Annotated in this window: 57 protein-coding genes and 1 pseudogene (1 of these 58 running past the window's edge); 27 read left to right on the forward strand and 31 right to left on the reverse strand. The window is 29.1% G+C overall.

Going from position 1 to position 57,671, the window contains the following annotated elements; genetic code table 11:
• The 4 genes and pseudogenes from L8W40_RS00005 to argS form a co-directional block, all read left to right on the forward strand.
• A pseudogene (locus tag L8W40_RS00005) lies at positions 1–786 on the forward strand (hypothetical protein); the annotation flags it as partial.
• Positions 783–1,397 (forward strand): guanylate kinase, encoded by a 615-nt coding sequence (gene gmk, locus L8W40_RS00010; protein ID WP_263664352.1) that lies wholly within the window; start codon positions 783–785, stop codon positions 1,395–1,397. The pseudogene L8W40_RS00005 and the gene gmk, both read left to right, overlap by 4 nt.
• Position 1,398: 1 nt before the next feature.
• Positions 1,399–1,638: a twin-arginine translocase TatA/TatE family subunit gene (locus tag L8W40_RS00015; protein WP_133318671.1), complete on the forward strand. Its 240-nt coding sequence runs from the start codon at positions 1,399–1,401 to the stop codon at positions 1,636–1,638.
• A 6-nt stretch (positions 1,639–1,644) separates the two neighbouring features.
• Positions 1,645–3,243, forward strand: a complete 1,599-nt coding sequence (gene argS, locus L8W40_RS00020) for an arginine--tRNA ligase (protein ID WP_412175449.1) — start codon at positions 1,645–1,647, stop codon at positions 3,241–3,243.
• Here the strand turns inward: argS and L8W40_RS00025 are convergent.
• The 6 genes from L8W40_RS00025 to L8W40_RS00050 form a co-directional block, all read right to left on the reverse strand.
• Positions 3,240–3,758, reverse strand: a complete 519-nt coding sequence (locus tag L8W40_RS00025; protein ID WP_263664354.1) for a threonine/serine exporter family protein — start codon at positions 3,756–3,758, stop codon at positions 3,240–3,242. The two genes, argS and L8W40_RS00025, sit on opposite strands and share 4 nt — an antisense overlap.
• Positions 3,755–4,531, reverse strand: a complete 777-nt coding sequence (locus L8W40_RS00030; RefSeq protein WP_263664355.1) for a threonine/serine ThrE exporter family protein — start codon at positions 4,529–4,531, stop codon at positions 3,755–3,757. The genes L8W40_RS00025 and L8W40_RS00030 overlap by 4 nt, the downstream gene beginning before the upstream one ends.
• 127 nt (positions 4,532–4,658) lie before the next feature.
• Positions 4,659–5,264, reverse strand: coding sequence for a DedA family protein (locus L8W40_RS00035; RefSeq protein ID WP_263660152.1), 606 nt, complete (start codon positions 5,262–5,264; stop codon positions 4,659–4,661).
• Between the two features lie 50 nt (positions 5,265–5,314).
• Positions 5,315–5,743 (reverse strand): trehalose-6-phosphate synthase, encoded by a 429-nt coding sequence (locus L8W40_RS00040; RefSeq protein WP_263664356.1) that lies wholly within the window; start codon positions 5,741–5,743, stop codon positions 5,315–5,317.
• 48 nt (positions 5,744–5,791) lie between these two features.
• On the reverse strand, positions 5,792–6,274 hold the full coding sequence (locus L8W40_RS00045; protein ID WP_133318677.1) for a peptidylprolyl isomerase: 483 nt from the start codon (positions 6,272–6,274) through the stop codon (positions 5,792–5,794).
• Positions 6,275–6,285: 11 nt separating this feature from the next.
• Positions 6,286–6,993, reverse strand: a complete 708-nt coding sequence (locus L8W40_RS00050; protein ID WP_263659021.1) for a YebC/PmpR family DNA-binding transcriptional regulator — start codon at positions 6,991–6,993, stop codon at positions 6,286–6,288.
• Positions 6,994–7,073: 80 nt separating this feature from the next.
• Here L8W40_RS00050 and L8W40_RS00055 point away from each other — a divergent pair, with 80 nt between their 5' ends.
• The 4 genes from L8W40_RS00055 to L8W40_RS00070 all read left to right on the forward strand — a co-directional run bounded on the left by L8W40_RS00055 (position 7,074) and on the right by L8W40_RS00070 (position 10,512).
• Entirely contained in the window at positions 7,074–7,619 is a 546-nt protein-coding gene (locus tag L8W40_RS00055) for a GNAT family N-acetyltransferase (RefSeq protein ID WP_263664357.1), read from the forward strand.
• On the forward strand, positions 7,620–7,811 hold the full coding sequence (locus L8W40_RS00060; protein ID WP_263661033.1) for a cation transporter: 192 nt from the start codon (positions 7,620–7,622) through the stop codon (positions 7,809–7,811).
• Positions 7,801–9,921 carry a heavy metal translocating P-type ATPase gene (locus tag L8W40_RS00065; RefSeq protein ID WP_263664358.1) on the forward strand — a complete coding sequence of 707 codons (2,121 nt, stop codon included), beginning with the start codon at positions 7,801–7,803 and terminating at the stop codon, positions 9,919–9,921. Before L8W40_RS00060 ends, L8W40_RS00065 begins: the two co-directional genes overlap by 11 nt.
• Before the next feature lie 66 nt (positions 9,922–9,987).
• Positions 9,988–10,512 (forward strand): DUF2165 family protein, encoded by a 525-nt coding sequence (locus tag L8W40_RS00070; RefSeq protein ID WP_263664359.1) that lies wholly within the window; start codon positions 9,988–9,990, stop codon positions 10,510–10,512.
• Positions 10,513–10,557: 45 nt separating this feature from the next.
• Here L8W40_RS00070 and L8W40_RS00075 read toward each other — a convergent pair whose 3' ends face one another.
• The 5 genes from L8W40_RS00075 to alaS form a co-directional block, all read right to left on the reverse strand.
• Positions 10,558–11,130, reverse strand: a complete 573-nt coding sequence (locus L8W40_RS00075) for a sulfite oxidase heme-binding subunit YedZ (protein WP_263664360.1) — start codon at positions 11,128–11,130, stop codon at positions 10,558–10,560.
• Entirely contained in the window at positions 11,130–12,023 is an 894-nt protein-coding gene (gene msrP / locus L8W40_RS00080; protein ID WP_263664361.1) for a protein-methionine-sulfoxide reductase catalytic subunit MsrP, read from the reverse strand. The genes L8W40_RS00075 and msrP overlap by 1 nt, the downstream gene beginning before the upstream one ends.
• 84 nt (positions 12,024–12,107) lie before the next feature.
• Complete coding sequence (locus tag L8W40_RS00085; protein WP_263664474.1) at positions 12,108–14,039, reverse strand: PBP1A family penicillin-binding protein; 1,932 nt, start codon at positions 14,037–14,039, stop codon at positions 12,108–12,110.
• Positions 14,039–14,581, reverse strand: coding sequence for a septum formation inhibitor Maf (gene maf, locus L8W40_RS00090; protein WP_263664362.1), 543 nt, complete (start codon positions 14,579–14,581; stop codon positions 14,039–14,041). Before maf ends, L8W40_RS00085 begins: the two co-directional genes overlap by 1 nt.
• On the reverse strand, positions 14,581–17,118 hold the full coding sequence (gene alaS / locus L8W40_RS00095; RefSeq protein ID WP_263664363.1) for an alanine--tRNA ligase: 2,538 nt from the start codon (positions 17,116–17,118) through the stop codon (positions 14,581–14,583). The genes maf and alaS overlap by 1 nt, the downstream gene beginning before the upstream one ends.
• A 108-nt stretch (positions 17,119–17,226) precedes the next feature.
• On the opposite strand from alaS, the gene L8W40_RS00100 reads away from it, so the two are divergent.
• The 3 genes from L8W40_RS00100 to hemH are packed head-to-tail and all read left to right on the forward strand — an operon-like array spanning position 17,227 to position 20,065.
• On the forward strand, positions 17,227–18,303 hold the full coding sequence (locus L8W40_RS00100) for a DegT/DnrJ/EryC1/StrS family aminotransferase (RefSeq protein WP_263664475.1): 1,077 nt from the start codon (positions 17,227–17,229) through the stop codon (positions 18,301–18,303).
• Positions 18,300–19,157, forward strand: coding sequence for a Gfo/Idh/MocA family protein (locus tag L8W40_RS00105; protein WP_263664364.1), 858 nt, complete (start codon positions 18,300–18,302; stop codon positions 19,155–19,157). The genes L8W40_RS00100 and L8W40_RS00105 overlap by 4 nt, the downstream gene beginning before the upstream one ends.
• Before the next feature lie 2 nt (positions 19,158–19,159).
• Positions 19,160–20,065 carry a ferrochelatase gene (gene hemH, locus L8W40_RS00110; RefSeq protein WP_263664365.1) on the forward strand — a complete coding sequence of 302 codons (906 nt, stop codon included), beginning with the start codon at positions 19,160–19,162 and terminating at the stop codon, positions 20,063–20,065.
• A gap of 8 nt (positions 20,066–20,073) precedes the next feature.
• Here the strand turns inward: hemH and L8W40_RS00115 are convergent, their stop codons facing one another.
• From L8W40_RS00115 to sstT, 18 genes are all read right to left on the reverse strand, one after another.
• Positions 20,074–21,405, reverse strand: a complete 1,332-nt coding sequence (locus L8W40_RS00115; protein ID WP_263664366.1) for a BspA family leucine-rich repeat surface protein — start codon at positions 21,403–21,405, stop codon at positions 20,074–20,076.
• 166 nt (positions 21,406–21,571) lie between these two features.
• Positions 21,572–23,380 carry a peptidoglycan D,D-transpeptidase FtsI family protein gene (locus L8W40_RS00120; protein WP_263660141.1) on the reverse strand — a complete coding sequence of 603 codons (1,809 nt, stop codon included), beginning with the start codon at positions 23,378–23,380 and terminating at the stop codon, positions 21,572–21,574.
• 3 nt (positions 23,381–23,383) lie between these two features.
• Positions 23,384–23,680 (reverse strand): flagellar hook-basal body complex protein FliE, encoded by a 297-nt coding sequence (fliE, locus tag L8W40_RS00125; protein WP_133318690.1) that lies wholly within the window; start codon positions 23,678–23,680, stop codon positions 23,384–23,386.
• Between the two features lie 3 nt (positions 23,681–23,683).
• Positions 23,684–24,178 (reverse strand): flagellar basal body rod protein FlgC, encoded by a 495-nt coding sequence (flgC, locus tag L8W40_RS00130; RefSeq protein WP_263664367.1) that lies wholly within the window; start codon positions 24,176–24,178, stop codon positions 23,684–23,686.
• A gap of 10 nt (positions 24,179–24,188) precedes the next feature.
• Entirely contained in the window at positions 24,189–24,620 is a 432-nt protein-coding gene (gene flgB, locus L8W40_RS00135; RefSeq protein ID WP_263664368.1) for a flagellar basal body rod protein FlgB, read from the reverse strand.
• A 92-nt stretch (positions 24,621–24,712) separates the two neighbouring features.
• Entirely contained in the window at positions 24,713–25,354 is a 642-nt protein-coding gene (gene aat / locus L8W40_RS00140; protein ID WP_263664369.1) for a leucyl/phenylalanyl-tRNA--protein transferase, read from the reverse strand.
• Positions 25,329–27,458 (reverse strand): AAA family ATPase, encoded by a 2,130-nt coding sequence (locus tag L8W40_RS00145; RefSeq protein ID WP_133318694.1) that lies wholly within the window; start codon positions 27,456–27,458, stop codon positions 25,329–25,331. Before L8W40_RS00145 ends, aat begins: the two co-directional genes overlap by 26 nt.
• Positions 27,455–27,748: an ATP-dependent Clp protease adaptor ClpS gene (locus L8W40_RS00150; protein WP_220566880.1), complete on the reverse strand. Its 294-nt coding sequence runs from the start codon at positions 27,746–27,748 to the stop codon at positions 27,455–27,457. The genes L8W40_RS00145 and L8W40_RS00150 overlap by 4 nt, the downstream gene beginning before the upstream one ends.
• Positions 27,732–28,349: a TlpA family protein disulfide reductase gene (locus tag L8W40_RS00155; RefSeq protein ID WP_263664370.1), complete on the reverse strand. Its 618-nt coding sequence runs from the start codon at positions 28,347–28,349 to the stop codon at positions 27,732–27,734. Before L8W40_RS00155 ends, L8W40_RS00150 begins: the two co-directional genes overlap by 17 nt.
• Before the next feature lie 12 nt (positions 28,350–28,361).
• Entirely contained in the window at positions 28,362–28,817 is a 456-nt protein-coding gene (gene smpB, locus L8W40_RS00160; protein ID WP_039668585.1) for an SsrA-binding protein SmpB, read from the reverse strand.
• Positions 28,817–29,572 (reverse strand): 4-(cytidine 5'-diphospho)-2-C-methyl-D-erythritol kinase, encoded by a 756-nt coding sequence (locus L8W40_RS00165; protein WP_263664371.1) that lies wholly within the window; start codon positions 29,570–29,572, stop codon positions 28,817–28,819. Before L8W40_RS00165 ends, smpB begins: the two co-directional genes overlap by 1 nt.
• Positions 29,569–29,796: a carbon storage regulator CsrA gene (csrA, locus tag L8W40_RS00170; RefSeq protein ID WP_012661763.1), complete on the reverse strand. Its 228-nt coding sequence runs from the start codon at positions 29,794–29,796 to the stop codon at positions 29,569–29,571. Before csrA ends, L8W40_RS00165 begins: the two co-directional genes overlap by 4 nt.
• Positions 29,790–30,608 (reverse strand): tRNA pseudouridine(55) synthase TruB, encoded by an 819-nt coding sequence (gene truB, locus L8W40_RS00175; RefSeq protein WP_263664372.1) that lies wholly within the window; start codon positions 30,606–30,608, stop codon positions 29,790–29,792. Before truB ends, csrA begins: the two co-directional genes overlap by 7 nt.
• Positions 30,605–32,668, reverse strand: a complete 2,064-nt coding sequence (locus L8W40_RS00180) for an ATP-dependent helicase (RefSeq protein WP_263659034.1) — start codon at positions 32,666–32,668, stop codon at positions 30,605–30,607. Before L8W40_RS00180 ends, truB begins: the two co-directional genes overlap by 4 nt.
• Positions 32,665–33,111 (reverse strand): hypothetical protein, encoded by a 447-nt coding sequence (locus tag L8W40_RS00185; RefSeq protein WP_263664373.1) that lies wholly within the window; start codon positions 33,109–33,111, stop codon positions 32,665–32,667. Before L8W40_RS00185 ends, L8W40_RS00180 begins: the two co-directional genes overlap by 4 nt.
• The gene (locus tag L8W40_RS00190) at positions 33,104–34,825 is read right to left on the reverse strand and encodes a M3 family oligoendopeptidase (RefSeq protein WP_263664374.1); all 1,722 of its coding nucleotides are present in this window, start codon (positions 34,823–34,825) and stop codon (positions 33,104–33,106) included. The genes L8W40_RS00185 and L8W40_RS00190 overlap by 8 nt, the downstream gene beginning before the upstream one ends.
• Before the next feature lie 4 nt (positions 34,826–34,829).
• Positions 34,830–35,708 (reverse strand): aspartate carbamoyltransferase catalytic subunit, encoded by an 879-nt coding sequence (locus L8W40_RS00195; protein WP_263664375.1) that lies wholly within the window; start codon positions 35,706–35,708, stop codon positions 34,830–34,832.
• Between the two features lie 9 nt (positions 35,709–35,717).
• Positions 35,718–36,944: a serine/threonine transporter SstT gene (gene sstT / locus L8W40_RS00200; RefSeq protein ID WP_263664376.1), complete on the reverse strand. Its 1,227-nt coding sequence runs from the start codon at positions 36,942–36,944 to the stop codon at positions 35,718–35,720.
• 129 nt (positions 36,945–37,073) lie between these two features.
• Between sstT and metK the strand changes: the two genes are divergently transcribed.
• Positions 37,074–38,267 carry a methionine adenosyltransferase gene (gene metK, locus L8W40_RS00205; protein WP_133318704.1) on the forward strand — a complete coding sequence of 398 codons (1,194 nt, stop codon included), beginning with the start codon at positions 37,074–37,076 and terminating at the stop codon, positions 38,265–38,267.
• Positions 38,268–38,277: 10 nt separating this feature from the next.
• Here metK and L8W40_RS00210 read toward each other — a convergent pair whose 3' ends face one another.
• Positions 38,278–39,600: an apolipoprotein N-acyltransferase gene (locus L8W40_RS00210; protein WP_263664377.1), complete on the reverse strand. Its 1,323-nt coding sequence runs from the start codon at positions 39,598–39,600 to the stop codon at positions 38,278–38,280.
• Here L8W40_RS00210 and yajC point away from each other — a divergent pair.
• From yajC to hpf, 13 genes are all read left to right on the forward strand, one after another.
• A complete protein-coding gene (gene yajC / locus L8W40_RS00215) occupies positions 39,570–39,845 on the forward strand; it encodes a preprotein translocase subunit YajC (RefSeq protein WP_263664378.1) in 276 nt (91 codons plus the stop codon). The genes L8W40_RS00210 and yajC overlap by 31 nt on opposite strands.
• Positions 39,838–41,418: a protein translocase subunit SecD gene (gene secD, locus L8W40_RS00220; protein ID WP_263664379.1), complete on the forward strand. Its 1,581-nt coding sequence runs from the start codon at positions 39,838–39,840 to the stop codon at positions 41,416–41,418. Before yajC ends, secD begins: the two co-directional genes overlap by 8 nt.
• Positions 41,418–42,389 (forward strand): protein translocase subunit SecF, encoded by a 972-nt coding sequence (gene secF, locus L8W40_RS00225; protein WP_133318706.1) that lies wholly within the window; start codon positions 41,418–41,420, stop codon positions 42,387–42,389. The genes secD and secF overlap by 1 nt, the downstream gene beginning before the upstream one ends.
• A 2-nt stretch (positions 42,390–42,391) precedes the next feature.
• Positions 42,392–42,733 carry a DUF6394 family protein gene (locus L8W40_RS00230; RefSeq protein WP_133318707.1) on the forward strand — a complete coding sequence of 114 codons (342 nt, stop codon included), beginning with the start codon at positions 42,392–42,394 and terminating at the stop codon, positions 42,731–42,733.
• Between the two features lie 8 nt (positions 42,734–42,741).
• On the forward strand, positions 42,742–45,171 hold the full coding sequence (gene leuS, locus L8W40_RS00235) for a leucine--tRNA ligase (protein ID WP_263661829.1): 2,430 nt from the start codon (positions 42,742–42,744) through the stop codon (positions 45,169–45,171).
• Complete coding sequence (gene lptE / locus L8W40_RS00240) at positions 45,168–45,665, forward strand: LPS assembly lipoprotein LptE (RefSeq protein WP_133318709.1); 498 nt, start codon at positions 45,168–45,170, stop codon at positions 45,663–45,665. The genes leuS and lptE overlap by 4 nt, the downstream gene beginning before the upstream one ends.
• A complete protein-coding gene (locus tag L8W40_RS00245; RefSeq protein WP_263662498.1) occupies positions 45,666–47,033 on the forward strand; it encodes a hypothetical protein in 1,368 nt (455 codons plus the stop codon).
• A 1-nt stretch (position 47,034) separates the two neighbouring features.
• The gene (locus L8W40_RS00250) at positions 47,035–48,204 is read left to right on the forward strand and encodes a Mur ligase family protein (RefSeq protein WP_263664380.1); all 1,170 of its coding nucleotides are present in this window, start codon (positions 47,035–47,037) and stop codon (positions 48,202–48,204) included.
• Entirely contained in the window at positions 48,191–49,102 is a 912-nt protein-coding gene (locus tag L8W40_RS00255) for a M23 family metallopeptidase (protein WP_243705623.1), read from the forward strand. Before L8W40_RS00250 ends, L8W40_RS00255 begins: the two co-directional genes overlap by 14 nt.
• Positions 49,030–49,434 carry a bactofilin family protein gene (locus tag L8W40_RS00260; protein WP_263660127.1) on the forward strand — a complete coding sequence of 135 codons (405 nt, stop codon included), beginning with the start codon at positions 49,030–49,032 and terminating at the stop codon, positions 49,432–49,434. Before L8W40_RS00255 ends, L8W40_RS00260 begins: the two co-directional genes overlap by 73 nt.
• Positions 49,424–52,363: a DEAD/DEAH box helicase gene (locus tag L8W40_RS00265; protein ID WP_263664381.1), complete on the forward strand. Its 2,940-nt coding sequence runs from the start codon at positions 49,424–49,426 to the stop codon at positions 52,361–52,363. The genes L8W40_RS00260 and L8W40_RS00265 overlap by 11 nt, the downstream gene beginning before the upstream one ends.
• Complete coding sequence (locus L8W40_RS00270) at positions 52,360–53,040, forward strand: endonuclease III domain-containing protein (protein ID WP_263664382.1); 681 nt, start codon at positions 52,360–52,362, stop codon at positions 53,038–53,040. The genes L8W40_RS00265 and L8W40_RS00270 overlap by 4 nt, the downstream gene beginning before the upstream one ends.
• Positions 53,041–53,119: 79 nt before the next feature.
• On the forward strand, positions 53,120–53,638 hold the full coding sequence (gene hpf / locus L8W40_RS00275; protein WP_220566860.1) for a ribosome hibernation-promoting factor, HPF/YfiA family: 519 nt from the start codon (positions 53,120–53,122) through the stop codon (positions 53,636–53,638).
• 31 nt (positions 53,639–53,669) lie between these two features.
• Here the strand turns inward: hpf and L8W40_RS00280 are convergent, their stop codons facing one another.
• Positions 53,670–56,213: a hypothetical protein gene (locus L8W40_RS00280; protein WP_263664383.1), complete on the reverse strand. Its 2,544-nt coding sequence runs from the start codon at positions 56,211–56,213 to the stop codon at positions 53,670–53,672.
• Between the two features lie 163 nt (positions 56,214–56,376).
• Here L8W40_RS00280 and groES point away from each other — a divergent pair, with 163 nt between their 5' ends.
• Positions 56,377–56,637: a co-chaperone GroES gene (groES, locus tag L8W40_RS00285; protein WP_039626536.1), complete on the forward strand. Its 261-nt coding sequence runs from the start codon at positions 56,377–56,379 to the stop codon at positions 56,635–56,637.
• A 13-nt stretch (positions 56,638–56,650) separates the two neighbouring features.
• Positions 56,651–57,671 carry the 5' portion of a chaperonin GroEL gene (gene groL / locus L8W40_RS00290; RefSeq protein WP_070256698.1) on the forward strand. Its footprint extends 617 nt past the window's final position, so the window shows 1,021 of its 1,638 coding nt (coding positions 1–1,021); the start codon lies at positions 56,651–56,653; its stop codon lies off the right edge, out of view.

The following is a 57,671-nucleotide window of genomic DNA, read 5'->3' on the forward strand; positions in this document are numbered from 1 at the left end:
GAAAATATAGAAGAAAATATAGAAGAAAATATAGAAGAAAATATAGAAGAAAATCCTGCCGAAATGGATTCTTTTGATGAATTGCCTATGGTTGAAGAAATGGGCGAAAAAGAGATGAGTTTTGATGATTTGCCTGAGGATGCTCAATTTATAGGGGAAATAAAAGAAGATGATGGTGTTGTAGAAGAAAATGAACCTTTAGTAGAAGAACTTTTAGAAGATGAGGCTATGGATTTTGAGCCTGAAGAAGAATTAAGCACTCAAGATAAAATAAAAGAAGAATTAGCTGCTATTGATGAACTTGATGAAGAATTAAACGATCTTGACGAGGAAACAATGCAAGATTTTGATACTCAAGAAGCAAGTAATAATGAAAATGTGCAGGTTTTAGATTTAGAGGAAAATATAGAGGAAAATATAGAGGAAAATATAGAGGAAAATATAGAGGAAAATATAGAGGAAAATATAGAGGAAAATATAGAGGAAAATATGAGCGAAATTTTAGACGATACACAAGATGAGTTTGCAAATTTAAATGAAAATGATATTATGTTGGCTTTAGGCGAAGAGCTTGCTCCAGCTATTGTAGAAAAGAGAGAAGAAAATAGATTAAGCACTCAAGAAAAAATAGAAAATTTACAAGAAGATGAAATGGTAAATGAGCTTAGTAAGAGTATAGCTCAAACCATTACTTCAAGTATTACTGATGATACTTTAAAGGCAGCCTTGAAAGGTATGAAGATGAATATAAACATCAATATAAGCTTTGATGAGGATAAACATTGAGCGGTCAAATTTTAATTATTTCAGGGCCAAGTGGAGCAGGTAAGAGTACCTTGCTTCAAAAACTTTTTAAAGAAAAAGATAATATTTATTTTTCTATTTCAAGCACAACAAGAGCTCCTAGGGAAAATGAAAAAAATGGAGTAGATTATTTTTTTATCAGTGAAGAAGAATTTAAACAAGGTATAGAAAAAGGTGATTTTTTAGAATGGGCTTTAGTGCATAAAAATTACTATGGTACATCGTTAATTCCTGTAAAAAAAGCATTGCAAGAGGGTAAAAGTGTCATTTTTGATATAGATGTGCAAGGCTTTTGCATAGCTAAAGAAAAAATGCCCGAATATATTACTTCTGTATTTATCACAACTAAAGATAAAAAAGAACTTGAAAAAAGATTGCTTAAGCGAAATACTGATAAAATAGAAGATATTAGCAAAAGATTAGAAAATGCTAGTGATGAAATGGCTTATTTGGATCGATATGATTTTTTAATCATAAATGATGATCTAGAAAAAAGTTATAGGAAGTTAGAAGCAGTTTTTGAAGCTTCAAAATTAAAAAGTACAAAACATGATTTAAAACAAATTCAAATTCAATGGAATAAAGGAGAATAAAATGCATATGCCAAGTGGAACCCAATGGTTAATTATATTACTTATTGTAGTATTACTTTTTGGTGCTAAAAAAATTCCAGAGCTTGCTAAAGGTTTAGGAAAAGGTATTAAAACTTTTAAAGATGAAATGAATACTGATGATGATAAAAAAATCGTTCAAGAAGATGCACAAAAAATTGAAAAAATCAACGAAAAAGATGTGCTAGTAAAAGAAAATAATGAAGAAACAAAAAAAGCTTAAGGCGATATGTTGAAAACTTTAGTTTATAAAGAAATTAAAGAGAAACTAGGAAGAGATTTTATCTTAGAAAATCCTAAGAATAAAAATCTAGCCCATTTTGCTACACCTTTGGCTTTTTCTTTAGCTAAAGAATTAAGGCAAAACCCTATAATAATTGCTAATGATATTGTTGCTAAGTTAAAAGATTGTGATTGTTTTGAAAGTGTAGAGGCTTTAAATGGTTATGTAAATTTTAAGCTTTCAAAGGCTTTTTTAAATTCTTTGGCTACGCAAGCTTTGAGTGATAGTGAAAATTTTGCAAAAGATGAAAAAAAAGAGCAGAGTTTTTTACTTGAATATGTTAGTGCAAATCCAACAGGACCTTTACACATAGGGCATGCTAGAGGGGCTATTTTTGGTGATACTTTAACTAGGGTTGCTAGACATTTAGGGTATAAATTTGATACAGAATATTATGTTAATGATGCGGGTAATCAAATTTATCTTTTGGGTCTTTCTATATTGCTTGCAGTAAAAGAGCATTGTTTAAAAGAGCAAGTTCGATATCCTGATGAGTATTATAAAGGTGAATATATCGTAGATGTAGCAAAAGAGGCTTTTGCTGAATTTGAAAAAGATTTTTTTATAGAAGGAAATATTCCACAATTAGCGCTTTGGGCTAAGGATAAAATGCTAAAAATTATTAAGCAAAATTTAGCCGTTGCTAAGATATTTATTGATACTTATGTGAGTGAAACAAGCTATTATAGTGAATTAGAAAATACTTTAAAAGCTTTAAAAGAGCATGGTGGTACTTATGAGCAAGATGGTAAAATATGGCTTACATCAAGTGCTAAAGGTGATGAAAAAGATCGTGTGATTATTAAAGATGATGGAAGAGGAACTTATCTAGCTGCTGATATAGTTTATCATAAAGATAAAATGAGTCGTGGTTATGATAAGTGTATCAATATATGGGGGGCTGATCATCACGGCTATATAGCTAGAATGAAAGCTGCTATGGAATTTTTAGGTCATGATAGTCAAAATCTTGAAATTATCTTAGCACAAATGGTTTCACTCTTAAAAAATGGCGAGCCTTATAAGATGAGTAAAAGAGCAGGAAATTTCATTTTAATGGGTGATGTTTTAGAAGAACTTGGTAGTGATGTGCTAAGATATATTTTTATCAGTAAAAAATGTGATACGCATTTGGAATTTGATGTAGATGAGTTTAAAAAAGAAGATAGCTCTAATCCTGTGTATTATATTAATTATGCTCATGCGAGAATTCATCAAGTATTTGCCAAAGCAGGTAAGAGTGTAAATGATGTTATATATGCTAAATTTGAGAGTTTAAACGAAGATGGTATGAATCTTTTGTTTGAAAGCTTAAATTTAAAAGCAGTACTTAATGATGCATTCGAATCAAGAGCCTTGCAAAAAATTCCTGATTATTTAAAAAATTTAGCTTCTTTATTTCATAAATTTTATAATGAAAATAAAGTTGTTGGCTCAAGCAATGAAGATGAGCTTTTAAAACTTTTTGCCATATGTGCCTTGAGTATTAAAACAGCTTTTGCGCTTATGGGAATAGAGGCAAAGAATAAAATGAATCACGATTAATTTTGATCGTGATTTTTGCTTTTTTTAATACTTCTTGTCATCATAAAGCTTTGTTCAAAAAATAAAAGCAAGGTTATGCTTACTCCTACTGCTAGAGCTAATGTTACCGAAAGTGTTGTAAAGAAATAATCAAAAAAATGAATCAAAAAATTAGTTTTTTCGCCAATATCCTCTGAGCGTATAAAAGAAATCAAATACAATATAGCTTTGTATGCGTAAATTCCGGGTATCATAGGGATAAGAGCGGGAAAAGCTATAATTTCAGCAGGTGTTTTAAAAATCTTAGCCAAAAACAAACCAATACAACCTATGCTAAAAGAAGCTATAAAGGTCGCAATAGCTAAAGTTTGAAAGCCAAAATATCCCATTAGAGTGAAACGCATACCATGTGCTATGGCGGCTAATATGGCTGAGAGTATGAGTGTTTTAAAGGGTGGATTGCACACATAAGCAAAACCAAATCCTGTTAAAGCTGCAAAAAACATATCCCAAAGTATAGAAGAATAATCAATCATCTTAAAATTCCAAAGTCACTAATGCTAAGAGTGGTATAAATTCCAATAGCAATACAGCATACCAATATCGCCACACTAATAATACGACTAAAACCCATAAGTATGTGATCTTTTAAAATATCTATAATTGAGTTTATAAAATAAACTCCAGGTATTAAATACAAGATACTAGAACCCAAAGCAATATTTGCTTCTTGTATAAGTTTTAAATTTACTCCAAAAAACACAATAAAAGAAGATAAAAAAGAGCAAAAAATATATTGAATTCTTAAATCAATTTTTATTCTAGTGAGTAAAACTCTCAAACTAAAACCAACCAAAGTAGCTAAAAATACAAATAAACATCCATAAAAATCTCCCCCAAATAGCTTACAAAAGGCCGAATTTGCTGCTGAAACTAAAAATAAATTAGCTAAAAAAGGATTTCTTTTGGTTTGTTTGAGTTTTAAAAGAGAAATTTTGGCTTCTTCTAGGTTATATTTATGATCATGAATTTGCCAACTTAATGCACTAAGTTCTAAAATAAGTTTAAAATTAATATGGTTGTGTTTGTTAGGTATGATGTAGGTTCTTTGTATAGAGTTATCATCTTTATCAAAAATATTTAGCGTAGTATGATGAAAGAAAAAATTCATATTAATTTCATAACCATACGCATTAGCTATCCTTCCAACGCATTTTGCTACTCTTGCTGTGTAAGTTCCTGCACTTAGAAAAACGCTAATATATTCGATTAAAAAATTAGTTAAATTTTGAATTGATGGTTTTTGCATAAATATTCTTTAAAATAGTTTTTAAAGATTTTATCAAAATTAAAATATAAAATCTTATAAATTTAAAATATTTTTGTAAAAATATTAAAAACATATGCACTAGGTAATTTAAGGAAGTTAATAAAATTTAAGTGTGATTTTTCTTTTTTTGTATATAAATATAGATAGTTAAAAGCATACTTATAAAAATAATACAAGCAATAATAACAAAATGTAGATATTCTTTAAGTAAGTCTTCATTTTTACCTAAAATATAACCTAATATAAGTAAAATTAAACACCAAATTCCAGCTCCTAAACTAGTATAAAATATAAATTTTTTCAAATTCATTCTTGCAAGTCCAGCAGGTAAAGAAATGTATTGACGCAATCCAGGGATTAATCTACCACTAAATGTTGATATTTCACCATGTTTATTGAAAAAGGCTTCAAACTGAGCAAATTTTGTTTCATTAACTCCAAAATATTTACATATTTTTAAAACAACATTACGCCCTAAAAAATAACATAAGTAATAATTTAATAAAGCACCCAAAAGAGCTCCAAAAGTCCCACAAAGTAGACATAGCCAAAAGTTAAGTTCGTTTTGATGAGCTAAATATCCAGCAGGTATCATGACTACTTCACTAGGAAAAGGAAAAAAGGAGCTTTCTATAAACATAAGAAAGATAATCCCCCAATAACCCCAATCTTTTGCAAGAGTAAGTAAAAAATCTATAATATCACCAAGCATAAACACCCTTTAATTTTTTAAACTAATGATATAAATTTAGTTTTAATGTTTTAAAAATATAGCATGGCTTTTGCACAAATGACTATTAAAATACATAAAATCAATGCAATCAAGTGAGATTTTAAAGGATCTTTTCTTTTTAAAATTTTTATAAAAAACAAAGAATAACAAGTTAAAACTAACATTGTTATTAGCAGCAAAAGCTTGATAAATAAAAATACTCCAAAATTGCTTGCAAAAAAATCCCAAAAAGAATTAAATTCATAAAAACTTAAAAGATAAAAACCACTCAATAAAAGCAAGATAAAAATACTAGCAAAAATAAAAATACTTGACTTGGTATAGGCTTTTTTAATTTTATCGCAATCTTCTTTGCTTTCGTGTTTATAAGCAAAGCAATAAACACAAACATCAAAAAATACATAGGCTATAAAAAATATAGCACAGATAAGATGAATACAAATAAAAATAAAATGCATAACTAATCTCCTTAAAAAATCATAGCACAATTTTAAGGAGATGTAAAATTAAAGTTTTTCTAAAATTTGGATAGTTTTGATTTTATCTCCTGCTCTAATGCTATCTAGTACTTCTAAACTTTCTTTGTCTTCAGGATTGATTTGTCCAAAGATAGTATGCACTCCATCTAAATGAGGTTGTGGGCTGTGACAAATAAAAAATTGTGAACCACCTGTATCTCTACCGGCATGAGCCATAGATAAGCTACCTCTTAAGTGCTTGTGTTTTTGATCGTCACATTCACATTCTATCTCATAACCAGGGCCACCTGAACCTATACCATAAGGGCAGCCACCTTGTATTACAAAATTTGGAATCACGCGGTGAAAAACAAGCTCATCATAAAAACCTTCATTGGCTAAATTAGCAAAATTACACACAGTTTGTGGTGCTTCATCGGGAAATAATTCTAATTTCATATCGCCTTTTTCGGTGCTAATGATAGCAAAATTGTATTTTTTTGCATCTTTTATGTCGATTTTTTTAAGCATTTTTTTTGCTCCTATTCTATGTTGGTATAAACTGCTTGTACATCATCATCATCTTCTAATTTATCAAGCAATTTTTCAATATCAAGAAGTTGCTCTTCGCTAAAGCTTACGGGGTTATTAGCAAGATATTCAAGTCCTGCTTTTTTAAGCACTAAGTCTTTTTTTTCTATGGCGTTACTAAGTTCACCAAAAGCAGTGTAATCACCTATAATTAGTAATTCTTCTTCATTTTGTTCAAGTTCTTCAAGTCCTGCATCAATGAGTTCAAGTTCAAGTTCTTCTAAATCTCCATCATATTTTTCAAGATGAAAAACAGCTTTATGTGAAAACATAAAAGTTAAAGAGCCATTTTGTAAAATTTCTCCACCATTTTTGCTAAAAATTGCTTTTACATTAGCCACTGTGCGTGTAGGATTGTCACTCATACACTCAACAATGATTAAAGCTCCATGTGCTGCTTTTCCCTCATAGTGGATATTTTTAATATCAGCACTATCTTTTCCACTTGCTCTTTTAATAGCTGCATCGATATTGTCTTTTGGCATATTATTAGCTTTTGCAGTAGCTATGGCACTACGAAGCTTTGGATTCATATCAGGATCAGCTCCGCCTTCTTTTGCTGCTACTTGTATAGCCTTTGCAAGTTTTGGAAAAAGTTTGCTCATTTTATCCCATCTTGCTTCTTTAGAGGCTCTGCGATATTCAAACGCTCTTCCCATAAATTCTCTCTTTCTTATATTGTTTTAAAGTTAAAAGTATAAACTAAGAAGTCTAAATTTGATTTTAAAGGAGCAAAAGAGTGATCAGAAAAGCTAGGAAAGATGATGTTAAAAAATGTATACAATTGCTTGCTTTGGCAATGGATCATTTTATATATAAACTTAGTGGCTATAATGATCATCAAAAAGCCATAGAGGTTTTAGAAAATTTCTTCACTCAAGAAAATAATCGTTTAAGCTATGAAAATATATATGTTTATGAAGAAGATAATGAAATTTTAGGTGTGATTTGTTTTTATGATGGGGCTTTGGCAGATGAGCTAGATAAACCTTTAAATGAGCATTTAGAATTTTTAGGAATTAATGAAAAAGTTTTAAAAGAATGTGATAATGAGTTTTATTTAGATAGTATTTGCGTGGATGAAAAGGCAAGAGGGAAAGGTATTGCTAAGAAATTGATTGAATATGCCTTCAATGAAGCTTTGAAAAATGGCAAAAAGCTTTCATTAATCGTAGAAGATGAAAATATAAATGCAAAAATGCTTTATGAAAAAATGGGTTTTAAATTTATAAAAAATAAAATTTTTCACACTCATAAATATGAATACAGAGAAAAAGGAGAATAAATGATTATAAAAACTAAAAATATTAATTGTCAAAGTTGTGTAAATTTAATCAAAGCTTCATTGGAAGATGAATTTGGTGCTATGCAAATAAGTGTTGAAAATAAAAGCATAGAGATTGATTTAAAAGTAGAGCAAGTTGAAGAGTTTAAAAAACAATTGCAAGATTTAGGTTTTGAGACAGATGAAGCATGAGTTAAAGCTAAAAATAGGCAATATGACCTGTGTTAATTGCTCTAATGCTATAGAAAAAGTTTGTGCAAAAATTGATGGGGTAGAAGATGTAAGTGTTTCTTATGTCAATTCTAGTGGAGTGTTTTTGCTTAAAGATTTATCTTTAGAAGCAAAGATCAAAGAAAAAATTAAGGCTTTGGGTTTTGAAATATTACAAGAAGAGCAAAATTTATACGAATTTAAACTCAAAGAGCTTAAAAATATGAAAACAAAGCTTATTGTGAGTATAATTTTAAGCTCTATTGTGATGTATTTTGAAATGTTTGTTCAAGGAAATGTTTCTGCTTTAATTCAAATGTTTTTATCTATGATAGCGATTTTTTATTGCGGAAAAGGTTTTTTTATCCACGCTCTTAAAGGATTAAGGCATAAAAATTTAGATATGAATACCTTGATATCCTTAGGTGCTTTTACTTCTTTTATATATTCTTTTTTTGTGTATTTTGAGGTATTTAGTAAAGATGGTTATTTGTATTTTAGTGGCGGAGCGATGATTGTAAGCTTTGTTTTATTAGGTAAATACTTAGAAGAAAAGGCTAAATTTAAATCCTTAGAATATCAAAACAAATTAAAAAATATAGATATTAAAAAAGCTAATATAATCTTAGAAGATGCAAGTATAAAAAGCATACCTAGTGCTTTTGTAAAAGAAAATGATGTGATTTTAGTGAAAGAGGGTGAAAGCGTTGTTGCTGATGGGGTAATTATAGCAGGCGAGGCTGAGGTTGATGTGAGTTTTTTAACAGGAGAATTTTTACCACTTTTGAAAAAGCAAAATGATGAAATTCTAGCAGGAAGTGTGTTGATTAATGGAAGCTTAAAGATTAAAGCTAGTAAAAAGGCGATTGAAAGCTCATTAGAACAAATTAAAGATCTTGTTTTTAAAGCAGGCAATATCAAAACACCTTTAGCAAATTTAGCTAATAAAATTTCAGCTTATTTTGTAGCTTGTATTATTGTTTTATCGCTTTTTGTGTTTGTTTTTTGGTATTTTAAAGAAGGAGTCAACGCAGCATTTTTACATGCTTGTGCCACTCTTTTAATCTCTTGTCCTTGCGCTTTGGGCTTAGCAACCCCTATAGCCATAGTTAGTGCTTTAGCAAATGGTGCAAGAAATTTTATCTTAGTAAAAAATCCAGCGGTATTAGAGAATTTAGCTAGTATAAAACTTGCTATTTTTGATAAAACAGGCACTTTAAGTCAAGATGATTTAAGTGTTTATAAGCATGATCTAACTCAAGAAAATTTTCAAAAACTCACGCAAATTGAAAATTTAAGCTCACATCTAATCGCAAAGGCTTTTACTAAAAAATTGAATGTAAATTTAAATTTACAAGGAAAATTAAGTGTTTTAGTGGGTAGTGGTTTGCTTTATGAGGAAAATGATGATAAATATTTAATAGGCAATGAAAAATTAATGCTTGAAAATAGTGTTGATATACAAAAAAGCAAGCAATTTTTGCAAGAATTTGAAGATCAAGCACCTATATGTTTGTATTTTGCAAAAAATAATATTTGTCTTGGTGGGGTTTGTTTAAAAAATGAACTTAAAAACGAAGCTAAAAATTTGATAGCAAATTTAAAACAAAAAGGTATAAAAAGTATTATTTTAAGTGGTGATAATAAAAAAAGTGTTACTAAAATAGCAAATGAACTTAATGTTGATGAATATTATTCTGATTTAAAACCTGAGCAAAAACTTGATTTCATAAAAGAAAAAATCAAAAAAGAAAAAGTTCTTTTTATAGGAGATGGTATCAATGATGCTCCTGCTTTAAATTTAGCTAGCGCAAGCATAAGTTTTTCTAAAGCAAGTGAGCTTGCTAAAAAAAGCGGAGATTTGATTTTGATAAAAGATGATTTATCTTTAATAGCTTATTGTTTTGAGCTTTCTCAAAGAACTAAAAATATCATCAAACTTAATCTTTTTTGGGCTTTTGTTTATAATGCTTTATGTATTCCCATTGCGGCAGGTCTTGTGTCATTTATAAGTCTTAGTCCGCATTTGGCAGCTTTAGCAATGTGTTTTAGTTCGGTAACGGTTGTAGTCAATTCTTTAAGATTGCGTTAGATATTTCAGTTTTATTTAATATTTGTTGTATTATATTAATATAATTTTAACAAAAAGGAGTATTTAATGAATTGCAATTGTAGTTTTTCTATGATGAGTGTAATAAGATATTCTAAAATGATTATCTTGCTTACCGTTGCCTCTTTGGCTGCTATTGTTGTTTTTGGTAATATAACTGATTATAATTCAAATTTTCAGTTTGTAAAACATGTTATGAGTATGGATACTAAGCCTGATTATTTAGGTAATGCTATTGTTTATAGGGCTATTACAAATTCTACGATCCATCATATTGCCTATACCTTTATTATTTGTTTTGAAGCTTTTATTATGCTGACTGCTTTAAAAGGTGCTTTAGATATGTTTAAAGCAAGAAATTTAGATGCAAAAACTTTCCATGAAGCTAAAAAATTTGGAATCATTGCTTTAACTTGTTGTTGTTTGTTATGGTTTTTTGGTTTTCAAGTAGTGGCTGCAGAGTGGTTTGGCATGTGGATGAGTAAAACTTGGAATGGTTTGCCTGATGCTACTAGATTAGTAACCTATATGCTTTTAGCATTAGTTTATATTAGTATTAAAAACGATGATTAAATCACAAACTCTCTGTTGAGGGTTTGTGAAAAATATAAAATGTTTTTATAATGATTGAGCTTGTAAATATTTATTTCTTCTTTTTTTGTAATTATTCCATAATTTAAAAAACAAGAGAATTAAAGCTAGACTCAGTGCTAAAAAATGTGGAATTTGCGGTATTTTTGCAGATAAAAAATAATGCCAAGATGCTAGTAAAAAGCAAAAATAGCCAAGTTTTCTTATCTTGCTTAATTTTTTAAAAAGCTTAAATGAGCTTATAAACATAAGTGTGAGTATGAAAAAGCTTATAAAACCACTAAATTCTAAATTTTTACTAAAAGTATCTTTGAAAAAAAGCATTAAATCTAAATTTTTACTAAAAGCAAAGTAATTAAAAAAGTGAATCAAAGCCCAAAAAAATGCATAAAAACCTAAAAATTTAGGGTAATCTTTTGTGTGTTTATACTTTAAAAGTGAAAAAAATAGGCTTAATCCAAAAAAGATTAAGCCAAATACACCACTATAAAAATATACAGATTTTACAATATCAAATTCTTGCATGATTTGATAAACACTAAAAACAATACTTAAAACAAAAGCTAAAAATCCACTGATATTATAAACTTTTTTGCTCATTAAAAATTAACCTTTAAATCCATATCTTTATACAAATGCGCTACTTCTTTTTCATAGCCATTAAATATCTGTGTAGGCTTAGTGAAAAAATCTCCCAAAGGACGCTCATTTGCTTGAGACCATCTTGGGTGAGAGACATTTGGATTAACATTAGCATAAAATCCATATTCTCTAGGGTTTGCTAGCTCCCATGTGGTTTTGGGTTGTTCTTTGGTAAATTCTATTTTTGCAATAGATTTTATACTTTTAAAGCCATACTTCCATGGAACTACAAGGCGAATCGGTGCTCCATTTTGTCCTAATAAAGGCTTTTTATACATACCCACAGCCATAAGTGTTAGTGGGTGCATAGCCTCATCTAATCTTAAGCCTTCTACATAAGGATAATCAAGAGTTGGAAAAAATGAGGCTTGATCAGCAAATTGATTTTTATCAAAAAGAGTGGTAAATTTTATAAATTTAGCTTCACTTTTAACTTTACATTTTTCTATTAAAGCACGCAATTCAAAACCAACCCAAGGCACCACCATGGACCAAGTTTCAACACAGCGAAATCTATAAATTCTCTCTTCTAATGGAAAAGCCAATAAATCTTGCATAGTTAAAGTCAAAGGTTCTTCAACTTCCCCGCTAACTTCTATTTTCCAACCATTTGTGTTGAAATTTTTTGCAAGCTCAACAGCTCTTTTTTTATCAGTAGAAAATTCATAAAAATTAACATAATTAGTTGCAATTTTTTCTTCACTTAAATTTAATTTTTCATTATTAGGATCAGGAAAGAAATTTAATGCCATTAATTCAGATTGAACTAAAGCTGAACTAACTAAAGCTCCAGCACCTAGTTTTAAAAAATGGCGTCTTTTGTTATATAATTGTTCGTTTGTGATATTCATGAAGCATCCTTTATATATTTTGTGATATTAAAACATATAAAGGAAAATAGAAGGATAATTTTTATTATTTTATAAAAAATATTTTTAAAAAATTACCTCATTATTTTCAGATAGAGCAGGGTTGTTTTTTGGAAATGGAGAAGTATTGGTGTAGTACTCTCTTTGTTTTTCATAAATTCCTTGATAAACCCCTTTTGGGATGATAAATTTTCTAGCGCTATCAGGATAAAGTTCTAAGTATTTTGTTAAAAATTCTTTAAAAACCGGCGCAGCAGTTCTTGCCCCACCTTCTATTTGTTTCATAGGCTTATTATCATCATTTCCATACCAAATGATAGCTTCTATTTCAGGAGTTAAGCCACAAAACCACGCATCAATGCTTTTATTTGAAGTGCCTGTTTTTCCAGCTATTTCAATCCCTTCTACTCTAGCATTACGCCCAGTGCCTTTTTTTACAACATTTTGCATCATATCATTGACTAAAAAGGCTTGTTCAGGTTCGCTGATTTTTCTTTCTCCAGAATTAAATTCTACTACTATTTTACCATTTTTATCGATTACTCTTTTAATGAGTAATAAGTCTTTTTGCACACCATAGTTTCCAAATACCGTGTAAAGTTTAGCATAATCATAAATGGAAATTCCAAAGCTACCCAAAACTATAGATAAATCAACCGGTATGTTTTCAAAGCCCATAAATTGAAGCTTATCGTGGATTACATCAAGTCCTAGGGCAAGAGCTAAATTTATGGTAGCTAGGTTTCTTGAGCCAGTTAGCGCTTCTTTTAAACTTATGAGTCCTAGAAATTTTCCACCATAATTTTTAGGTTTCCAATCTTTCTCATCTTTTTTAGTACTTTCAAAAATTCTTGAAATATCAGCAACCTTACTCATAGGAGAATAGCCCATGTCAATGGCAATTTGATATAAGAAAGGCTTAAAAGAACTCCCCGGTTGTCTTAAGCTTTGAGTGGCGCGGTTGAAATTACTTTTTGTGTAATTTACCCCGCCAACTAAGGCTAAAATGTCTCCATTTTGATGATTTGCTACTATCATAGCTCCATTGAGTGTGCTTAAATTTGCATCTTTATCTCTTTTAACTATTTCATCATAGCCAAATTTTAAGGCTTCTCTTGCAATATTTTGCACATCAAGATCAATGGCAAGTTCTATTTTGTAGCCACCACTTTTTAAGTCTTTAATCCCGCTTAGTTGTTTTAAAACTTCTTGAGTTACATAAGGAGCTGCATTTTGTGTTAAGGTATCATCATATACTTTTGGAATTTCTTTTAAGGCATTTTCATACTCTTCTTTAGAAATCCAACCAAGATTATACATCCTTTGTACTACGCTATTTGCTCTAGCTAAAGAAAGATCTAAATGTCTAGTAGGATCATAAGTACTTGGAGCCTTTGGCATACCTACCAAAATGGCAATTTCTTTTAAGCTAAGCTCATCTAAATTTTTTCTAAAATACCCAAGCGCAGCAGTTTTTACTCCATAATATCCATGTCCAAAGAAGATGAAATTTAAATATCTTTCTAAAATTTGCTCTTTAGTTAAAGTACTTTCTATCTTATATGCAAGCAAAGCTTCTTTTAGCTTTCTGCTCAAAGTACGCTCAGGAGTTAATTCTGTATTTTTTATGAATTGTTGAGTAAGAGTGGAAGCTCCTTCCATGGTTTTTCCACCGCTTCTTATGATTTTAATAGCTGCTCTAAAAATTGCATCTATATTAACCCCACCATGTTCAAAAAAGCTAGTATCTTCAATGGCTACCAAAGCTTCTATAAGTCTTGGTGGAAGTTCTTCATAAGGAGCATAAAAGCGGTGTTGCTCAAAAACATTTGCAACTAATTTTCCATTTTTATCAAAAATTTGTGTTGTAAGAGGCGGTTTGTAATCTTTAAAGGTGTATTGATTTAAATCAGAATCAGAAAACAAATATGCAATAAATATAAAAACTCCAACCATACATACTATACAAAAAGAAAGAAATATTTTTAAAATTTTTATCATAAAAATGCTTTCAAAAGTTCTATATTAAGCCCTAGTGCTGTACTTTGATGGCCTATGATTTTTTTAATGTATTTTTTATGAAATCCCTCACACATCACAGCACCGGCTTTACCTTGATAAAGTTTTGAATCAATGTATTCTTGCATATCTTTTAAATCAAATTTATCTAAGATCAAATCACACTTGCTAAGATTAAAAATCTTTTTATCTTCTAAAACTAAAATCATCGCGTTTAAAACGCTAATGCTTTTGCCACTTTGCAAATTGAGCATATTAAAAGCCTCATTGTCGCTTTTAGCTTTAGTTAGAATGATATTTTGAGCACAAACTATGCTATCAGCAAATAAAACATTTTTTAAGTCAGGATATTTTGTAAAAAATTGTCTTTCTTTTTCTAAAACAATTTTTTGCACATAAGAGCTTGGATTATCTTTTTTTATTAAACTCTCATCATAATCGATAATAATTTGCTCAAAAGTGATATTTGCTTCTTTTAATAAAGCAACGCGTGAAGGCGAACTTGAAGCTAAATAAAGCATTAAGCAAGACTTTCTTCTATGATTTTTCTAGCATGATCAAGCGCTTGTTCTATTTTACTTGTATCTTTACCGCCAGCTGTTGCAAAATCATCTCTACCGCCACCGTTTCCACCAAGCATTTGTGCAATTTCTTTTACCAAAACACCAGCTTTTAACGAAGTGTCTTTAACACCTGCTGCTATGATAATCTTACCTTCTTTTTCTTGTAAAAGTAAAATTACAGCTTTGTTAAATTTGTTTTTAAACTCATCTATCATAGTTTTTATATCACCACTATCTATTTTTTGTACACAATATTGAATGCCATTTAGTTCTTTAGAATTTAATTCTGCTTTGCTTGAATTTTTTAATTCATTTTTTAAACTAGCTATTTCATTTTTTAATTTTGCTACATAGCTTAAAATATCATGAGTTTTTAACTCTTCTTTAACTTGGTTTAGCTCTTTTAAATTTTCACTAACATAATCAAGTGCAGCTTTACTTACCACCGCTTCTATCCTTCTAACCCCAGCACTAACACCACTTTCTTTGATGATGTAAAAACTTCCTATTTCAGAGCTATTTTTCACATGAGTACCACCGCAAAGCTCTTTGCTAGCTCCTAGGGTTAAAACTCTTACTTTTTCTTGATATTTTTCACTAAATAAAGCTATTGCACCACTTTTTTTAGCTTCATCTAAAGCTAAAATTTCAATTTTAGCTTCATTTGCTTGCATGATGTAAGTATTTACCAAAGCTTCTATTTGCTTTAATTCTTCTTTATTTAGAGCCTTTGGATGAGTAAAATCAAATCTTAATTTATTATGTTCTACCAAAGAACCTGCTTGGCTAATGTGTGAGCCAAGAATTTCTCTTAAAGCATGGTGTAATAAATGTGTCGCACTATGATGTCTTGCGATTTGTTCTCTTTTTTTAGTATCTATGCAAGCTAACACTTCATCGTTTGTTTTAAGATCTTGTTTTAATTTCACTTGACTAAGATTAATATCAAAGAATTTTTGTGTATCTAAAACCTCATTTTCATTGATAAAGCCTATATCAGCACTTTGCCCTCCACTTGTTGCATAAAATGGAGTTTTTTCAAGCATTAACCACGCTATATCTCCTGCCTTAGCTTCGGTTGTGATTTTAAAATTTTCATCCAAAATAGCCATGATTTTAGTTTTTTCTTCATAATTTTCATAGCCACTAAAAGCATTTTTGCCAAATTTTTCTAATAAAACTTTAAAGTCCCCGCTAACTGCTTTATCCCCACTTCCTTTCCAAGAAGCCTTAGCTCTATCTTTTTGTTCTTGCATAAGCTCATTAAATTTAGCCTCATCTATACTAAGATTTTTTTCTCTTAGCATATCTTGGGTTAAATCAAGCGGAAAACCATAAGTATCATAAAGTTTAAAAGCTACTTCACCACTAAAAATATCTTTAGTTTTTTTAAGTTCTTCGTTAAAAATTTCTATACCATTTTCAATAGTGCTTAAAAATCTTTCTTCTTCTAGTTTGATTTGTTCTTTAATAAATTCTTTTTTTTCATTTAAGTAAGTATAATGCCTACCCATTAACTCACAAACTACATCTACAAGCTCATACATAAAAGCTCTTTTAAGACCTAACAAATATCCATGTCTTAAGGCACGACGCATAATTCTTCTTAAAACATAGCCCCTGCCTTCTTTATCAAACCCAACTCCTTGAGCAAGTAAAAATACACTTGATCTTATATGATCAGCAATTACTCTATAACTAGCTCCGCTTTCATAAGTATAAGTTTTATCGCAAAGTTTTGCAATACTCTCAATAATAGGCATAAACAAAGAACTATCAAAATTACTAAATTTTCCTTCTTTTATAGCACTAACTCTTTCAAGCCCCATGCCTGTATCAATACTTGGTTTTGGTAATGGAGTAAGCGTGCCATCAGCACTTCTTTCATACTGCATAAAAACTAGGTTCCAAATTTCTAAGAACCTATCTCCATCTCCACCCATATAATCTTCACTAGAATTAAAATGCTCAGCGCCTTGATCATAAAAAATTTCACTACAAGGCCCGCATGGTCCAGTATCGCCCATTTGCCAGAAATTATCTTTATCGCCAAATTTATAAATTCTTTCTTTTTCTATATGTTTTTGCCAAAGCTCATATGCTTCATCATCACTTTCATGAACGGTTACATATAATCTTTCTTTAGGTAATTTTAAAACTTCAGTTACGAATTCCCAAGCATAAGCAATGGCTTGTTCTTTAAAATAATCTCCAAAACTAAAATTCCCAAGCATTTCAAAGAAAGTATGATGTCTTGCCGTATAGCCTACATTGTCTAAGTCATTATGTTTTCCACCGGCTCTTATACAAGTTTGACAGCTTGTTTTACGCGGAGGATTAGGGCGTGGTACTTCTCCGGTAAATATGCTTTTAAAAGGTACCATACCTGCATTAGTAAAAAGTAAAGTTGCATCATCAGGTACCAAAGGGCTTGAAGGAGTGATTTCATGTCCTTTTGATTTAAAAAATTCTAAATATTCTTTTCTTATATCCATAGATTTTCCTAGCTAGTTTTTTGCTTAAAATAATACCAAAAATACTTTAAATTAAGTAAAACTATCTTATAATCATGATTTTAAATTTATAAGGTTAATATAATGAAAATTCCTTTTATAGACTTAAATGCTCAATATAATGCTTATAAAAATGAAATCGATGAGGCTATTGGTGAAGTTTTACAAAGCACCTCTTTTATAGGTGGTGCAAAATTAGAAGAATTTGAAAATAATTTGGCTAAATATGTAGGTGTCAAACATGCAATAGGCTGTTCAAGTGGCACAAGTGCATTATTTTTAGCCTTGATGGCTTTGGGTGTGGGTAAAAATGATGAGGTAATAGTGCCAAGTTTTACCTTTATAGCTACGGCTGAAATGGTTGCTCTAATCGGCGCTAAGCCCGTTTTTGTAGATATTGATTTTAAAGATTATAATCTTAGTTTAGAAAAAGTTCAAAGTGCTATCACGCCTAAAACTAAAGCTGTAATTGCTGTGAGTATTTTTGGGCTTATGCCTGATATGTTTGCTTTAAAAGAACTTTGTAAAAGTCAAAACATCGCTTTGATAGAAGATAGCGCACAAAGTTTTGGAGCTAGTCAAAAGGGTGTAAAATCATGTGTTATAGCTGATATATCTTGCACAAGCTTTTTTCCGTCTAAGCCTTTAGGTGCTTATGGAGATGGCGGGGCGATTTTTACCCAAGATGATGAATTAGCGCAAAAAATAAAAATTTATTTAAATCATGGACAAGTGCAAAGATATAAGCATAAATACATCGGTATTAATGGAAGGCTTGATACCATCCAAGCGGCTGTTTTAAATGTGAAATTAAAATACTTAGATGAAGAGATTAAAAAAAGAGAAGTAATAGCAAAAGTTTATGATGAAAATTTAAAAAATTGTATTTTACCGCCAAGAAAAGATGATTTTGTGAGTGCTTGGGCTCAATATAGCGTGCGTGTAAAGAATAGAGAAAAATTCATGCAAAAATTACAAGAGCAAGGTATACCTACTGCGGTGCATTATCCTTTGGGGCTTCATTTGCAAGAAGCTTTCGATTATCTTGCTCATAAAAAAGGTGATTTGCCAAATACAGAGCTATTAAGTGATGAAATTTTATCCTTACCTATGAGTGCGTTTTTAAAAGAAGAACACCAAATTAGAGTGATTGAGGCTTTTAAATGAAAATAGGGCTTATAGGCCTTGGTAAAATGGGTAAAAATCATTTAAGAGAACTCGAGCGTAATTTAAAAGTAAAAGAAATTCATCTTTATGATCCTTTCTGTAAAGATAAATTTAAACACTTTTTTCATAAAAATTTTGATGATTTTTTAGCACAAAATCTTGATGGTGTTATCATTGCTACGCCTACTCATACGCATTTAGATATAGCTTTAAAGGTTTTTCCTAAAATAAAAAATATTTTGATAGAAAAACCTTTGGCATTAAATGTAGATGAAATTTTAATTTTAGAGCAAAAAGCTAGAGAAAATAAAGTCAGAGTAGGGGTGGGCTTTTGTGAGAGATTTAATCCGGCTATTTTAACTTTAAAAGAAAAACTTTTAGAAGATGATATTATAAGTATTAACATACAAAGAATTTCTCCTTATCCACAAAGAATAAATGATGTGGGTGTTTTAAGTGATCTTAGTGTGCATGATATTGACTTAGTTAGATTTTTAAGTCAAGAACAAATTTTAAAAGCAAATATTTATAAAAGCTTTCATCATGATAAATTTGAAGATGAGGTAATGATAGGTTTAAAATTGGAAAATATTTTAGCAAATATCCATGATAGTTGGAATGGACAATGCATTATAAGAAAGATCACACTTTTAGGTAAAAAACATACTTATGAACTTGATCTTAAAAATTTTGAACTTTTTATTAATATGCAAAAAATTCCAAATTTATATAAAAATTCTCCTTTATATGCTGAGCATGAGGCTTTTTTTGAGTTTTTACAAAATGGGGTTTGTGAAAATTTGGCTAGCATTGAAGATGCTTTGAGAGTACAAGAAATTTTAGAAAGTGTTTGATAGTGAAATATGTCTTTTTTTTAAATATGGGTGGAGTGAATAAACTTGACGAATGTGAAGTTTTTTTAAAAAATATGTTTAATGATCCTTATATTTTAGGGATAAAAAATGTTTTTTTAAGAAAATTTGTAGCTTTTATGATAAGAAAATCAAGATTAAAAGCTATGAAACAAAACTATGAAAAAATGGGTGGGAAATCCCCGCTTACTCAAATCACACAAAGTTTATGTGATAAATTAAATTCTAAAACTAGAGAATATAAATTTGATTTTATTAGTCTTTATGTACCACCTTTTGCAAATGAGGTTTTTTCAAAATATGATTTTAAGCAAAATGACGAAATTATTTTATTTCCTCTGTATCCTCATCATTCTAAAACCACTGTAACTAGTTCTTTAGAAGTAGTGGAAAATGAGCTAAGAAATATCCAAAACCAAGTTAATGTAAAAATCATTGATGTTTTTTATAAAGATGAACTTTATAATGAAATGATTATAAAGCATATTTTAGAAAAAAAAAGAGAATACGATTATAAAACTTTGATTTTTTCTGCGCATTCTTTACCGCTTTCAGTAATTAAAAAAGGTGATTTGTATGAAAAACATGTGCAAGAGCATGTGGATATTTTAAAAGGAAAACTTAAAAATAAATTTGACCAAATCATTTTATCATATCAATCAAAACTAGGTCCAGTTAAATGGCTTGAGCCTAACACAAGTGATATTTTAGAAAGTTTAGATCAAAAAGCTTTGATTTATCCTATATCTTTTTGTATAGATTGCTCTGAAACGATTTTTGAGCTTGGAGTTGAATATAGGCACTTAGCAAAAAGCGATTATGAGCTTATTAAATGTCCTAATGATAGTGATGAGTTTATAGAGTTTATTTTAAATCAAGTAAAAATATAGTTTTTATATTAATGTTTTATAGCGGTATTAAAAAACATATATTTTTTTCTCGGGATATTTTCTAAATTCCAGTTTGATAGTTTTTGATTGAAATTTATACATCCACTAAACATACTTTGTGTGCTTATAACACTATCAATATTCCAATTGTTTAAATCTTGATTAAATTTTGGAGTTTTTGAAAAAGGAATTTTGAAAATAGATTCACAAAAAAATGCATATTCCATCCATAATACATTTGAAACATTCCATTTATCCAAAGCTTGATTAAAACTAAAGCAATTTGAAAACATATAACTAATATTTATAACTTTAGTTACGTCCCAATTATTTAGATTTTGATTGAAATTTTCACAACCAGCAAAAGCCGCGTGCATGCTAATGATTTTGCTAGTATTCCATTTATCTAGTGGCTGGTTAAATGTTTTGCAATTGTAAAACATCCCAGCAATGGACTTTAAACTTTTTGTGTCCCAATTATTTAGATTTTGATTGAATTTTTTACATCCATAAAACATTTCATTCATGCTTGTTACATTTGATACATCCCATTCTTCTATACCACTAAAATCTTTTCTTTTGCTATTTTTAAATAAACAATCCATTTCTTGTATATTGCTTACATTGATATCTTTAAGGCTTGTATTTAAATCATTAACTAAGGCTTTTAGTTCGCTTTTGGTTTTTGGATTATACATATGAGCATATTCTTTTTTACCAAAAAGAAAAGATTGTGTTGTATTGTTTTTGTGGTCTTTGAATAATTTCTCATATTGTTTAAAATTTGCCAAAGAAAATATGGATTTGCAACAGCCACTAAACATATTATCTTTGATAGTTATATTTTTTATGTCCCAATTATCAAGTGAATGCATGAAATTTTTACAATTTTCAAACATAGATTTTGAATTTGTAATTTTAAGTGTATTCCATTTATCTAGAGATTGATTAAAACTTATGCAATTATAAAACATTTTAGAAGTTATTCTTAGATTAGATGTATTCCAAGAATTAATATTTTGATTAAATTTTTTACACCCTTGAAACATTTTATGTGTATTAACAAGATTAGATGTATTCCATTTATCTAGAGCTTGATTAAAATTTTCACACCCTTGAAACATTTTAGCCATGTTTTTTACTTTGCTTACATCCCAGTTGTTGATATAGGAATTAAAATTTTTACATCCTAAAAACATCCCTTCCATGTTGTCAACATTACTTGTATCCCAAGTTTCTATACCTATAAATTTTTCTTCACTAATACTACTAAATAAATAGCTCATATCTTGAATTAAACTTGTATCTATATTTTTAAGCGGAATATCTGATAGTATCAAATATTTAAGAGTTTCTTTTGTTTTTGGTTTGTGGATTATCTTTTTTGATTGCAGTTTGAGTAAATACAATATAACTAAAAACACAAGTAAAGTTATAAATAATAAAACCCAATGTTTTAAATAAGCGAAACAAAAAATCAATATAAAAAAGATTATTATTGTAATTTTATTTTTTAATGTCATTGTTTTTGCTTTCTATGGGTTTTAAATAACTTTCTTTAATCAAAAGATTTACTGTATCTTTAAACATAGGTAAAGCACTTTGTGCGGCATAATAACTATAAGCTTTGGTAGGATGTCTTACTAAAACTCCAATGGTGTAGGTATTTTTCTCATCATTTGCAAAGCCAAAAAACGAGGCATTATAGCGATTTGAAGTATAGCCTTTTCTTTCAGCAATCCTAGCTGTACCCGTTTTTCCACCTATAATGATACCTTGAGTTCGTGCTTTTTTACCGGTTCCTTTTTCTATAACATTAATTAAAATTTGCTGCATTTCTTTGGCAGCTTTGCTTGAAAGAATTTTTTCTTTCTTAACTTCATCATCAAGTTTTATTAAGCGCCCATCTTGATAAATTTTATTTGCAATTTGTGGGGTGATGTAAATTCCATCATTGTTAAATACATTATAAGCAGCTAAAAGTTGTATAAAAGTTGTTTTCAAGCCATAACCATAACTTAATACAGATTTTTCAACTTCTCTTAATCTTTTTGGATTTGGTATTTCTCCTTTTTGCTCATAAGGAAGATCAATACCGCTTTTTTCTCCAAAACGAAAAATTCTAAGTCCTGAGATGATTTCAAGATTACTTAATCTTTGGGCAATTTTAATCATACCGACATTTGAAGAGTAAGTAATAACTTCTTCCATGCTCATTTTATTTTTTTTGTGATCATCGCGTATGGTAAAACGACCAAGTTTGTATTGTCCACCTTGAGTATCAATGATTTCATCAACTTTGATTTTATCAAGCATTAATGCAGTGGTAAATATAAAAGGTTTTATAACAGATCCTGCTTCATAGCCATATTCTATGGCACTTGCATTGAGTACAGATAGATCTTTTCCGCGATTTTGCGGATCATATCTTCTTGAGCTAGCAAGTGCTAGAATTTTTCCGCTTTTGCTTTCCATGATGGCAACTATAATTTCATTGGCTTTTAGATCTTCATTTCTTTTATCGATAGCTTTTTCTAAACCTTTTTGAAGTTTTAAGGAAATATTTAAGTATAAATTACAACCATCTATTTTGCGTTGTTCATAAGAATGCAAATTTAAGATAATATTACCACCTATATCTCTTAAACCTTGAATTTTAGCATTTTGCAAAGGATTTAAACATTCATTATAGTATTTTTCCAAACCTTTTATGCCGACATTTTTAAAAATTTCACTTTGCTCATCCATATAGGTTCTTGTGTAGCCTATGATTGGAGTAAGTGAATCTTTTGGCATATATACACGATCTTCTTTGTGTTCTATAATATCAAGCCCTCTTGTCTCCACTCTGCCATTATTATTTGTGAAGGATTTAAAAAAACCTTGAGTATAAAGTTTTTTAGCTAGTTCTTTTAAATAACTTGCGTCTTTTGAGTTAATATCTTGGAGTAAAATAAAATTATAACTCCTTTTTTTCTTTGCAAGCATTCTTTTTTTTATATCTTGCATTTGTTCATCACTTGCGCCACTATAAATTTGAAAAAGAGTTAAAAACAAATCCTTTTTATCGGGATTTAAGCTCCTTAGATCAATTTCAGCTCTATAAATTTGCCTACTAGAAGTTACGGTAAAATTATCGCTTGTGATGATATTACCTCTAAGAGCGGAAAAATATTGTTCTTTTTGAGTATTTGGTATATGGCGTTTTGAGGTTAGAAAAAAAGTAGAAAGTAAAAATAAGGCCATAAAAAACAGAGCCATACAAAAAGCAAAAGCTACTTTTGAAACCCTATTTCTAATGGTGTTTGAAAGCATATATTAAATTTGAGTTCTTGAAATTTCTTTATATGCGTTTATAGCCTTATTTCTAACTTCAAGCATAAATTTCATACTTGATTCAGCTTTGCTAATCGCAATTGCAGCTTGATGTAAGTCTTTGACTTCGCCTGTTGCAATGTCTACCATAGCAGCTTCGGCGGTTTCTTGAGTTTTATTAAGATCGTTGATGGAATTTTTTAATAAACTCGAAAACTCATCTCCTATGTTGCTTGTGTTGTTATTATTGTTTTTGTTATTAACATTGTTAAATTGATTTATACCATTAATAGTGTTCATTTATTAACCTCTTAGTAAATCTATCGCACTTTGTGCTATAGTTTTGGTGTTAGTAAAGGCACTTACATTAGCTTGATAAGCTCTTGTTGCTTCTATTAAATCGGCCATTTCAATAACAGGATTTATATTTGGATAAGCAACATAACCTTGTTCATTCGCATCTGGATGAGATGGGTCAAATTTCATACGAAAATCTTTATCATCTCTTACAACTTTATCAACTACTACGCTCATTATAGCAGGTTTTGCATCTTTTTGTGAAGCAGGATCGTTTAAAGGATTTTCATATTCTAAAAAATTATTATCTTTAGCTATTTGCTTGTTTAGCAATTCATTAAAATCAGTTGCTTTGAAAATCACTTCTCTTCTTCTATATGGACCACCTTCTGCTGTTCTAGTAGTATTAGCATTAGCTATATTTGAGCTAATTACATTCATTCTAAAGCGTTGAGCACTAAGTCCATATCCACTAATATCAAAATCACTTAAATAAGCCATTATTTTTCTCCTAGCCTAATTTAGAGCTTGTTTCTATGATGGTTGAAAAAATATTACTTTGTCTTCTTAAAACACCATCTAAAGCAGAAATCATCATAGTATTTTTGCTCATTTCAGTAGTTTCTACATCAAGATCTACTGTATTTGCGTCATTTCTTGCCAAATGTCCATCTCTTAAATAAATAGTTGATTTATTAGGATCTGGAAATTTCCAAGGTTTTTGATGATTTGTATTTGTGCTTGCTAATTCAAGCTCTTTAGTATCTTTTTTTTTGAAAATTTCATTTGCTCTATCAACTAAAGCAGTTTCAAATTCTATATCTCTTGCTTTATAAAAAGGAGTATCAACATTTGCAAGGTTAGAATTAATCATTTGACTTCTTAGATTTCTTCCTGCTAAAGCATTAACAATAAGTTCTTTTGACTTAAAAGGGCTTATCATAATTTTTCCTTTAAAATAAAGCTTTTATAGACTAAAAGCAAAAATCATTCCAAAATATTTATGCAATTTTATTTATGTATAAGTATATCTTTTTATAGTAAATTTTTGAAATTTTTAAAGCCACTTTCAAGTGAAACTTTTTTTTCTAGTGTTTTCAAAAAATCTTTTTTTGTCATTTCTTTAGCACCCATAAATTTTAAATGCTCATTAGGCACTTGACAATCTATTAAAAAATCATATGGTTTTAAAAGCTCACAAAGTCTTATTAGGGCTACTTTTGAGGCATCTTTTTTAAGACTTATCATACTTTCACCAAAAAATATTTTACCTATTATAAGTCCGTATAAACCGCCGATTAAAACATCATTTTCATAAACTTCAACACTATGAGCTAAATTTTGCTCAAAAAGCTTTGTATAAACCTGTATAAATTCTTGACTTATCCAAGTTTTTTTTCTTTTTGCGCAATGACTTATAAGCGAGTTAAAATCAAAATTAAGTCTTATTTCATAAGTTTTTAAAGATTTTTTTATGCTTTTTTGTATGCGCACTTCATCAGGTAAAAGCACCATTCTAGGAGAAGGACACCACCAAGTAACAGGATTGCTAGTCCATGGAAAAAGCCCTAAGCTATAAGCATGAGGTATAAAATCTACTTCTAGTTTTTCACTAATAAAAACAGGCGCATCATCAGGGCTTTTTAAAAGTTTAGAATACAAATTCAATTTTTTCATTTTTGGAAAGTTTGAGTTTTAATTTACCGCCATTTTTTAATTTTCCAAATAAAATTTCATCACTTAATCTCTCGCCTAATTCTTCGGCAATAATGCGTTTTAATAATCTTACTCCAAATTCTTTATTATTAGTTTTTTTAGCAAGAAATTCTTTTACTTTTTTATCAGCTTCCATGGTGATGTTGTTTAAATTTTTTGCCATTAAATCTAGTTCTTTTTGAACGATTTGTTCTAAAATTTCTTGACTTAAGTCATTAAAATGAATGATTTTATCTATACGGTTGATAAATTCAGGTGCGAAGAAATCTTTTATGGCTTTATTACTTTTTTCTTTATCACTGCTTAAAAAACCAAGCTCATTACTTTCTTTGAGACCTAAATTTGAAGTCATAATGATAATAGTATTTTTAAAATCAGCTTTTAACCCACTATTATCTGTTAAACTTGCATTATCAAAAATTTGTAAAAAGGTATTAGTTAAATCAGGATGAGCTTTTTCTATCTCATCAAATAAGACCACGCTAAAAGGATTTTTTCTAATACTATTACTAAGCAAGCCACCATCTTCATAACCCACATAACCTGCTGAAGTTCCTATGAGTTTGCTCACATCATGTTTTTGTGAGTATTCACTCATGTCAAATCTTTCAAGATTAAGGTTTAAAATTTGTGCCAAATTTTTTGCAAGTTCGGTTTTACCAACTCCACTTGATCCGGTAAATAAAAACACGCCTTTTGGGGTATTTTTGCCTTTTAACCCCGCATAGCTTTGTTTTAAAATAGAACACAAAGCTTTAATGGCTTCATCTTGTCCAAAAATATTTTGTTTTAAGTTTTGCTCTAAATTTTTTAAGATTTTACCTTGATCACTTTCATAAATTTTATGAGAATGTGTCATTCTTGCTAAAGTATTTTCTAAATCTTTTATTTTTACTATTTTTTTACTTTTTTTATCTTCTAAAGCAAAGCTTGCGCCAAGTTCATCGATTAAATCAATTGCACTATCGGGTAAAAATTTATCATGTAAAAATTGTTTTGCTAGTTTTATACTTGTTTGTAAAATTTCATCACTGATTTTGATTTTGTGAAAATTTTCATATTTGCTTTTTAAGCCTTGCAAGATCAAAAAACACTCTTCTTCACTTGGCTCATCTATATCAATTTTTGCAAATCTTCTACTTAGAGCTTTGTTTTTATCAAAGGTATTTTTGTATTCTATGAAAGTAGTTGCACCTATGCATTTGATGTTGCCATTACTTAATGCAGGTTTTAATAAATTTGACATATCTGCATGACTTTCATTGCTTGCACCGGTTCCTACTATGGTGTGAATTTCATCTATAAATAAAATAGCATTAGGGATATTTTCTAATTCTTTAATGATATCTTTTAACCTTTTTTCAAAATCACCCCTATATTTTGTCCCCGAAAGCAAGCTTGTCATATCAAGGCTATAAATTTTTGAGTTTTTTAAATGTTTTGGCACTTTTTCTTCAGCTATAGCTAGCGCTAACCCATCTATAATGGCACTTTTACCAACACCTGGTTCACCAACTAAAATAGGATTATTTTTCTTACGACGGCTTAGAATTTGCATCATTCTTTCAAGTTCAAATTTCCTACCTATAACAGGATCTATTTTGCCTTTTTTTGCAAGCTCAACTAGCTCTATGGTATGGGTTTTTAAATTTTCAAATTCAGCATTTTGTAACAATTCTTTTATTTTTTCTTCTTCTATTAGGTGTTTTTTTAAGATATTATAAGAATAAGCTTTTTCTTCTTTGCAAAGTGCAATGATAAAATCAATCACACTTGTTTGATTTTTTGCATTTAGCTTGTGTAATATATTTTCCAAGATCACAGAAAAAATAGGTTCTATTTCTTTTTTTAAAATTTCATTATTTTTAGCTAGATAATTTTTTAATTCATTTTCAAAGCCTTGTAAATCACCATCTCCGATTTCTTCAAGTAGATTTTTAAAATCATTGCTAAGCTTAACTAAAGCAAAAAGTAAATGCTCACAAGTGATAAATTCATGATGATTGATAAAGCTTAAATGTCTTGCATTTGGTATAAATGAGTCAATCAATTCTTTATATTTCATTGTTCTTCTATCCTTGTTTGGAGTGGAAAATCATTATTTTTCGCTGCCATGTCAACTTGCTGTTTTTTGCTAAGTGCAATTTCTTCTGTGTATATGCCACAAACTCCGCTTCCTTGATGATGGATTTCAAGCATAATTGCACTTGCTTTTTCAAAATCATGATGAAAAATATTCATTAAAATTTCAATTACAAAATCCATGGTGGTAATATCATCATTTAAAAGCAAAACCTTAAACATTTTAGGTTCTGCTAGTTTTTGTTGTTCTAAAATTTCATTTTTTAGACTCATTTAATATCCTAGTAATATCTTCTTGCATAATCTCAGTAGAAACTTTTCCAAGATAATATTTCACATAACTTTTTGAGTCTTTATTCCAAAAATCTGTTAGATCTTGATAATTTCCATCTTTTAAAACTACTTTAAAAGGAAGTTGTTCCATGCTTTGATAGTTGATATCTTTTAATGCTTGTGCAACAATTCTATCATTTTCTTTAGAATTGCTTAAGAAATAATACGCCCCATATTTAATGGCAAAATCTTTTACAGCTTGATCGCTAACATTTTCAAAATGACTTAGTCCTATGATGATAAAACTGTCAGCATTTTTTTGCCACAAACTTGTTAGATGAGTGGCTTCTTCTTGACAAGGTGTGCAAAAGGTTCCAAAAAAATCAAACATCAAAATTTTACTCTCTTCACCTTTTACTACAAAACCATTTTGTGTTCTTACTAGGGTTTTCTCACCACCATTGACACTTTTTAAAAGAATTTCATCACCCATTTTATACTCAGCAAATGCAAATTCATTTTCGATTTTTTCTTCACTTGAGCAAGCACTTATTAAAAATGCAAAAGCAAATGTAAAAAACAAATAAGTAAATTTTTTCATCAAAATCCTTTTTTAATAATGATTTTTCATAGCAGCTCTTGCTTCAAGATCTGCTTGTTTTTTCTTTAAGCTTTCTCTTTTATCGTGTAAGTTTTTTCCTTTGGCTAAGGCTATTAAGACTTTTGCTTTATTTTTTTCATTAAAATAAAGTTCTAATGGCACTATAGTAAAGCCTTGGGTGCTAATTTTACCAAAAAGCCTATCGATTTGCTTTTTATGCATTAAAAGTTTTCGCGCACCTTTTTCATCATGCTTATAAAAAGAATGTGTAGTGCTAAGATGAGAAATATGAGCATTAAGTAAGAAAATTTCACCTTTGATAATACGCACAAAAGAATCTTTCAAATTTGCTCTACTAGCTCTTAATGCCACTACTTCAGAACCTTTTAAAACAATACCTGCTTCAAATTTTTCCAAAATTTCATAATCAAAAAAAGCTTTTTTGTTTTTTACTATAGTTTTTTTCATCATTTAGCCTTAAAAACTCCACTTCCACTTCCACTTAAAAAATAAGCCTCATTAAGAAAAGTTTGCATTTTAGGATAAATTTTTACACAAGGAGCAAATAAGTCGTTTAAATCAGTATTTTTATACTCTAAAATTTCACTTGTTTTAAGTGTTTTGAGTGTTTTGGCTAAATTTAAATTCGCTGTTAAATCATATGAACTTTCATCAAATGCTTTATATACTTTTGCACTTGAGCATTCAATAACTGGAAAAGTAAAATCAAGTTGGGCAAAATCATCTTCAAAATATTCTACAATCTCGCCACACCCGCTAACATTTGCACTATTATATCCGCTTAAAAAAAAGATTAAATCAGAGCCAAGTTTTTGGCAGATTTGTTTAAGTTGTTGTTGATTGAGTTTTAAATTTAAAGTTTCGTTGATCATTAATAAAAATACAACCGCATCAGTACTGCTTCCACCAAGGCCTCCGCCTATGGGAATGTTTTTGATAAGCTTTAAACTTTTGTCTTTAAAAAATTCATTTAATTCATTAGAAAAACCTAAATTTTCTAATTCTTTATAAGCTTTGTGTATGATAGTATCTTGAGTAAAATTTCCAGTGATTTCAAATCCTTCTTTGGTTTTTTCATCACTAAAGCTTAACTCATCAAAAATATTTTTTAATAAAACAAAGCGTGATTGTAATAAATGATAAGATCTTAAATCAATTCCTATGATTTTTAAAAAAATATTAGCTTTTGCGTAAGCTTTCATTTTTTAAGCTTTTTACTCAGATCGTCAAGTTTTATCGTTTCATCACTAATTGCATGTAAATTTTCACTTTTTACTTGCTCGATAAGCTCTTTGCGTAGTATCATTAAAGACTTTGGAGCTTCGATGCCTATTTTAGCATAGCCTTTGCCTGTTTGAACTACTTTGATTTCTATATCATCTCCGATTTTTATACTTTCATTTTCTTTTCTTGATAAAATTAACATTTTAATACCTTATTTAAATAATATTGCACTTGATTATCTTGGATAGAAATGATAGAAAAAAAATCTTTTTCTTCTAAAATATAGCTACCTTCTTCTTGAATTTCCAAATCGTCCAAAAATATTTTTTGTCCATTGTGTAATTTTTGGGGATATTTTATCGTATTTTTTCTAAGATTTAAATAAGCTAAAGGATTTAACTCTTTTTCATTCTCATAAAAAAACCTTCCTTCGCTTAAACGCTCTAATGAGCTTAGTGTGGCTTTAATACCAAGTTTTCTAGCAAATAATTCACAATAAGAGCGTATATAAGAACCCTCGCTAACTGCTATTTCTATGGTTAAAAAGGGGTGGCTATAGTGTAAAATTTTAGTATAAAAAATATCCATAACACAAGGCTTTAAATTGACTTCAAAACCTCTTTTTGCAAGCTCATAAGAGCGCACCCCATCTATTTTTTTTGCACAAAATGCGGGTGGGGTGTAGGTGATTTTACCTAAAAGTTCATTTTTAATTTGTTCTAAAACTTTCTCTTCAAAAGCATTTATAAGATTGATTTCTTTGATATTTTGATTATCAAGGCTTAGTGAATGCGCGCCTAGCCAAAGTGTTGCTTTATAAACTTTTGGATTTTTATCAAAAAAACGAAAAAGTTTTGTGTATTGATCAAAGGCTATAAGTAAAACACCTTTTGCAAAAGGATCAAGTGTTCCTGAAAAACCTGCTTTTTTATTTTTATATTTTTTCTTGAGTTTGCCTAAAAAAGCATTAGAACTCATACCACTTGGTTTGTAAGCTACAAAAAGTTTATTCATATCACTTTTTCCACAAAACTTGACATTATCATTCTTTCTATGCCTCCAAAATTAATCGTGAGTTTTTCTTCAGCACCTATTTTACTTACCCCAGTGACTCTGCCTATGCCAAAAATTTTATGTTTGATTAAATCGCCTTTTTTGTAGCAATTTTTTTGATGATCTAGTGTTAATTCTTTTTTGATTACATTACTCTCGCCAAAAAATCTACTTTTTTCTAATCTTGTGCGACTTCCTTTATAAAATCTAGAATTAGCATAACTTAAATAAAGTTTTTTCTTGGCTCTAGTGATTGCTACATAGGCAAGTCTTCTTTCTTCTTCTATATTACTTGATTCGCTAGTGAGTGGGAAAAATCCTTCTTCTAAACCTATGATAAAAACATAATCAAACTCAAGTCCTTTGCTTGCATGAATACTCATAATACAAATACTTTCTTTATCAAGTCCATCTTGCTCATTAAGTAAAGAAATTTCATTTAAAATATCATCTAAGCCATTATAATTTCCATGAGTAATTTTATCTTTTAAATTAGCATAAAGTTCATCTATATTTAAAAGTTTATCTTCACCCTCTGGATTATCTTTGTAAAATTCTTTGATTTTAAATTCTTCTTCTAAGGCTAAAATCATTGCAAGCAAATCATCTTTTTCTTTGATTTTGTGTATGCTTAGTATGAATTTTTCTAACTCTTTGTCTGTTTTTTTACTAAAAAAACCACTTCCTTGCAAAGCACATAGACTTTCAAATAAAGACAAATGATTTTCTTTAGCATAATTTTCTAGCTTTTCTAAACTTGCATTACCAAAGTTTCTTTTAGGGCGGTTGATAATGCGTTTAAAAGAATAATCATCATTTAAATTTGAAAGCAATCTTAAATAAGAAATAATATCTTTAATTTCAGCTCTTTCATAAAAACGAATTCCACTTAGCAATTTAAAAGGAATTTTTTCTTTGCTAAAAGCTTCTTCAAGAGCACGAGATAGGGCATTTACTCTATAAAGTATGGCTATTTCACTAGGATTAATCCCCGAGTTTAAAAGTTTTGAAACTTCTCTTGCAACCTTAAAACTTTCAATTTTTTCATCATCATTTTGTAAAATTGTAATTTCTTCGCCCTCATCTTTGGTACAAATCAAAGTTTTTCCTAGTCTTTTTCTATTATGCTCTATAAGCTCATTTGCAGCTTGCAAAATAGCGCTAGTTGAGCGATAATTTTGCTCTAGTTTGACTAATTTTACATTGTTAAATTGTTCTTTGAAATTTAAGATATTTTCTATTTTAGCTCCACGCCAACCATAAATACTCTGATCATCATCACCCACCACGCAAATGTTTTCATGAGACACGCAAAGTTTTTTTAGAATTTGATATTGTAAGGCATTGGTATCTTGATACTCATCTACTGTTATATAGGTATATTTTTGACTTTGCTCTTGTGCAAATTGTTCATCTTCTAAAATTTTATTAGTTAGCATGAGTAAATCATCAAAATCCATGAAATTATTTTGGATTAAAAAATGCTCATATTGCTCATATAAATGAATGATTTCTTCGTAATTTTTGTTTTTTTCATCTTTTAAAAATTCTAATTCTTTGCGTATTTCTTGAGCGCTTTTGCTTTGATTTTTAAAATTTGAAATATAAGCACCTATGCTTGCTAAAGAGCTTTGCAAATTTTCGCTAGCTAAATCTTTTAGTATTTTCTTTTTATCATCTGTATCAATAATGACAAAATTATTTGCTCTATTAATTCTTTCGCTATAAAGTCTTAAAAATAACAAACCAAATTTATGAAAAGTACATAAAAGGGGATTGTGTAAATTTTGATCTTGCAAAAGTGCTAAGGCTCTTGTTTTCATTACATTAGCAGCTTTATTTGTAAAGGTTAGCGTGAGGGTATTTTGTGCAGGAATACCCACATGATCGATTAAATAGGCAAGTCTAGTGGTAATGGTTTTAGTCTTTCCACTACCTGCACCTGCTAGTATTAGCATAGCTCCATCAATATGCATGATAGCTTCTTTTTGGCTATCATTTAAACCTTCAAAAAAACTCATTTTTTAAAAAAATCTTTATTGTTAGGATTATTTAAAAAAGCATTCATAGATTTTTCTTTTAATTTTTGATCATTTTGCTTTTTGAAATAGTTTGAAAAATTAACAAAAATGATATTATCTTCAACTTGAATTTGAGTAATTGCTCCCAAATCTACTTTCACAAAGGTTGCAAAATCATCAGGTCCAAAACCTGCATGAAATTCTATATGCTCATTTGTTAAAACTATAGATTTAAAAGTATAACCGCCAAGTGCAAAAAGACAATAAGGATTTTTACTCACTACATCTAATTCTGGTGGCAAAGGAGGTTCTAGTGTAACAAATTTAGTATTTACAATGATATTAAACTCAATATCTTCTTGAATTAAAATTTGCAAGCATTCATAAATGCTTTTTTGCATTAAACTTATAAAATTTCTATTATTTAAAATTTTATCAATCATTGCTTAGCCTTAAAAATTCATCTACTAGTATCCTAACTTGCTCTAAGCCTATATTCCAAAATTCATCACTTTCTATATCAAAGCCAAACATAGCTACAAGTTCTTTTGGGCTTTTGCTTCCCCCACTACTTAAAAACTCAATATAAATTGAAGTAAAATTAGAGCATTTGCCACTTTTATATAGACCATAGAGTGCTAAAACTAAAAGTTGTGCATAAGCATAAGCATAGCAGTAAAATGGAGAGTGTATAAAATGTGGTATATAAGAATACCAAAGGCCATAATTTTTGGTTAAAATTACGCTATCTTGAAACATTTTTCTTGATTCTTCAAGCCAAATTTCACTTAGTTCTTGAGCGCTTAGCTCTTCTTTTTTAGCATGAAATCTGCGTTCAAAAGTAGTAAAATTAATTTGTCTATAAAGAGTAGCAAAAATATCTTCAATTTTTGCTGCATATAAAGATAAAAGCTCTTCTTTGTCTAAATTTTCTTTAATATAGTCAAAAATCAACATTTCCGCAAACACTGAAGCAGTTTCTGCTGTAGTTAGAGGTGTATCTTGATTTAAAAAACTTACTTTATAAGAAAGTTTTTGATGTATAGTGTGGCCTAGCTCATGTGCCAGGGTGAAAAGATCGCGTCTTTGGTTGGTATAGTTTAAAAGTATGAAAGGATGGCTTAGCGGCGTGCTTGAGTGAGAAAAAGCACCACTTTGTTTAAATTCTTTAGGATAGATATCAATCCAATTATTCTCAAAAGCTTCTTTTGCTATCATATAAAAATCTTTAGAAAATTTTTCAAAGGCTTTTAAAACGATATCCTTTCCTTGATCAAAATCAACTTGCATTTCTTTTCCAATAGGTGCATAACGATCATAATCTTTTAGCTTTTTATACCCTAGAATTTTTTTCTTTGCATTATAAAATTTAGAAACAATATCAAAGCTATTCTCGCTAGCGCTAATAAGTGCATCAATACTTTTTTTAGAAATTTGATTTCTTATGTGTCTTGGAGTTTCAGGACTTTCATAAGATCTTAACTCACAAATGCTAGCAAGTTCACTTTTAATCATATTAAAAATATATACTAAAAGCTTGTTTTGTTTTTTTAAAGTTTTACTAAAGCATTTTGAAGCTTTTTTTCTAATGCTTCTATCTTTATCATAAAGCTTGCTTAGAATTTCTTCCTCGCTTAATTTTTGTCCTTCAAAATTAAATTTTAAAGCACTAAAGGTTTCATCAAATAATCTTGCAAATGCATTTGAACCTGTACTTGATAGAGCTAGGATAACTCTTTCTTCTTTTTTAGAAAGATTGTGTTTTTTGTTTTTGATAAGATTATTTAAATAAAACTCATAATCTTTGCAAAATGTGATGAAAGTTTTACTTTTTTCTTCTTTTAACTCACAAAATTCAAGTTCAAAAAATAAAAGATTTTCTTCTATTTTTTTACTTAAATTTTCATATTTTGCATAAAAAGCACCTTTGGTAGTATCTTGAGCAAAATTTAAATACACATAGGTTAGTATGTGAGAAAGTTTTAAGATTAATTCTTCATAGTTTTTTAAAGCTTGTAAAAATTGTTCATTGCTTAAACTATGAAGATTATTTTCATATTGTTTTTTAAATTCACAAGCTTCATCTTGGGTTTTTTGTAAAAAAAGATTTAATTCTTGCTCATCTTTAAATAATGTACTTAAGTTCCAATTTTGCATGATTTTAGCTTTCTAAAATGAGTTTTTTTAATACAGCCATTCTAATGGCAACACCATTTTTAACTTGAGTTAAAACCTTACATCTTTTATCAGACATTACTTCATCGCTAATATCGATATTTCTATGTACAGGACCAGGATGTAAGATAATGAGATTTTTATCTTTTATTAAATCTTTGCTAATACAAAAATCATTTGCATAATCTTTAAGCGATGCATAGGTTGGAATATTGTGTCTTTCAGTTTGTGTTCTAAGGCTCATGATAATATCTACATCATCAATAACTTCTTTTAGTTTATTTGTTTTTTTAATAGGATAATTTGGCATAAAATGAGGTGGGGCTACTAGGGTAATGTCTATACCAAAACGAGGTAATAATTCTAAATTTGAAGCAGCAACGCGTGAGTTTTTAATATCTCCTACTATGGCTATTTTTTTACCTTTGACATTATAATCAAAATGCTCCATTATGGTAAAAAGATCAAGTAAAGCTTGGGTAGGATGAGCGTGTTTACCATCACCTCCATTAACTATAGGACAATGAGTATAATTTGCTAAAGTATGAGGCACACCTGAGTTTTTGTGTCTAACTACAATAGCACTTGGTGCCATTGCATCTAAATTTGCAGCAGTATCAAAAAGTGTTTCGCCTTTGCTTGAACTACTTCTTGAAACATCTAATTTTAAAACTTTAGCACCTAGTCTTCTTGCGGCTGTTTCAAAGCTTGATTGAGTGCGTGTTGAATTTTCAAAGAAAATTGTTGTAACACTTTTTCCTTCTAAAAATGTACGCGGTTTTTCATCCAAAAATTCTTTTGCTTCTTTAAATAAAGCCAAGATTTCATCATCGTTAAAATCTTTTGTAGTAATTAAATGCCTCATAAGTCCTCCTTAAATTTTTAAATTAAGCTCATTATCTGAACAAATAGCACTAAATAAAACATCTGTTGAACTATTTAAAGCTGTTTCAACGCTATCTTGGATAACCCCTATGATAAAACCAACCGCAACTACTTGCATAGCTATGTCATAATCAATATTAAACAAAGAGCAAGCAAGTGGTATAAGTAAGAGCGAACCTCCAGCAACCCCGCTAGCTCCACAAGCTGCAAATGCAGCTAAAACACTCAAAAGCATAGCTTGTAAAAAATTTATTTCAATACCTACTGTGTGAGCTGCCGCAAGACTTAATATGGCGATAGTTACAGCTGCCCCTGCCATATTAATCGTAGCACCTAGTGGAATAGAAATGCTATATAGGTTATTATTGATATTTAATTTGGAGCAAAGTGCCATATTTACAGGAATATTTGCTGCAGAACTTCTTGTAAAAAATGCAAAAACAGCACTATGTTTTAAACAAATAAAAATCAAAGGATAAGGATTTTTCTTTGTATAAGCAAAGACAATTAAAGCATTAATCACAAAAGCTACAAAAAACATAGTCAAAACTAAAATTATTAATAATTTAACATAACTTAAAAGTCCTGCTGCTCCTGTTTGGGCAACTGAATTAGCCACAAGTCCAAAAATTCCAAAAGGAGCAAGCTTGACTATAAATTTAACAATTTTTAATACACCCTCGTTTATATCAGTAAAAAGTTGTTTTGCATCATTAGAGCAATGTCTTAGAGCAAAACCTCCACCAATAGCCCAAGCTAATATGCTTAAATAATTTCCTGAAGATAAGGCATGGATCGGATTGTCTACTACTTGAAATAGTAAGGTTTTAAATACTTCACCTATATGTGCAGGGCTTGCAGTGGAAGCTTTTTCAACATTGGTTAATATTAATTCTACAGGAAAGACAAAACTTATACTAACTGCGCTTAAAGAAGCTAAAAAGGTTCCAAAAATATACAAGAAAATAATGTGTTTTATTTTCTCACTTCCATGATTAAATTCTTTTGTGCAAATGGTTGTTAAAATTAAAATAAAAACTAAAATTGGTGCTATAGCTTTTAACGCACCTGTAAATAAAGCACCAAAAATATTTGCAAAAATAGCTAAATCTTTAGAAAAAATACCTACTAAAATTCCTAAAACAATACCTATGCAAATTTGTAAAATAAGATTTCCATCTTTATAGCGTTTGATTGCATAAGAAAATAAACTCATTTCTTACCTTTTTTGTAGTGATAAATTTAAATTTATTCTAGCAAAGTAAAGCTTAAATAAGCTTTTTGATTTTTAAGTTAGCTTGTGTTAAAATAAAGCTAGAATTTTTTATGATAAGGAATATAAAATATGTATTTATTTACTTCTGAAGTTGTTAGTGCAGGACATCCTGATAAATGTGCTGATATTATAGCTGATTCTATAGTTGATGCCTTTTTAACTCATGATAAAGACTCAAGGGTTGCTAGTGAGGTTTTTGTAGCAGGAAATAAAGTAGTAATTGGTGGTGAGATTAAATCAAAATATAAACTAGAAAAACAAGATTATGAAAATATTGTAAAAAAAGCTCTAGCAGATATTGGTTACAATGGAAATCCGCATTTTAGCAAAAAACAATGTTTACACCCTGATGATTTAGATGTAATGGTATTTTTAAATGAGCAAAGTCCTGACATCAATCAAGGTGTTGATCAAGAAGATGGAGAGATTGGAGCAGGTGATCAAGGTATAATGTTTGGTTTTGCAAGCAATGAAGCAAAAGAATATATGCCAGCAGCTATTTCTTATGCTAGAATGCTTTGTGATAAAGTATATGAGTTTGCAAAAAACAATCCTGATAAACTTGGAGTAGATATTAAAACTCAAGTTACAATTGATTATGCAAATAAAGAAAATTTTGAAAATTGCAAACCTCAAAGTATCCATACTATTGTAGTTTCAGCTCCTTGTGTTGAAAGTATGAAAATAGAAGATTTAAGAGCTTTGGTAATGGATTTGATTTTGGATTCAAATTTACCAAAAGAGCTTTTTTGCCCAGAAAAAACAAGAATTTTAATCAACCCAACGGGAAAATATGTAAATCACAGCTCATTGCATGATAGTGGTTTAACAGGAAGAAAACTTATAGTAGATAGCTTTGGTGGCTATGCTCCAATAGGAGGTGGTGCACAATCTTCTAAAGACTATACTAAGGTTGATAGAAGTGGGCTTTATGCTGCAAGATGGCTTGCTAAAAATATCGTAGCAGCAGGGCTTGCTAAAAAATGTATAGTACAACTTTCTTATGCTATAGGTGTGGCTAAACCAACTTCTGTAAGTGTGGATTGCATGGGAACAAATACAAGATTAAATGATGATATTTTAAGTGATTTTGTGATGAAAACTTTCCCATTAACTCCAAATTGGATTAAAAATAAATTCAATCTTGATAAACCAAGTAAAGATACTTTCATGTATGCTGATGTAGCTGCTCGTGGTCAAGTGGGTCAAGCTGATTATCCTTGGGAAAAATTAGACGCACTTGATGAATTTAAGGCATTATAAAATGAAGCTTTTAAGCTTCATTTTGCTTTAAAAATTTTTCTTTTATCTTTAAAATCAATACTTCTTTTGGCTTAATTACTGCATTTTCTTTTCCATTAACTGCATGATATATACTTACATTATAATTATTTGCATAAAAACGCATTAGAAAATTTTGTAATTTATACTCACTTGAAAAATTAAACCAAGCATTGTTTGAAATAGCGATGATGATTTTTGAGTGTTTGTAAAGTTTTTCTTTTGTAGCTTCAAAGCAGATAGCATTAGTGATGAGCTGATTATTTAGAGTGTATTGATTTAATTCTTTTCCTTTTGAAAATTCATCAATATTTAAAAGATATTTTTTAAAAAAGTTTTTAAATATAGGAATTTCTTCTCCAAAAGGTACAAGATAATGTTTGTTAAAAACTTGTATGTTGCCATTATTAAATACATAAGTACTATTGTATAGATGATTAGGTGTAGTGCTTATAGCACCTGCAATGATGATGATTTGTTTTGATAAATCTTTTAAGACTTGTAAATAACTTGGTGCTTTATTTAATGCAAAAGCAAAAGCAGTTTCAGGAAAAATAATTGCTTCTTTACCTTCTTTTATAGCCTTGTTGATTTGGTAAAATATATCTTTAGAATGAGTTTGTAAATTTTCTTGTATGAATTTTTGATCTTGAGAGATATTAGTTTGGATTAATTTATAGTCTAAATTTAGTGTTTGTGATTGTTTTTGATTATATTGAGCTCCGATTAGAATAAGGATTAGAATAATTGCTATTTTATAATATCTTGAAATATATTTTTCATAATAAAAATAAGCAATCAAAAACATAGCTATAATACCTTGGTAACTTGCATCAAAGATTCCATATACACTTAAAACACCCCAATTTAGCCAATCAAAGCCAAAAGGATGAATAAAACAAAGTAAAAAAATTCCACAAAGCCTTAAAAAATCATATTTAAGAAAAAAACATATAAAAAACAAAAATCCATAAATTAATCCAATTAAGATAATTTCTAAAGGAATTAAATAAGCTAAATTAAAATAAATTGATGATAAACCTATCCACCAAAACCACAAAATTCCTATAAAAAAACCGGTGTAAAAATATCCTGCTTTACTTTTGTTTCTTAGTAATAAAATTAAACCATATATGCTTAAAAATGGTGAGATAAATTCGAAAAGTAAATTTTCAAAAAAAGAAAAATAAATAAAATTTGACAATAAAAGTGCAGAAAAAAAGGCTTTTATTATTTTAAAAGTGGTAGAATTAGAATTTATGAACTTAAAAAAAAGGGGAAGAAATGGCAGAAAACGGAAATATTTGGACTTCATTGTTGCCTCTCATTGTGCTTTTTGCGATTTTTTATTTTTTGGTTATTAGACCACAACAAAAACAAGCAAAAGACCATAAATTGATGGTTTCATCTTTAGAAAAAGGAGATAAAATCATCACAAATGGTGGGATAATTTGCGAGGTGGTAAAACCAGAAGAGGATTTTATCAAAGTTAAGCTTAATGATGAAAATGTAGTTGTAAAAATTTCTAGAGATTTTATAGCAAAGAAAATTGATGTGTAGTGGAAAAATTACTTATAGAAGTATTATTTTCTTTGTAGTTTTTCTTATAGGGCTTGTTTTTTCTATACCTTCTTTTATGCAAACCCAAAGTGGTGCTAAGATTAACCTAGGACTTGATTTGCAAGGTGGTTTGCATATGTTATTAGGTGTAGAAGTGGGAGAGGCGGTTAAGTCAAAGGTTAAATCCATAGCTTCTTCTCTTAGTTATTCTATCAATAAAGAAGATATTATTGTTGATAAAATCAAAGTAAATGATACTAGTATTGAATTTAGTTTATTGGATGAAAATGATGTAGCTAAGGTTGATTTGTTGTTAAAAGACATTAAAGGCTTGGCTATTACACATGAAAATTTACACTACACACTTTCTTTAACCCAAGAAGAAATTAAATTAACTCATGAGCAAGCTATTTTGCAAGCTGTAGAAACAATTAGAAATAGACTTGATCAATTTGGTCTTGCAGAGCCAAATGTAGCAAGATCAGGTGAGGATAAAATTTTAGTCGAACTTCCAGGTATTAAAACTGCTGCAGATGAGGCTAGAGCTAGAGAACTTATTGCAAAAGCTGCACATTTGCAATTAATGGAAGTAGATGATGTTAGAATGGATCAGGTAAATAATCTTACTCCAGCTCAGGCTGCTGAATATGGAGATTTAATTTTTGAAGATGCAAAAAATCCTCAAATTAAATATCTAGTAAAATCTATACCTATTCTTGATGGTTCTATGCTAACAGATGCAAAAGTAGGTTTTGCACAAAGTAATAATCTTCCTGTTATTAATTTTACCTTAAATTCAGAAGGTGCTAAAAAATTTGGAGACTATACAGGAAATAATGTAGGTAAACGCTTAGCTATAGTTTTAGATAATAAAGTATATTCAGCTCCAAGAATTAATGAAAGAATAGGTGGAGGTAGTGGCCAAATTAGTGGTAGCTTTACTGTAGAAGAAGCTCATGATGTGGCCATTGCTTTAAGAAGTGGAGCGCTTTTAGCACCGGTTAAAATGCTTGAAAAAAGAAGTGTTGGACCATCTTTGGGTGCTGATAGTATTAAAATGAGTATGATAGCCCTAGCAGGTGCTTCTATATTAGTTATTGCATTTATGGTGATGTATTATGGTATAGCAGGAATTTTTGCTAATATTGCTTTAGTGGCAAATATTTTAGTGATTATTGCTGTAATGGCTATGTTTGGTGCAACCTTAACTTTACCTGGTATGGCAGGACTTGTGCTTACTGTAGGTATGGCAGTAGATTCTAATGTTATTATTAATGAAAGAATTAGGGAGTTATTGCGAGAGGGTGCTAGTATAAGGCAAAGTGTTGAAAATGGTTATAAGCATGCAATGAGCGCGATTTTAGATTCTAATATTACTTCGCTTATTACTTCAGTGGTGCTTTATGCTTATGGAACAGGTGCGGTAAAAGGTTTTGCGGTGACTTTGAGTATTGGGATTTTAGTTTCGATGATTACTTCTATTGTTGGAACTCATGGTATGTTTGAAATGTTTATGAACCGTATGGAAAAAAGCAATAATACAAGATTATGGTTTGGATATAGGAGACCTTAATGCAATTTTTTAGTCAAAAACATGTTTATGATTTTATGAGAATGAGATTTGCAGCCATCTCTTTGTCTTTTATTTTATTTTTTGGTTCTATTTTTATCCTTTTTACTAAGGGTTTAAATTTTGGTATTGATTTTACCGGTGGAACTTTGGTACAACTTCAATATGAGCAAAAAGCACCCTTGGCTGAAATTCGCAAAGCTTTAGCTATCAATGAAAATTTAAAAGGAGCTAGTGTTACCGAATTTGGTAGTGCTAATGAAGTTATTATTCGTTTTTCAGGAAGTAGCGATAGCTTGGGAAGTGATATTGGAGTAAGTATTGCAAATTTGTTAAAAGATACAGGTAAATTTGAAGTGCGCCGCGTGGATGTAGTAGGTCCAAAAGTAGGAGATGAACTGCGTAATAAAGGTCTTATGGCAGTTGGAATTTCTTTGATTGCTATTTTGATTTATTTGGCAGTGAGATTTGAATGGCGTTTTGCTATGGCTTCTATTGTGTGTGAAATTCATGATATAGTCATTACTTTAGGTGCTATTGCATTATTTGAAATAGATGTAAATTTAGATATTTTGGCGGCTGTTTTAACTGTGCTTGGATATTCTTTAAATGATACGATTATTATTTTTGATAGGATTAGAGAAGGTGTTAAAACAAGTAAAAATTCAAAACTTGATTTAATTATTAATGAATCAGTTTCTGCAACTTTATCAAGAACTACTTTAACAACGGGTTTAACTTTAATCACTGTTGTAGTGCTTTATTTCTTTGGTGGATCTATGATAGAAGGTTTTGCTCTAACTATGATAGTGGGTATTGTGGCAGGTACTGCAAGTTCTATATTTGTAGCAAGTCCAGCACTTTTATGGTTCAAATTTAGTGTTACGCAGTATCGTCAAAAAGAATTAGAAAAAGTAAAGAAAAAACAAGAAAAAGAGAAATTAAGAGCGATGTATGAAAAAGGAACGGTGTAAAAATGAATTGGGGTAAGGTTATTTATATCTTTTTTGCTCTAATGAGCTTAACTACAACCGCAGGATTTTTATATGATCAAAATGAAGTTGCATTATTTATTGCAGCTTGTGTGAATTTAATTTCTACTTTATTGAAAATCGGAGTTAGAAATTTCTTAGCAGCTGAATTATTTGCTAGTTCTTTAGTGGCTGATTTGCATTTAATTCCAGCTTTTGCTTTAATACAAATTAATCCAGAAGCTAATGTTATGGTTTATACTTTAGCAATTGGTGCTTTGATAGCTAATATCTTTTCAATGATTTTAGTTATAGTTGATTCAGTAAAAAGTCAAGAAGAAAATTAGGAGTTAAAATGGCATATGAGGCAGGTAAAATAGAAAAAAAATGGCAAAAAATTTGGCAAGAAAAAGAATATTTTGAGCCAAAAGATGATTTTTCTTTACCAAAAAAATATATTTTATCTATGTTTCCATATCCAAGTGGTAGAATTCATATGGGACATGTGAGAAACTATAGCATAGGTGATGCTATGGCTAGATATTATAGAAAAAAAGGTTTTAATGTCTTACATCCTATAGGTTTTGATAGTTTTGGTATGCCTGCTGAAAATGCTGCGATAAAACACGGTATTCATCCTAAGAAATGGACTTATGAAAATATTGATTATATGCAAAATGAACTTGCTTCTTTGGGCTTTTCCTTTTCTAAAAAAAGAATGTTTGCTACTTCTGATCCTTTATATACTAAATTTGAGCAAGAATTTTTCATTAAAATGTATGAAAAAGGACTTGTTTATACTAAAGAAGCTGAAGTTAATTGGTGTGAGAATGATAAAACAGTCTTGGCAAATGAGCAAGTTGAAGATGGCAAATGTTGGCGTTGCGGACATGAAGTCATTAGAAAAAAAATGCCAGGATATTATGTAAAAATTACCGCTTATGCAGATGAATTATTGCAAGATCTTAAAAAATTAGAAGGAAAATGGCCAAGTCAGGTTTTGACTATGCAAGAAAATTGGATAGGTAAAAGCACAGGGCTTAGTTTTGATTTTGATATAGAAGAAAATGATAAAATCAGCGCAAAAAAGATCAATGTTTTTACAACAAGAGCTGAGACTATTTATGGAGTGTCTTATATTGCTTTAGCACCTGATCATGAAATAGTAAACGAATTAATTGATAAAAAATTACTAGATCAAGATACTATTATAAAAATTCAAAATATACAAAATCAAACACCCCGCCAAAGACAAGCTGCGCCAAAAGAAGGGTATTTTTTAAATCTTCATGTAATCCATCCACTAAGTAAAGAAAAAATTCCTTTATGGGTAGCTAATTTTGTTTTAAGTGATTATGGTAGTGGGGCTGTTATGAGTGTGCCTGCTCATGATGAAAGAGATTATGAGTTTGCAAAAACTTATAATTTAGCTATAAAAAAAGTAATTTATAAAGATGAAAATGATGCACAATGCTACACTTTAAAAGAAGGTGTTTTAACTAATAGTGGCGAATTTGATCAATTAGAATGTAATGATGCTAGAGAAAAAATTAGTTTAAAAATTGAATCTTTGGGTATTGGTAAAAAGGTTACCAATTTTAAAATTCGTGATTGGGGTGTTTCTAGACAAAGATATTGGGGTGCTCCTATACCAATGATTAAGTGTAATTCTTGTGGCATAGTTCCTCAAAAAATAGAAAATTTACCTATTACCTTGCCTGAAGATGTGATTATAAATGGAGAGGGAAATCCACTTGATAAGCATGAAATATGGAAAGAGTGCATTTGTCCAAAATGTGGTAAAAAAGCACAAAAAGAAAGCGATACTTTAGATACTTTCTTTGAAAGTTCTTGGTATTTTGCGCGTTTTGCAAGTGATGATAAAACATGGCAAGAAAAAGCGGTGGATGAAAAAAGTGTTAATTATTGGATGAATGTTGATGAATATATTGGCGGGATTGAACATGCGATATTGCATTTACTCTATGCTAGATTTTTCCAAAAAGCACTTAGAGATTTGGGTTATTTAAAAGATGATGAGCCTTTTAATAGACTTTTAACCCAAGGAATGGTCACTAAAGATGGTGCTAAGATGAGTAAATCTAAGGGTAATGTAGTTGATCCTGATTATATTATAGAAAAATATGGAGCAGATAGTGCAAGATTGTTTATATTGTTTGCTGCACCACCTGCTAAAGAACTTGAATGGAACGATAGTGCGCTAGAGGGTGCGTTTAAATTTATCAATAGGCTTTATGAAAAGGCTATGAGTTTAGAATGTGGAAAATTACAAGAAATTGATCATCAAAGTTTAAATAAAGAAGAAAAATATGCTAGATTAAAAGTATATGAAGCTTTGAAAAAATCTTTTGAAGTTTATGAAGAAAGTTTTGCCTTTAATACCTTAATAGCTGCATGTATGGAAGCTTTAAATGCCTTAAATGCTATAAATCATAAAGAAGTTTTAAAAGAAGCTTTTTATATTATTTTAAATATTTTAGAGCCTATTATCCCTCATGTTTGTTTTGAGCTTAGCGAGCATTTGTTTAAATGTGAAAATTTTAAAGTATTAAAAATAAAAGAAGAAGTTTTTGTAAAAGATAGTTTTAATATAGCTATTAGTGTTAATGGTAAAAAAAGAGCACAGATTGAAATAAATTCAGAGGCTAAAGAAGATGAGATTTTAGCTTTGGCTAAAGAAAATGTTGCAAAATGGCTAGAAGGAAAAACCATTGTAAAAGAAATTTATATTGATAAGAAATTGGTAAATTTGGTGGTTAAATGAAAAAATATTTAATATCTTTTTTTGCTTTTTTTATTATATCTTGTGGATATATCCCATCATCTCAAATGGCAAGTAGGGTTTTGGGTGAAAATGTATTTTTGAAAATCAATATTAGTAAACAAGATCCCGAAAATAGTGTTTATATAACAGATATTTTAAGAGAAGCTATGCTTAATAAGCTTGGCAGAAAAGTCACAGATGAGCATAATGCAGATAGTTCTATTATAGTTACGATGAAAAAGTTAGAATTTCATCCTATGGTGTATGATAGAAATGGTTATGTAGTTAATTATAAAGCAGAGCTTTACTTGGAATTTCTTATGCGTTATAAAAATGGTAAAGAAGAAGTTGTAAATACCAAGGGAAGTTATAATTTTGATATTAATCCAAATTCTATTATTAGCGATCAAGCTAGATTTGAAGCAATTAAAAATGCATCAAGTGAAGCTTTTGATGAATTTGTTTCTATCATAGCTATTAGGGGTTATAAATAAATGGCAAGTCATATCAATGAGATTGCAAAAGAAACATTGATAAAATTAAAAGAGCGTAAGTTGCATCCAACTCCTGAAAATTATAGTGAGGTATTTGAAGAATGTGCTAAAAAAGCGGGAGTGATGAGTTTTAATAAAGCAAGGATAGAAAAATATACTAATCTTTTAGATGATATTTATAAGCAAGAGCTAAAAGGAAAAAGCATTCGAACTATTGATGAGTTTTTGATGTTTTTAGTTTCTAGACTTAATAGGCAAGTAAGTAGAAAATATGAAGATGTTTATGCTTTGCTTGATTTGATTGTGCAACAGCTTAGTATTAGCAAAGATAAAAAAATCAAAGAATTAGCAAAAATTACTCAACACAGATTATCTCAAGCTATGGATTTAGAAACCATATATCTTTTAAGGGCTAAATGGAGAGAGCTTGAAAAATCTTATGAGGATTATGAGCTTTTAAAAAAATTAGAAGAATTTAATATTCGAGCGTTTTTGGATTTTCACACTTTAGTTGAAAAACTCATTGTTATGTTAAAGGAGAGATCTTATGAGAAGCAGGCTGAACTTTTACTAGCTTCTTTGGAGTCTTTGTTTGGAGCAAGTAAAGAGCTTGAGCAGTTTAAACAAAATTTAAAAGAAAATCCTAAATTAATTGCCAGGAAAGAATTTGCACATGAGTATTATTTAATGTTGCAAAAAAAAGAAGCAACAGATAAATATTATATACAAAAAAACCTTTCTTTTTTTAATCAGCACTTAGAAAGCTTAAATGAAATGGTATCAAAGCTTTATGATAACAGCCAAGAAGATGTGAAATTTATTAATGCTTTAACTAAAGATGAAAATGGTAATGTTCAAATTAATTTTGATACACTAAAAGATAAACTTTTGTATGCAAACGAGCAAATAGCGCAAATTAAAACTCAAATTCAAGCCACAAGTGATGATGAGCAAAGAGAGCAGTGGAGTCTTGCTCAAGAACTTAAAAAACTTGATGAAAACTATAAGCTTTATGCTGTTAATTATGCATTATGTTTTTTTAAAATTAATAATATAGAGCATGTTATTAATGTCTATGGTGTTGATAGTTTTAAGGCAATTAGTGGAAAGTTTAAAAAGATACTTAAAGATTTATGTAAAGATATGGGTGAAATTTGGATTTTAGATGAAAGTTCTTATTTGGTTATACTTCCGGGTAAAAATTTAGAAAGTGCTCAGATTTTTATAGAAAAAGCCTTAAAGCTTATAGATGATTATAAATTTATTTATAAAGAAGAAGTAGTTAAACTTATTTTATCATCTTCTTGCATAGAAAAAAAAGAATTTCCAGATGGTGATATTTTAAAAGAATTAATCCAAAAAGCTTAGCATGAAATTTCAACAAACACTTTCACAAAAAACTATGTATGTGCAAAAAATTAGTAGATTTTTTATGTTTAGCATGTATGAGAAGTATAAAAAATTTATTCCAAAAACTAAAAATATCCAAATTATTGGCACTAATGGTAAAGGAAGTACGGGTAGATTTTTAGCGCTTTTACTTTTAGAGCAAGGATATAAAGTAGGTCATTATACAAGTCCACATATTTTTGAATTTAATGAAAGATTTTGGTTAAATGGCAAAATTGCAAGCAATGAACTTTTAGAAAAAGCGCATGAAAAACTAGAAAGTGTTTTTTTGGAAGATGTGAAAAAACTTAGTTATTTTGAATACGCTACTTTTTTAGCTTTTTTTATTTTTAAAGATTGTGATTATGTGATTTTAGAAGCCGGAGTAGGTGGGGAGTATGATGCGACAAGTGTTTTTGAAATAGATTTTAGTATTTTTACTAAAATAGGATTTGATCATCAAGATTTATTAGGTAAAAATTTAGAAGAAATAGCAAGAACAAAATTAAAAGCCATGAGTGCCAAAGCTTTAATTAATCATAAGCAAGAAGCAAAAGTATTAAATTTGGCTCAAAAAATAGCAAATTTAAAACGAGCTAGTTTAAGTATCAGTTTGCTAGAAAAAAATAATTTTATTAATCCTTATGTGCAAGAATATATTCAAAAGCACAATTTTGCAACTTTTTTAAAAGATAATCTTTTTTTAGCTTTAGAAGCTTTTTCTAAAATTTGTGCTAAAAATGAAAAAGAATTAATTCAAAGTATCAAAAATCTACCAAAACTTGATTTAAAAGGAAGGTGCGAGCAAATAAGTCAAAATATTTTTATTGATGTAGGACATAATGAAATGGCGGCTTTAGCTTTAGTTGAAATTTTCAAGGAAAAAAAAGTTCATTTAGTTTATAATTGCTTTTTAGATAAAGATTCTTATAAAATTTTAAAGGTCTTAAAACCTATAATAAAAATAGTTGAAATTTATGATTATGAAAGTAAAGATAGACCTTTGGCGGGTTCTGTTTTGCTAGATAATTTAGAAAAATTAGATATTGTTTATCAAAAATTTGAACAAATAAAAAAAGATGAGTTATATTTAGTTTTTGGTTCTTTTGTATTGGTAGAAAAATTTTTAAGAGGCTATAATGAAAGATAAATTTACGCTAACTATTACAGATGTAAATGGTTCTAGACATTTTTTATTAAGTCAGATTATAAAAAAAGTAATAATTTATTTTACTACTTTTGTTTTTGTTGTTATAGTTTTAGGTGCTTTATATATTAATTATTTAGCAGATAAGCGTTCAGAGCTTTTAAAAGAACAAGAAATATTATCTTCAAAGAATACTAAATTGTTTTCTCAAAATGAGAGTATGCAAAAAAGTTTAGAAGAAAAAACAGCCTTATATGATGAACTCCAAACCCAACTTGCAGATATTGAGGATAATTTAGGCTTAAAGCAAGATGAAAGTTTAGATATACCAGAAAGATTAGAAAAAGTCAAACTTACTAATGATCAAGCTTATTTATTTTTAACACAAATTCCAAATGGTCATGTGATAGAAGATAATGGAGTCACAGGTAATTTTGGATGGCGTCATCATCCTATATTAAATAAAAAAGAGTTTCATCCAGGTATTGATTTAAGAGCAGCTTTAAAAACTCCTATTTATGCGCCTGCAAATGGAGTGGTTGAATACGCTGCATATAGCAATAATGGTTATGGTTACTCAGTGATTTTGATCCATAATTTTGGTTTTAAAACGGTTTATGCGCATATGACGCGTCAGGATGTTGTCAAAGCAGGGCAATTTGTAAAAAAAGGTGATTTGTTGGGTTATACGGGAAATACAGGTCTTTCTACGGGGCCGCATTTGCATTATGAGGTTAGATTTATTAATAAACTTTTAGATCCTAAGATTTTTATAGATTTAAACCGAAAAAACTATGAACAAATTTTTGAAAAAGAAAGGAGAGTGCCATGGCAATCTTTAATAAAGGCTCTATTGCTGCAGTATCCGAAACTACAGTCATTTCAAACGGAGCAAAAATAGAAGGAAAATTTTATTTTGATTCTATGCTTCATTTAGATGGAGAAATTACAGGAGTAATTAATTCTTCTAATGTGATAGTGATAGGTAAAAGTGGTGTTTTAAAAGGACAAGTTAAGGCAAGTAAGATAGTAATCAATGGAGTTTTTGAGGGAGAAATGCAAGTTGATTCTTTAGAAATTTTATCTGGCGGTGTGCTTAATGGTAATATCATAGTTAAACAATTAAGTATTGAAAATGGTGGGAAATTTAACGGAAGTAGTAAAATAATTGAAAAAGAAGAAGAGCTTGCAACTATTGATGTGAGTATAGAAAATTCAGAAAATGCAAGCTAAATTATATGAATATTTATTAAGTAATAAAACTGAGTTAATAATTTGTGAGAATGATAAAGAAGCAGATGAATTAGCTCAAGTTTGCTTATTTTTAAAATTAAAAACTTTTATTTTACCTGATTTTAGAGCAGAATTTGGTAGCGATTTACGCTCTTTTTCTAAAGAACTTTTTGAAATTTGTAAAGTATTAAATGCTTATCATAAAGAAAATGAAAATAAAATTTTAATATCTCCTATAAAAACAATTTTGCAAAAGTTACCAGGTAAAAAGCATCTAAAAAACATTATTCTTAAAAGAAATTCACTTCTTGCTTTAGAGAAATTTAAAGAAGAAATTTTACATAGTGGATATGAGTTTGTAGATATAGTTCAAGATAAGGGTGAAATTTCAATACGCGGGGATATTATAGATATTTTTGCGATTAATGAAGAACAACCTTTCAGAATTTTACTTTTTTCAGATGAGATAGAAAGTATAAGATATTTTGATATACATACACAAAAATCAATCCCTACTGAACTCTCCAATATAGAAATTTGTCCTTTTTTGAGTGCTTTTAGTCAAGAGCAATATGAAAATTTACAAGAAAAAATTCAAAATTTCCAAAGCCAAAGTATTATAAATGATGTTAATTCTTTAGGTTTTTGGTGTGTTGATGATTTTTGTGATTATTTAGATTTAAATTTTGTAAGCATAAAAAAATTTGATGTAAATGATTTTGAAGAAGATATTAGTAAAATCAATCAAAATATTTTACCTGAACCAAAATTTTATAAAGATTTGGTAAGTTCTTATAATTATGATTTTTTCACTTTTCACAAAGATAAAAAAATTACTATTTTGGCAAAAAATGAAGCTTTGTTTAAAGCTTTAAATTTACAAGAATTTTCAAATATTAAATTAAAAATATCCCAAGAAAGAATTAATTTAAGTACTCAAGATGAGCTTATCATATCTTTAAATAAAAAAGAAAAAAACAAAAGAGTTAGAAAAGCAAGTTTGGTAATAGATGAACTTAGAGTTGGGGATTTTGTTGTGCATGAAGATTATGGTGTAGCTAAATTTTTAGGTCTTGAGATTATTGCAATAGCAGGAGCAAAAAAAGAATTTGTCGCTCTTGGGTATTTAAATAACGATAAGCTTTTATTGCCTGTTGAAAATTTATATATGATTGATAAATATATCGGTGCAAGTGGTGGTGTGCCTTTACTTGATAAGCTTGGAAAAGGAAGTTTTTTAAAAATCAAGGAAAGATTAAAAGAAAAATTATTTGCCATTGCTTCAAATATAGTTTCTTTAGCAGCGGCTAGAGCTTTGATAAAAGCAAAAGAATTAAAAATTTCTCAAGAATTACAAGATGAATTTATCAATAAGGCAGGATTTTTTTACACTAAAGATCAAAGTCAAGTTTGTCAAGAAATCACTCAAGATTTAAAAAGTATGCAGGTGATGGATAGGCTTTTAAGTGGCGATGTGGGTTTTGGTAAAACAGAAGTTGCTATGAACGCTATATTTACTTGTGTAAAAAGTGGTTATACGGCTTTATTTTTTGTGCCAACTACTTTGCTTTCAGCCCAGCATTTTAAAACCTTAAAACGAAGATTTGATTCTTTTGATATAGAGGTTTTTAAGCTAGATCGTTTTACTAGTGCTAAAGAAAAAAAACAAGTTTTAGCATTTTTAAAAGAAAATAAGCCTTGTGTAGTGGTTGGAACGCATTCTCTTTTAGGGGTTGAGTGTGAAAATTTGGGTTTAGTCGTGATAGATGAGGAGCATAAATTTGGTGTAAAACAAAAAGAAAAACTCAAGGAACTAAGTAAAAATTCACATATTCTATCTATGTCGGCAACGCCTATACCAAGAAGTTTAAATCAAGCTCTTAGCTCTTTAAAGTCATATAGTGTTTTACAAACTCCACCTGAGGATCGTTTGGATGTGCGTACCTTTGTTAGAGAAAGTAGTGATGCTTTGATTAAAGAAGCTATTTCAAGAGAATTAAGAAGAGCAGGACAGATTTTTTATATACACAATCATATAGCAAGTATTGATGAGTGTAAAAAATATCTTTTAGATTTGTTTCCAAATTTAAAAATTTTAATCTTGCATTCTAAAATTGATGCAAAAATTACTGAAGAAGAAATGATTAAATTCGAAAATAAAGAATATGATTTATTGCTTTGTACTTCTATAGTTGAAAGTGGTATTGATTTGGCAAATGCAAACACTATCATAGTAGAAAATTCAGATCGCTTTGGTATGGCTGATTTACACCAACTTAGAGGAAGAGTAGGGCGTAGTGCTAAGCAAGGATATTGTTATTTTTTGATTGAAGATAAGGAAAAAATCACAAAAGATTCTTTAAAAAGACTTACGAGTTTAGAGAGTAATTCTTATTTAGGTTCAGGAAGCGTGCTTGCTTACCATGATTTAGAAATTCGTGGTGGTGGAAATTTATTAGGCGTAGATCAAAGTGGGCATATAGAGCAAATTGGCTATAGCTTGTATCTTAAAATGTTAGAAGATGAGATTAATAAATTAAGTAAAAAAGAAGAAATTAAAGAGAAAAAAATAGATCTAAAGCTTAATATCAATGCTTTTTTAAATAGTGAGTATATTAGCGAAGATCGTTTGAGATTAGAACTTTACAGAAGACTTAGTAAGTGTATGAGTGCTAATGAAGTTTATGAGATAGAAAGTGAGATGAATGATCGTTTTGGAAGACCTGATATCTTCACAAAGCAGTTTTTGGATTTAATCATCATAAAAATTTTAGCTAGCAAACATTATAAATTAGTGAGCAATTATGAACAAAATATTTGTTTTGTAAAAGATGATGAGAGCAAAGAAGTCATTAAAGCAAAAAGTAAAGACGATGATGATGTAATTGAGGCTATTTTGATGCATTTAAGAAAGAGTGAAAAAGCATGAGTGGATATGAAATTTTTAAAGCTTTAGTTAATGCAAATATTGATTATAAAGATTTTGAATGGCTAGAAAATAATACTTTAAGTGAGTTTGAAATTTTAATTTCTGTAGTTTTAACTCAAAATACAAACTGGAAAAATGTATTGAAAGCTTTGATAAATTTAAAACAAGCAAATATTACTAAAATAGAAGATTTATCAAATTTAAATACTCAAGATTTAGCGTTTTTAATAAAGCCAAGTGGATTTTATAATACTAAGGCAAAATATATTAAAAATTTTACTCAAAAATATTTTCAATATTTTAATTCTTTTGAGCTTTTTAAAGAAGAAGTTGATAGAGAATGGCTTTTGGATATTAAGGGTTTTGGTCAAGAAAGTGCTGATGGAATTTTAAATTATATATGCAAAAAAGAAGTTTTAGTAGTTGATGCTTATAGTGCAAAAATAGCTAATTATTTAGGCTATGAGTGTCAAAGTTATGATGAGTTGGCAGATTTTTTAAAAAAAGACATAGCTAAAAATCAACAAGAATTGTGTGTTTTATTAAAAAAAGAATGTAAATTATATGAGCTTTATCAAATTTTTCATGCTTTAATTGTTTCTTTTTGTAAAACACACTTTCAAGGTAAAAAACTTTCAGAGGATGGTGTATTTATTCTAGATCCTTTAAAATTTTAAATTTATTTTTTATTTAAAAAGTTATTTTTTTTACGATTAAAGTGCTATAATGTATTTAACTTCATAAAAAGGAGAAGTAATGAATACAAGTATAGTTGGAAAGCAATTTGAGCTAACTGAGTCTATAAAAGAGTATGTGGAAAAAAGCTTTGATGCTTTAAGTAAATATGGCTTAGATGTGATTTCTGCGCGTTGTGTTATAAGTGCTGATGAAAGGCATGGAAAGAAAGGATTTTGGGCTGAATTTAGCATTAATCTAGCCGGTATTAATACAGTGGTTGTAAAGCAAAAAGATAAAGACTTATACGCTGCTATAGATTTAGCTACTGATAGAATTTCTAAGGTTTTAAGAAGATTGCATGATAAAAATATTACCCATAAACATCAAGATGAGATAAAAGAAAATTTAGTATTACCGAGCTTGATTGAGGAAGATGAGATAGTTCCAACAGAACTTGAGCTATATAAGCCTTTGGAAATTGAAGAAGCGTTGGAAAAATTAAAAGCAAGTAAAGATATATTTTTAGTTTTTAATGACATAGATGCAAAAATGAGAGTGCTATATAAGAAAAAAGATGGTAAATTTGGTTTATTTTAAAAAATCTAGCCTTTTTTAAAGGCTAGATTTATTAGAAGAGTTTGTTAAAAATTTTATCTATTGCTTGATCTACTTTTTTACCTGTATTTTTAGCACCATCACTAGCATTTCCACCTATTGTATTAACAATAGAATTTACAACACTTTTTGTATCAAGACTTACTTTAGGATCTTGCGTTGTTCCTTTTATAACACCTTTGAAGTTTGCTCTATCAATGACGATATTAAAGGGAATGTTTAATTTGGTACTTTTTGTATCAACCTTACCTTTGCTAATATTTATATTGCTTCTATCAGCCACTAGGTTTAAATTTAAATCTATAAGATTTTTGTTGATATTTATTTTGGCTTCACCGTTGCGATATACATCTTGAGTGATATCTTTTTGTAAAAGTAACATTAAAGCACCTGTGATGAGATTTTTCTTAAGTCGCCCATCGGCTAAATTCATTAGCACCACACCACTTTCTTTTAAAAGATTATAGTCAATACTTAAATTTGATTTTGCTTGATAATAATCAGGTAAATCTAAGCTTTGAGTTAAATTTGAAAGATCGGTATTTTGCATTTTAGCGTTAAAAATATTATTTTTTAAAGTGGCATTTAACGAGCCGTTAAATATATTTTTACTATTAATACTTGCATCTATTAAAGCGTTTTTAAAATCAAATTTTCCTTCAAAATCAGCCTTGCCTTTTAAGTTTCTATCAACTAAAAATCCTAACTTAGAAAAATCTTGCAATGATATATTATAAGTGCTTGCTAGAGCCATTTGATTAAGATCAAATTTACCTTTTAATGAATTAATATTTGCAAATGAACTTAGAACTTTAGCGTTAAAATCAATGATTGATTTAGAAATTTTTCCATCAAGATTGATTTTTGCTGAAGTATTCTTTGGAAATTTTTTTTCTAAAAGTTTAGATAATTCTACTTCATTAAAAGAAGAATTAATATTTGCTTTAAAATCACCATTAATATTGTTAAAATCAAGTGACTTTAAGTCAATATCTGCATTTACATCACCAAATGCTAAAACTTTTTGTCCTATCAAAGGAAAAAGTTGTTCTAATTTTATATTATCAACTTTCGCTTGTAAATTTTTTCCATTGGATTTTGCATTGATAAGCCCTTGCATGATTTTAATATTTGCATCAAGATTTTGAATTTGATTTGACTTAAGATCAACTTTGGCATCTAAATTTAAAGGTCCATTGAGATCTTGTTTGGTTAAAGGTTTTAATTTGTTAAGATTATCCACAAAAGCACTAATTTGTACGTTTAAATCTTTGTTTGTAAGGTTATATGAACCTTTTAGTTGAGGTATTTTTGCTATGTTTGAATCAAGTAAAGCTTCATAATCAATCAAAGAATTTTTCGCATTTGCTTTAGCTTGTAAGTTAAAATTTGTTTTTGGAAAATCAAGATTGCTTAGTTTTTTAAATTCCATAACATTTATATTTGCATTGTTTAACCTAGTGTTTAGATTGAAATTTTTAAAATCAAGCCCTTGTGCTTTTAAATCTAAAACTAATTTAGAATTAATAAAAGCAGGTATGGATATGGTTTTTAAAAGTTCTGCTACTTCTATATTAGTTGTATTGATATTAAGATTATTATTTTCTAAAACAGCTTTTAAGTTACCACCAAATCCAAGTAAGTCAGCATCTAATTTTTGCAATTGATTGTTTGCAAAAATTAAATTACCTTGAATTTGACTTTTACCTTGGAGTTTCATTTTGGCTAGAGATGAAAATTGATTAAAATCATCTATTTTGATATCAAAATCACTAGTTAAGCTTTGTTTTGCTATATCATAAATGCTTTTTTGTGTATAAAGTTTGAAGAAGTTGCTTAAAATTTCACTTTTAGAAATAACTTCATTGCTTTGGATTAAAGATCTTATTTCACCTTTTATATAGCTTTGTTTTGGTAAGCTTAGATTAAAATCTTTTTCAATTAGAGTATTATTGATAGAACTTGTGTAAAAATTAATCAAAGCATTACCATTTGGTTTTAAATCTTTAGCTTGTATATCACTTATAATACTAATTTTTCCTTGAGCATATCTTGGTAGATTAGCAAAATCTAAAATTTGAGCCAAATCTATATTTTTACCAATAAATTCAAGATTTATAGGAGAAAAATCAACAATTTTTGCATCTAAGCTAAGATTAGAATCAAACAAAAACCCATTACCTTTTACTAAAAAATCATTACTTTTACCTACAGCACTACCTTTAAATGTAAAATCTTTATCACTTTTTAAGCCAAGATTTTGAATATAGTTTTGTTTAAGTCCTAAAAGATAGTTTAAATCAAATCCTAGTCTTAAAGGTGATATACCACCTTCTATGTTAGCAAAAAATTTATCATCAATGTTTGCTTTAATGTCAAGTTGTGAAAAACTAATTTTAAAATTTTCAAATTTAACATTCATACCACTTTTTTGAGCAATAATCGTTTCGATTCTTGGCTTTAAAAAAGCATTACCCATGCTTGTAAATAATAATGTATATATAGCTAGAAATGCTATACACACTACACCTAAAAGAATGTAAAGAATTTTTTTCATGAGAAACCTTTATAATGATATATCATATAAATTTAGTGATATAGACTAAACTTATATGATATATTTTACTTAATTTATTGACAATTAACTTTCTTTAATGTATAATTCTATCACTCAAAAACAAAGAGTGCTAAAAAATGGCACATTTTAGAAAGGATAAAAAATGAATTTTCAACCTCTAGGAAAGCGTATTTTAGTAAAACGCTTAGAAGAAATGAAAACTACTGCTTCTGGGATTATTATACCAGATAATGCTAAAGAAAAACCATTAAATGGTGAAGTTGTTGCAGTAAGCAAAGAAATAGAAGATATTAAGGTAAATGATAAAGTAATGTTTGCAAAATACGGTGGAACTGAAATTAAACTTGATAATGAAGAGTATTTAGTTCTTAATGTTGAAGATGTTTTAGGGATTATTAAATAAAAAAGGATAAAAAATGGCAAAAGAAATATTTTTTTCAGATGAAGCAAGAAATAAACTTTATGAAGGTGTTAAAAAACTTAATGATGCTGTAAAAGTCACTATGGGGCCACGCGGTCGTAATGTATTAATCCAAAAAAGTTTTGGTGCTCCAACTATCACAAAAGATGGTGTGAGTGTGGCTAAAGAAGTGGAATTAAAAGATTCTTTAGAAAATATGGGTGCTTCTTTAGTTAGAGAAGTAGCTAGTAAAACAGCTGATCAAGCAGGTGATGGAACAACAACAGCAACAGTTTTAGCGCATGCTATTTTTAAAGAAGGTTTGAGAAATATTACAGCAGGTGCTAATCCTATCGAAGTTAAAAGAGGTATGGATAAAGCTTGCGAAGCTATAGTAGCTGAACTTAAAAAACTTTCTCGTGAAGTTAAAGATAAAAAAGAAATAGCTCAAGTTGCGACAATTTCTGCAAATTCAGACGAGAAAATCGGAAATTTAATCGCTGATGCTATGGAAAAAGTTGGAAAAGATGGTGTTATCACTGTTGAAGAAGCAAAATCAATCAATGATGAATTAAATGTAGTTGAAGGTATGCAATTTGATAGAGGTTATTTAAGCCCATATTTCATTACAAATACTGAAAAAATGACAGCTGAATTGCAAAATCCTTTCATTTTGTTATTTGATAAAAAAATTGCCAACTTAAAAGATTTATTACCAATTTTAGAACAAATTCAAAAAACAGGAAAACCACTTTTAATTATAGCTGAAGACATTGAAGGCGAAGCTTTGGCAACTTTAGTTGTAAATAAATTAAGAGGTGTTTTAAATATTTCAGCAGTTAAAGCTCCTGGCTTTGGCGATAGAAGAAAAGCTATGCTTGAAGATATTGCTATTTTAACAGGTGGTGAAGTGATTTCTGAAGAGCTTGGAAGAACTTTAGAAAGTGCTAGTATTCAAGATTTAGGTCAAGCTTCAAGCGTGATTATTGATAAAGACAATACAACTATTGTAAATGGTGCAGGTGAAAAAGCAAATA

Source organism: Campylobacter sp. IFREMER_LSEM_CL1846 (assembly GCF_025772105.1).
GTDB lineage: Bacteria > Campylobacterota > Campylobacteria > Campylobacterales > Campylobacteraceae > Campylobacter_D > Campylobacter_D lari_D.

Coding starts and splice junctions, on each gene's coding strand:
- L8W40_RS00015 (WP_133318671.1), top strand. CDS start 1,399: ATGCATATGCCAAGTGGAACCCAATGGTTAATTATATTACTTATTGTA.
- argS (WP_412175449.1), top strand. CDS start 1,645: ATGTTGAAAACTTTAGTTTATAAAGAAATTAAAGAGAAACTAGGAAGA.
- L8W40_RS00025 (WP_263664354.1), bottom strand. CDS start 3,758: ATGATTGATTATTCTTCTATACTTTGGGATATGTTTTTTGCAGCTTTA.
- L8W40_RS00030 (WP_263664355.1), bottom strand. CDS start 4,531: ATGCAAAAACCATCAATTCAAAATTTAACTAATTTTTTAATCGAATAT.
- L8W40_RS00035 (WP_263660152.1), bottom strand. CDS start 5,264: ATGCTTGGTGATATTATAGATTTTTTACTTACTCTTGCAAAAGATTGG.
- L8W40_RS00040 (WP_263664356.1), bottom strand. CDS start 5,743: ATGCATTTTATTTTTATTTGTATTCATCTTATCTGTGCTATATTTTTT.
- L8W40_RS00045 (WP_133318677.1), bottom strand. CDS start 6,274: ATGCTTAAAAAAATCGACATAAAAGATGCAAAAAAATACAATTTTGCT.
- L8W40_RS00050 (WP_263659021.1), bottom strand. CDS start 6,993: ATGGGAAGAGCGTTTGAATATCGCAGAGCCTCTAAAGAAGCAAGATGG.
- L8W40_RS00060 (WP_263661033.1), top strand. CDS start 7,620: ATGATTATAAAAACTAAAAATATTAATTGTCAAAGTTGTGTAAATTTA.
- L8W40_RS00065 (WP_263664358.1), top strand. CDS start 7,801: ATGAAGCATGAGTTAAAGCTAAAAATAGGCAATATGACCTGTGTTAAT.
- L8W40_RS00070 (WP_263664359.1), top strand. CDS start 9,988: ATGAATTGCAATTGTAGTTTTTCTATGATGAGTGTAATAAGATATTCT.
- L8W40_RS00075 (WP_263664360.1), bottom strand. CDS start 11,130: ATGAGCAAAAAAGTTTATAATATCAGTGGATTTTTAGCTTTTGTTTTA.
- msrP (WP_263664361.1), bottom strand. CDS start 12,023: ATGAATATCACAAACGAACAATTATATAACAAAAGACGCCATTTTTTA.
- maf (WP_263664362.1), bottom strand. CDS start 14,581: ATGCTTTATTTAGCTTCAAGTTCGCCTTCACGCGTTGCTTTATTAAAA.
- alaS (WP_263664363.1), bottom strand. CDS start 17,118: ATGGATATAAGAAAAGAATATTTAGAATTTTTTAAATCAAAAGGACAT.
- L8W40_RS00105 (WP_263664364.1), top strand. CDS start 18,300: ATGAAAATAGGGCTTATAGGCCTTGGTAAAATGGGTAAAAATCATTTA.
- L8W40_RS00120 (WP_263660141.1), bottom strand. CDS start 23,380: ATGCTTTCAAACACCATTAGAAATAGGGTTTCAAAAGTAGCTTTTGCT.
- fliE (WP_133318690.1), bottom strand. CDS start 23,680: ATGAACACTATTAATGGTATAAATCAATTTAACAATGTTAATAACAAA.
- flgC (WP_263664367.1), bottom strand. CDS start 24,178: ATGGCTTATTTAAGTGATTTTGATATTAGTGGATATGGACTTAGTGCT.
- flgB (WP_263664368.1), bottom strand. CDS start 24,620: ATGATAAGCCCTTTTAAGTCAAAAGAACTTATTGTTAATGCTTTAGCA.
- aat (WP_263664369.1), bottom strand. CDS start 25,354: ATGAAAAAATTGAATTTGTATTCTAAACTTTTAAAAAGCCCTGATGAT.
- L8W40_RS00145 (WP_133318694.1), bottom strand. CDS start 27,458: ATGAAATATAAAGAATTGATTGACTCATTTATACCAAATGCAAGACAT.
- L8W40_RS00150 (WP_220566880.1), bottom strand. CDS start 27,748: ATGAGTCTAAAAAATGAAATTTTAGAACAACAAAAACTAGCAGAACCT.
- L8W40_RS00155 (WP_263664370.1), bottom strand. CDS start 28,349: ATGAAAAAATTTACTTATTTGTTTTTTACATTTGCTTTTGCATTTTTA.
- smpB (WP_039668585.1), bottom strand. CDS start 28,817: ATGAAAAAAACTATAGTAAAAAACAAAAAAGCTTTTTTTGATTATGAA.
- L8W40_RS00165 (WP_263664371.1), bottom strand. CDS start 29,572: ATGAAAGCTTACGCAAAAGCTAATATTTTTTTAAAAATCATAGGAATT.
- csrA (WP_012661763.1), bottom strand. CDS start 29,796: ATGTTAATTTTATCAAGAAAAGAAAATGAAAGTATAAAAATCGGAGAT.
- truB (WP_263664372.1), bottom strand. CDS start 30,608: ATGAATAAACTTTTTGTAGCTTACAAACCAAGTGGTATGAGTTCTAAT.
- L8W40_RS00180 (WP_263659034.1), bottom strand. CDS start 32,668: ATGAGTTTTTTTGAAGGTTTAAATGATAGCCAAAAAGAAGCTATCATG.
- L8W40_RS00185 (WP_263664373.1), bottom strand. CDS start 33,111: ATGATTGATAAAATTTTAAATAATAGAAATTTTATAAGTTTAATGCAA.
- L8W40_RS00190 (WP_263664374.1), bottom strand. CDS start 34,825: ATGCAAAATTGGAACTTAAGTACATTATTTAAAGATGAGCAAGAATTA.
- L8W40_RS00195 (WP_263664375.1), bottom strand. CDS start 35,708: ATGAGGCATTTAATTACTACAAAAGATTTTAACGATGATGAAATCTTG.
- sstT (WP_263664376.1), bottom strand. CDS start 36,944: ATGAGTTTATTTTCTTATGCAATCAAACGCTATAAAGATGGAAATCTT.
- metK (WP_133318704.1), top strand. CDS start 37,074: ATGTATTTATTTACTTCTGAAGTTGTTAGTGCAGGACATCCTGATAAA.
- yajC (WP_263664378.1), top strand. CDS start 39,570: ATGGCAGAAAACGGAAATATTTGGACTTCATTGTTGCCTCTCATTGTG.
- L8W40_RS00210 (WP_263664377.1), bottom strand. CDS start 39,600: ATGAAGTCCAAATATTTCCGTTTTCTGCCATTTCTTCCCCTTTTTTTT.
- secD (WP_263664379.1), top strand. CDS start 39,838: ATGTGTAGTGGAAAAATTACTTATAGAAGTATTATTTTCTTTGTAGTT.
- secF (WP_133318706.1), top strand. CDS start 41,418: ATGCAATTTTTTAGTCAAAAACATGTTTATGATTTTATGAGAATGAGA.
- L8W40_RS00230 (WP_133318707.1), top strand. CDS start 42,392: ATGAATTGGGGTAAGGTTATTTATATCTTTTTTGCTCTAATGAGCTTA.
- leuS (WP_263661829.1), top strand. CDS start 42,742: ATGGCATATGAGGCAGGTAAAATAGAAAAAAAATGGCAAAAAATTTGG.
- lptE (WP_133318709.1), top strand. CDS start 45,168: ATGAAAAAATATTTAATATCTTTTTTTGCTTTTTTTATTATATCTTGT.
- L8W40_RS00245 (WP_263662498.1), top strand. CDS start 45,666: ATGGCAAGTCATATCAATGAGATTGCAAAAGAAACATTGATAAAATTA.
- L8W40_RS00250 (WP_263664380.1), top strand. CDS start 47,035: ATGAAATTTCAACAAACACTTTCACAAAAAACTATGTATGTGCAAAAA.
- L8W40_RS00260 (WP_263660127.1), top strand. CDS start 49,030: ATGGCAATCTTTAATAAAGGCTCTATTGCTGCAGTATCCGAAACTACA.
- L8W40_RS00265 (WP_263664381.1), top strand. CDS start 49,424: ATGCAAGCTAAATTATATGAATATTTATTAAGTAATAAAACTGAGTTA.
- L8W40_RS00270 (WP_263664382.1), top strand. CDS start 52,360: ATGAGTGGATATGAAATTTTTAAAGCTTTAGTTAATGCAAATATTGAT.
- hpf (WP_220566860.1), top strand. CDS start 53,120: ATGAATACAAGTATAGTTGGAAAGCAATTTGAGCTAACTGAGTCTATA.
- L8W40_RS00280 (WP_263664383.1), bottom strand. CDS start 56,213: ATGAAAAAAATTCTTTACATTCTTTTAGGTGTAGTGTGTATAGCATTT.
- groES (WP_039626536.1), top strand. CDS start 56,377: ATGAATTTTCAACCTCTAGGAAAGCGTATTTTAGTAAAACGCTTAGAA.